The sequence below is a fragment of the Streptomyces sp. NPDC050263 genome (assembly GCF_040655955.1).
Lineage (GTDB): Bacteria > Actinomycetota > Actinomycetes > Streptomycetales > Streptomycetaceae > Streptomyces.
Map to the genome: position 1 here is coordinate 1 of NZ_JBFAKW010000034.1, position 55,448 is coordinate 55,448.

A 55,448-nucleotide genomic window follows, 5' to 3' on the forward strand; every position below is an offset into this window, starting at 1 on the left:
CTCGTACTGGACGTACTTGGGCTTTCGGCCGGTGCGGCGAGAGTGCGTGCCGGGCGTCGCGACGGGGCGAACGTTGCCTGCCGCGGCACTAGCCGACCCCTCGGGAGCCTGCGGCGGTCAACTGACCCTCTCCGCCTTGTGCTTGGCCGCCTTCAGGCGGACCTCGGCGGGCAGTGCCTCCAGGGCCGCCGAGTTCCTGGCGTGCGTCAGGGCCTGTGAGGTGAGCTCGTCGAGGACGGTCGCCGGGTCCACGTGGGGTTCCAGCAGAAGCCGCACCCGTGCCTGCGGCGCCTCCCGCCGGCCCGTCAGCGCCACGTGCGCGTGGGCGACGCCGTCCGCACGGCCCGCCTCGCCCGTGAGCACGCCCTCCAGGGCACGGCCCCGCAGCAGGGCTCCCGCGCCGTCGCCCGTGTCGACGAGGACCTCGCCGAGCCGACGGCGGCGCAGGACCGCCGTCAGCCACCACAGGGCGAGCAGGACGAGCAGGGCCAGGGCGGCGATGACCGTCGGCCACCACCAGGCCTCGTCGCGCCAGCGGGTGCGTTCGGCGGTGCTGAGCAGGACGTCGTGGCGGCCGTCGTGGATCCACCAGGACGGCGGCGGGGCCCCCAGGCCCACGGCCAGCACCGCGCCCCCGACGGCCAGCAGCACCAGTCCGACGACGCCGACGAGCACACGGTTCACGGTCGCGGACATCGCGCTCACCCCTTCTTCCCGGGTCGCCGCACATGGATCGAGAGCGCGAGCGGCCGGGTCAGGCCCAGGCCGCGGACCGCGTCGGTGAGGACGGCGTCCAGGTCGGCGCGCACGTCGTCCAGGCCGCGGAAGTGGCAGACCGCGCGGACGTCGGCCTTCCGGCGGCCGGCGCGGACCCGTACCGACTGCACGCCGGCGACCTCCATGGCCCGGTCGCGCAGCACCAGCGCGGCGGCGGCCCGCTGGAGCCCGGCGCGGACGTCGGGCTGCGGACGGTTCATCGGCAGGACGTCCCTGAGTCCCGGGGTGACCGCCAGGAGGATCAGCCACGCGCCGAGGACGGCCGCGACCCCCGCGCCGACCAGCACCCAGATGTCGTCGAGGGGGCGCTCGGCGAGCTGCCGGGCGAGGTCGCGCCGCCAGGCCATGGCGTCCCGGTCGGCGCGGACGGCGGCGACGTCGTAGAGGAAGCCGCCCGCGACGACCAGCAGCGCCACCGCGACGATGCCGGCCGGCACGCGGCGCGCCGACCAGAAGCGGTGGCCCGCGGGCCCGCCCCGACCGGGGTGGTCGTCCTGTGCCGGTGTCTCCTTCTCCAGAACGGGCACCGTGCCGCTGCCCTGCAAGCTTCCGGGCTCGCTCATCGCGTCCTCCCGTGTGCTGTGCCGGGGGCCGATGTCAGGTGCAGCCGTTCGACCTGGACGGCGACCTCCGGAACCTCCATTCCCACCAACGCGCCTACCCGCTCGGTGACATGACGACGCACCTCTCGGCATCGGGCGCCGATGTCGGTCGGGTAGTCGAGCTCGAGATGGACTCTGACGTGCGCGGCGTCGACGGGAGTACCGCCGCTCGAACGCGGCGAGGAGTGCGGGCGGACGACGACGGTGGCGTGCGGGCGCCCCACGTCGGGCGGCAGCGGGCCGACCGCCTCGCGTGCCGCCTGGGCGGCGATCTTCGCCACGACCCGGTCGGCGATGCGGGTCGCGCCGCGTTGCCCCGGCGGGACGACGGCGGAGCCTGCGCCGACGGCGTCGCCCTCCCTGCCGCCCCCGGTCACCGACGTCACCTACCTCACCGGCGCCGGTCGTCGCGGGTGCGGAAGAAGTCGCCGAGTTCCAGGTCCCCCTCCAGGAACCGGCCGACGACGAACCCGATGGCGCCCAGTGCCGCCACCAACAGGAAGGCCCCGAACCCGCCGAAGTACCCGGCGAAGCCCAGTGCCATGCCGGCGATCATGCCGACGACAGCCATGCTCAAGGTGCTCTCCCCTACGTGTGTCTCACTGGATCCGGGGCTCCGGCTCCTCGTCCTCTTCGTCGGGCAGTTTGACGTCGCTCACCGCGATGTTGACCTCGACGACCTCCAGGCCCGTCATCCGTTCCACGGCCGCGATCACGTTCTCCCGCACGGCCTGGGCGACCTCGGCGATGGCCACGCCGTAGTCGACGACGATCTCCAGGTCGAGCGCGGTCTGCACCTCGCCGACCTCGGCCTTCACCCCTCGGGTCACGGACTTCGAGCCGCCCGGCACCCGGTCGCGCACGGCGCCGAAGGTGCGGCTGAACCCGCTGCCCATCGCGTGGACGCCGAGCACGTCCCGGGCCGCGAGGCCTGCGATCTTCTCCACGACCCCGTCGGCGATGGTGGTCCGCCCACGGGTCGCCGGGGCCCCGCCGCCGCGTTTCACGGTCTTGCGGGTGTGTAGCGGCTCGGCGCCGCCTTCGGGGGTCTGCGTCCGGTTCTGTTCCGCCTGATCGGTCATTGCCGTAGGTCCTCACATCCGGTTCGGCTCTCGTCCCTTCGACCACGGTAAGCGCGGTTGCCCGACCGCGCTCAGGTGATGCGGCAGGCTGGAGCAATGACGGCGGACGGATGGACGAGCGCGGTACGGCACCAGCTGGGCCTCGGCAGGCTGCTCCCACTGGGCGGGCCTCGGGACGGCGCGTGGATCACGGAGGCGGCGGCGGAGGCGGTGCTGCGACGGGCGGTGCGGACGGTGCCGGGCGTGCGGCTGGGGACGCTGCGGCTGGGGCCGGCGGATCCGGAGGCGGAGTTCGAGTCCGTCGTGCCGGCTCCGCCGAGCGGGCTGGCGCCGGGGCCGTTGCGGATGACGGCGGAATGCGCGGCCGGCCCGTCCGAGCCACTGCCGGCGGCGGCCTCCCGGCTACGGGACGCGCTGGCGGCGGCTGCGGCGGACCGGCTGGGGCTGGCGGTGTCGGAGGTGGACCTGAGGGTGACGGCCCTCCTGGACGAGAACCCGGAGCCGGACCCCGAACAGTCCCCCGGCCCGGTGCCGGCCGGGCCCGGCCTGACCGGCGACGAGTCCCTCGCGGCCGCGGCGGCCCTGTCCGTGCCGGGCGTGACGGGCACGAGCGGCGTCCTCGGCCGGGCCGTCCGCATCGAGGAGCACCAGGACACCACCGCGGCCACGGCAGCCCTGCCCCACCGCCACGCGCGCGTGGAGATCACGGCCGCAGCGGACCGCCGCACCCTGGACGTGACCCACGCGGTCCGCACAGCGGTCGCGGACGCACTGCCGGACCACCCGACGGTCGCGGTACTGGTGACGGCGGTGGGCTGAGGGCGGTGGGCCGTCAGTGGTCGGTGGGCCGCGGTTCGATCGGACGCGGTTCGGTCGGGGTCTACTCGCCGAGGCCGGCCAGGGCGCGCAGACGGCGGGCCTGGGCCGCTCGTTCGGCGGCGCGCTGGTCGTCGTAGGTGCGGTCGGCGGCGCCGCGCAGGAGGGCCTTCGTCTCGATGACGGCCTCGCGGGGCGCGGCCAGGACAGCCGCGGCCAGCTCGCGCGTGGCCGCGTCGAGTTCCGGCGCGGGCACGGCGAGGTTGGCGAGCCCGGTGCTGACCGCTTCCTCGGCGTGCACGAACCGGCCGGTCAGGCAGATCTCGACCGCGCGGCCGTAGCCGACCAGCGAGACGAGGGGATGCGTGCCCGTCAGGTCCGGTACGAGGCCGAGGCTGGTCTCGCGCATCGCGAACTGCACGTCGTCGGCGACGACGCGCAGGTCACAGGCTAGGGCCAGCTGGAAGCCCGCGCCGATGGCATGGCCCTGAACAGCGGCGATGGACACGACGTCGGTGCGCCGCCACCAGGTGAAGCCCTCCTGGAACTCCGCGATGGCGGCGTCGAGTTCGGCGTCGCCACTGCCTGCGAGATCGATGAAGGACCGCTCGCCCTCGATCCCCTCGGGCGTGAACATCTGCCGGTCGAGCCCCGCGGAGAAGGACTTGCCCTCGCCGCGCAGCACCACCACGCGGACGGAGCCCGGCACCAGCCGCCCGGCTTCGGCGAGCGCCCGCCACATCGCGGGGCTCTGCGCATTGCGCTTGGCCGGGTTGGCCAGCGTCACCGTGGCGAGCGCGTCGTCGACGGTGAGCCGTACGCCGTCCTTGTCGAGCAGGGGAACGAGTTCCTGGTCGGGCGTGGCCATGGGGCGCCTCCGATGGGTGCGGTCAGCTAGCGGTCAGCTAAGTGACTGCACAGTAACCACCCGGCCGATCGGAAGAACGACCGGGTGGCCACCATCGAAACCGGCGGGCCGCCCGGGGGTCAGGACGAGGCAGCCTTCTTGCCTCGCGTCGCCCCGCCACGCCCACGGAGCGTGACGCCCGACTCGCTGAGCATCCGGTGCACGAAGCCATACGAGCGGCCGGTCTCCTCGGCCAGCGCCCGGATGCTCGCACCGGAGTCGTACTTCTTCTTCAGGTCTGCCGCGAGCTTGTCGCGCGCGGCGCCGGTTACCCGGCTGCCCTTCTTCAGAGTCTCGGCCACCCGTGCCTCCTCATGGGAAGTGCGCTCTGGTCCCCTCATGATCACCCCTCCGGGGCTCGATGGCCACCCATTCGGCAAGGTCCGTGCGACAGGGTTTTGACGACAGGAGCGCGTACTCACAAGTGGAATCTGTGATTCCACCCAGTGGCGTTCGTGGGGCCGAACGGGTTGTTCCGAGAAGTAGCAGGTCAGAGACGCGCGACGGCCGATCCCTTGTCGACAAAGGGATCGGCCGAGAAATCGATGTAGGACACACCTCGATACGAGGAGATCTCACACAGATGATGGATCACCGGTAGGCCGAATGATCCAGACGAATGATCCAACACCGTGGATCACGCATTCGATCAGGCCAGAGCGACCAGATCCGCGTAGTCGGAACCCCACAGATCCTCGACTCCGTCGGGCAGCAGGATGATCCGCTCGGGCTGTAGCGCCTCCACCGCGCCCTCGTCGTGGGTGACGAGGACGACCGCGCCCTTGTAGGTGCGCAGCGCGCCGAGGATCTCCTCGCGGCTGGCCGGGTCGAGGTTGTTGGTGGGCTCGTCCAGCAGCAGCACGTTGGCCGAGGAGACCACCAGGGTGGCGAGGGCCAGCCGCGTCTTCTCGCCGCCGGACAGGACGCCGGCGGGCTTGTCGACGTCGTCGCCGGAGAACAGGAACGAGCCGAGCGTCTTGCGGACCTCGACCAGGTCCAGGTCGGGGGCGGCGGAGCGCATGTTCTCCAGGACCGTGCGCTCCGGGTCGAGGGTCTCGTGCTCCTGCGCGTAGTAGCCGAGCTTGAGGCCGTGACCGGGGACGACCTCGCCGGTGTCGGGCGTCTCCACCCCGCCGAGCAGCCGCAGCAGGGTCGTCTTGCCGGCGCCGTTGAGGCCGAGGATGACGACCCGGGAGCCCTTGTCGATGGCCAGGTCGACGTCGGTGAAGATCTCCAGCGAGCCGTACGACTTCGACAGGCCTTCGGCCATCAGGGGCGTCTTGCCGCAGGGCGAGGGCTCGGGGAAGCGGAGCTTGGCGACCTTGTCGGCCTGCCGGACCGCCTCCAGGCCGGAGAGCAGCTTGTCCGCGCGGCGGGCCATGTTCTGCGCGGCGACCGTCTTGGTGGCCTTGGCGCGCATCTTGTCGGCCTGCGAGTGCAGCGCGGCGGCCTTCTTCTCGGCGTTCTGCCGCTCGCGCTTGCGGCGCTTCTCGTCGGCCTCGCGCTGCTGCTGGTAGAGCTTCCAGCCCATGTTGTAGACGTCGATCTGGGAGCGGTTGGCGTCCAGGTAGAACACCTTGTTGACGACCGTCTCGACCAGGTCGACGTCGTGGCTGATGACGATGAAGCCGCCGCGGTAGGTCTTGAGGTAGTCGCGCAGCCAGACGATCGAGTCGGCGTCGAGGTGGTTCGTCGGCTCGTCGAGGAGAAGCGTGTCCGCGTCGGAGAACAGGATGCGGGCGAGCTCCACGCGGCGGCGCTGACCGCCGGACAGGGTGTGCAGCGGCTGGCCGAGCACGCGGTCGGGCAGGTTGAGCGCGGCGGCGATGGTGGCGGCCTCGGCCTCGGCGGCGTACCCGCCCTTGGTGAGGAACTCCGTCTCCTGGCGCTCGTACTGGCGCATCGCCTTGTCGCGGGTGGCGCCGCTGCCGTTGGCGATCCGCTGTTCGTTCTCGCGCATCTTGCGGATGAGGGTGTCCAGCCCGCGCGCGGAGAGGATGCGGTCGCGGGCGAGGGTGTCGAGGTCGCCGGTGCGCGGGTCCTGGGGGAGGTAGCCGACCTCGCCGGAGCGGGTGACGGCGCCGCCCGCGGGGATGCCCTCGCCGGCCAGGACCTTGGTCAGGGTGGTCTTGCCGGCGCCGTTGCGCCCGACCAGACCGATCCGGTCGCCCTTGGCCACCCGGAAGGAGGCGTTCTCGATGAGGATGCGGGCACCGGCGCGCAGCTCGATGCCGGAGGCGGAGATCACGGACAGACTCCAGTGCGATGGGGGTCCCCCGATTCGAACGGAGTCGAGAACTGGGGGAGTTGGCGGGATGGGCGGCTGAGGACGTTCCCGCCGTCTAATGCGCGAGGAGAATGGCCATGACGCCAGTCTAACGGGACCGTGCAAGGACTTTTTTCGGTTCACGCGTTCGATCACGGTCGCCGGGTCGTTGTCAGTGGTGACTGCCAGACTGGGCGACGGACGACAGATGCGGCATGGGTCACAAGGGAGTGATCGGCATGGCAGGCACGAACAGCGGGCGTCCCAGCATCTACCCGACGGTGTTGTACGCCGACGCGAAGGCGGCGATCCGGCAGCTCACGGAGGCCCTGGGGTTCACCGAGCTGTCCGTGTACGAGGGAGAGGACGGCTCGGTCGTGCACGCCGAGCTGGTGCAGGGCAACGGCGCGGTGATGCTCGGCTCGAAGGGCACCGGCAGCGTCTTCGACACGGCGATGAAGGCCGCGGGCACGACCGGGGTGTACGTCGTGGTGGACGACGTGGACGCACACCACCGGCGGGCCGTGGAGCACGGCGCGGAGATCCTGATGCCCCCGACCGACCAGGACTACGGCTCCCGGGACTACCTGGCCCGGGACATCGAGGGCAACCTGTGGAGTTTCGGCACGTACGCGCCGGAGATACAGGGCTGAGAGCCCCGTCGGGGCTCTCCGGCTCCGGCTCCGACCGGCGGTCAGCTGCCTCCGGTGTGCACCTGGAAGGCGGCCCGGCGGACGGCCTTGGCCAGCGCCGGGTCGGGGTGCGCGGCGGCGAGCGCCACCAGCACCTGCACGGTCCGCGGATGCCCGACGGCACGCACCTCCGTGAGCAGGGCGGGCACGGTCGGCTGCAGCGCGGACTCCAGGTGCCGTACGAGCATCGGCGCCTCGCCGTGGTCGGCGACGGCCGCGGCCGTGTCGACCCACAGCCAGGTGGCCTCCTCGCGGGTGAGCACCTCGTGGGCGTCCTCCGGGTCCACGCCGTCGTGCTCGGCGAGCCACAGCAACGCGTACGGCCGCAGGGCCGGCTCGTCGACGACCGCGCGGACGTCGGGCTCGGCGGGGGCGCCGACGACGCGCAGCGCCTCGAAGGCGAGGCCGCGCAGCAGGGCGTCGTCCCCGCGGGCCGCGAACAGCAGCTCGCCCACGGCGCTGCCCACGGTCCGGGCGGCGAGCCAGGCGCGGTACTCGGCGCGGGCCGCGTTCGGACGGAGCTGGGCGCAGCCGCGGAGCATGCCCTCGGCCGACTGCTCGATGTTGCCGGCGGGGCTCTGCGCGGCGACGCAGATCTGCTCCAGCTTGACCCACACCGCCCAGCTGCCGAGCGGGGTGAGCGTGGCCTGTCCGGTGCCGCAGGTGAGGGCGCCCACCGAGGCGAGGGCGTGCAGGGCCCAGTCCAGGAGGGGGGCGAGTTCGGCGTCCTGCGCGGGCTCCGCGGGGTCGGCCTCGGCGACCGGGACCGCGGCGAGCGGGGTCGCGGCTTCGGACCCGGCGCCGTAGGGCACCTCGCAGCGCTCGGTGCGCAGTTCGGTGACGCGCTGGCGCAGCAGGTCCAGGAGCTGTTCCACGGGCACGGGCCCGGCGGACAGCTGGAGGAAGGAGAGCACCTGAGGCATGGCCGAGACGACCTCGGCGACCGCGGCGGGCTCCTGGTCCCCGGGTTCCGGGGAGGCGAGCGACCAGGCGTCGAACAGGGCGACCCAGCCGCGCAGGACGGCGCTGTCGTCCCGGTCCCAGGCGCGCAGCCGCCAGCCGGGGCGGGCGCTGTCGCCGTGCACCTCGACGAGACCCGCGAGGCGGGCGGTGTCCCAGTCGGCGCGGATCCGATCCGTGGTCAGACCCAGATCACTGGCCGCCCGTTCGGCGGTCGTCTCGGAGAGCGTGGCCTTGCCGTCGGTGGTCGCGGCGTCTCGGCCGGGGCCGAGGGCGTTGTCGGCCCAGCGGGCGACACGGGCCGCGGCGGCCAGTCCGGAGCGTGCCATTCTGGCCAGCTCAGCGGGGGCCGGGGTGCCCTCCGGCGGGCGGGGTGCGGGGCGGCGCGGGCGCCGCTCGTTCACAGCTGAGGGGGCGGCGGCCAGGGGTCGCGGGCGGACGAGTCGAAGCCTGGAGTCGCGCGGGATACGGGACGTCACGGGTGCAGTCTTCCGGTTGACGGTCCGAAAACCCAAACGGAATGTCACCGCGGGCTACGGGACTGGCCAACGCACGGGGTTCGGCGAGGGCCCAAGAGGCGTCTTCAGGCCAGTGGTACGGCGTTAAACGGAACTGCCGGGACCGCTCCGGGCGCGTCGGTCACGGGCTCACATGAGCGGTCACAGCGGGGGCGCGACGGAGGTCGCATCGGGGGTCACATCAGTGGGGTGAGGAAGCGGCGGAGGGCCTCCTCGTAGGCCTCGGGGTCGGCGTTCCACATGGCGCCGTGCGGGGCGTGCGGCACGGGGTGGAGGGCGACCAGGTCGGGGCGGCGGTCGGCGAGGCGACGGGAGACCCGCCAGGGGGCGACCGTGTCGTCGGGGCCGTGCAGGATCAGGGTCGGGACCCTCAGCCGGGCCGGATCGGCGGCCGCGTCGCCGAGGTCGCCGGAGCCGTCGGCGGCGCGGGAGCCGCCGTAGGTGCCGCGCAGGCCGGTGCGGCCCTCGGCGGCGCGGACGGCGAGCGGCAGCAGGACGCCGGGAGTGCGCCGGGCGGCGGCGAGGGCCCGCAGCGTGGTCCTCCAGTCGAGGACCGGGGAGTCCAGCACGAGCCCCGCGACGAGGTCGCGCAGGCCCGAGTCGGCGGCGGCGCGCAGCGCCATCGTCGCGCCGGTGGACCAGCCGAGCAGGACGATGCGTTCGGCGCCGTAGCGCACGGCGTACCGCATCGCCGCGTCCAGGTCGCGCCACTCGGTCTCGCCGAGGTGGTTCAGACCGTCCGGGGACCGGGGTGCGCCGAGGTCGCCGCGGTAGGCGAGGGCGAGCACGGGGAAGCGGCGGCGGTGCAGGAACGCCATGACGTTCAGTGAGTGCTCCCGGGTGGTGCCCAGGCCGTGCACGGCGATCACCCAGGTGCGCCGGGCGCCGGGGACGAACCAGGCGGGCAGGTTGCCCAGCTCGCCCGGGATGTCGATGTCGGCGTGGTCGAGGCCGAGGGCGCTGCCGGGGTCGCCGACGTGCAGGTTCGGGGTGAACCAGACCGCGTCCCGGGGGTTCAGGGCGCCGTGGGTGACGCGCTCCAGGCGGCGTACGACGGTGTCGGCGGAGTGCGGGGCGGTGGGCAGGACGGCGCCGACGACCGCGTGGGAGCCGTTGCCGGAGAGGCCGTAGGTGCCGGGGCGCAGGGCGGCCAGATGCCGGGTGAGGGTGATCTGGCCGGCGGCCGTGCCGTGCACGGTGAGCCGGGGTTCGGTGGGCAGCGGCCGGCCGGCCGGCGCCTTCAGCGCGGCGTCGCTGGCGAACCGGCCGACGGCGACACTGGCCGCGCCGGCGGCCAGGGCTGCGGTGACGGCGGCGGCGGTCGCTCTGACAGTGCGCACGCGTCCAGTGTCCTGGCCATCCCCGCGACCGGCCAGTGGTGCGGTCGGCGCGGGTGACAGGGGCCTGGCACGCGGGCTTGCGCGGGGGGCGTACGGGGGCTTGTACGGAGTCCTGGGGGGAGAAGGGTCAGGGCCGCTGCCCGTACCCCCGGAGCCGCTCCCCCGCCCGCGCCACCTGTTCCTCCGTCAGGAGCGTGGGATTGCGGCCGGGCAGCGACGAGGCCGTCAGCCACAGACGGCACATCCACTCCAGTTGGGCCGTGCGGTCATAGGCCTGGTCGAGGGTGGTGCCGTAGGTGAGGGTGCCGTGGTTCTGCAGCAGGCAGCCGGTGCGGTCCGCAAGGGCCCGGAGCATGTTCTCGGCCAACTCCTCGGTGCCGTACGTCGCGTAGGGGGCGACCCGGACGGGTCCGCCGAGCGCGGCCGTCATGTAGTGGATTCGGGGAAGCTCCGTGACGAGGGTCGAGACGGCCGTGGCGTGCACGGCGTGGGTGTGGACGACCGCCCCGGCGTCGGCGCCTCGGTAGACGGCGAGATGCATGGGCAGTTCGCTGGTCGGGACCAGGCCGCCGAGCACCTGACGGCCGGTGAGGTCGACGCCGGTGACGTCGTCCGGGGTGAGCCGGTCGTAGGGCACGCCCGACGGGGTGACCAGCACGGTGTCGCCGACGCGCACGGAGACGTTGCCGGAGGTGCCGACGACCAGTCCGTCGGTCACGGTGCGGCGGGCCGTCGTCACGAGCGCCTCCCAGGCGCGGGCCTCCTCGGGGATCGCGCGCCTCCCCCGCCGCTCCGCCCCACCCTGTGCGCCGTCCCCGGAGTCCGGGGCGTCCCCCTGCTCGCGTCGCTGCTCAGACATGCCGCGATCCTCCCCTTGACGTGATGTGGCCGGAGATCGACGAACATCCACCGATATTCGCGGATCTTCCCCTAACCTCTGGTTCGTTTTCGTTTCGTGCACGCCGCCGTTCCGGGGGAATCATGGCTCGCGCCCACGCTCCATCGTCCACGCCGTCCACGCCGTCCACGCCGTCCCGGTGTCGCCGCGGCCTCGCGCGGGCGGCCTGCGCCGTGGCGCTCGCCGCCGCGGGGACCTCGCTCGCCCAGGCGCCCGCCCGCGCGGCGGAGCAGCCGAGGGGGCATGACGTCTCGTCCCACCAGAAGACCGTCGACTGGGAGAAGGCGAAGGCCGCGGGGGCGGGGTTCGTCTACGTCAAGGCGACCGAGTCCATGTCCTACCGCAACCCCTACTTCGAGGCGCAGTACGAGGGCGCCGGCTCGGTCGGACTGCTGCGCGGCGCCTACCACTTCGCGCTGCCGGACAAGGGCTCGGGCAAGGCGCAGGCCGCGCACTTCGTGGGCAACGGCGGCGGCTGGAGCGCGGACGGCCGGACGCTGCCGCCCGCCCTCGACATCGAGTACAACCCGTACGGAGGCTCGAACAAGTGCTACGGCCTGACCCAGGCCGAGACGGTCGCCTGGATCAGGGCCTTCAGCGACGAGGTGCGGCGGCTCACCGGCCGTCGCCCGGTGATCTACACGACGACCCACTGGTGGAATCTCTGCACGGGCGGCAGCAGCGCATTCGCCGCGGATCACGCCCTGTGGATCGCCCGTTACCGGTCCGCCGACGCGGGGGCCCTGCCGGCCGGATGGTCGGCGTGGACCTTCTGGCAGTACGCCGACAGCGGCAGCCTTCCGGGTGACCAGAATCTCTTCAACGGCTCCGCGGACCGGCTCCAGAGGCTCGCCGAGGGGGACTAGGTCCAAAAGCAGTCCCTCAAGACATCACGAAGCCCCCTTCAGTTCATCTTCCGTTCATCCAGGTTACCTACGTTCAACCGGCCGATTACTTCGAACGATTGCCTGGGTAAATGGAAAGCTTCTCGCTGATCCTCGCGATTGTGGTGATAACCGCACTCGCGTTCGATTTTACGAACGGTTTCCACGACACAGCCAACGCGATGGCCACGACCATCTCGACCGGCGCCCTCAGACCCAAGGTCGCGGTGGCCATGTCCGCCGTGCTCAATCTCGTCGGCGCGTTCCTCTCCGTGGAGGTCGCCAACACGATCTCCAAGGGACTCGTCGACGAGACCGGCATCCGGCCCGAGGTCATCTTCGCCGCACTCGTCGGCGCCATCCTCTGGAACCTGCTGACCTGGCTGGTGGGCCTGCCCTCCAGCTCGTCCCACGCCCTCATGGGCGGCCTGATCGGCGCCACCATCGCCTCGGCCGGCATGGGCGCGGTGCACGGGGACGCCCTGGTCACCAAGGTCCTGATCCCGGCGATCGCGGCCCCGATCGTCGCGGGCATGGCAGCGATGCTGGCGACCCGCCTCTCCTACACCCTCGGCAAGAAGGCCGACGGCAAGGCCGCGGCGAAGGGCTACCGCGCCGGCCAGATCGCCTCGGCCGGCCTGGTCTCGCTCGCCCACGGCACGAACGACGCGCAGAAGACGATGGGCATCATCACCCTCGCCCTCGTCGCCGGCGGCGCCGTGGCCCCCGACTCCGACCCGCCCACCTGGGTCATCCTCTCCGCGGGCCTGGCCATCGCGCTCGGCACCTACCTCGGCGGCTGGCGCATCATCCGCACCATGGGCAAGGGCCTCACCGACCTTCAGCCGCAGCAGGGCTTCGCCGCCCAGACCAGCGCGGCCACGGTCATCCTGGCCTCCTCCCACCTCGGCTTCTCCCTCTCCACCACGCACTCGGTGTCGGGTTCGGTGATGGGCGCGGGCCTCGGCCGCAAGGGCGGAGTGGTCCGCTGGTCGACAGCGACCCGCATGTTCGTCGCATGGGGCCTGACGCTGCCGGCGGCGGCGCTGGTGGGCGCGCTGGCCGAGTCGGTCACGGACCTGGGCGACTGGGGCACGGCGGTCGTCGCCGTCTTCCTCGTCGCCTCCAGCGCGGCGATCTGGAAGATCTCGCGGCGCGAGGTCGTGGACGCGTCGAACGTCAACGGGACGGAGGAGCCGGCGACGGTCCCGCCGATGCCGGTCACCGACAACCTGACGGCCACCATCCCGTCCCCGGCGGCTGCCGCCGCGGCCGCCGAGCCCACCGCCCCGGCCGTCTGAGCCCGCGCACCCGGTACGAAGGAAGAGAACCAGCATGAAGATCGACTGGGCAGCCCTGGGCTCCGTCTTCGGCGTCAGCCTCGTGGTCACGGTGGGCCTGGTGACCCTGTTCACCCTGGGCATCATGGGCCTGTCACGCCAGGAACGAGCGACGGCGGAGGGCGGCTCGGCCACCCTCGCGGTGACGGGCGCGTACGCGTGCTTCGCGGCCTGCGCGGCGGCGGTGGCTTATGGGATCTCGCTGATCGTGGTCTGACCTCGCCCGACGCGTCCCCCGCCCCCGTAGCCTCACCGTCCGCCCTGCCGGCATCCTCTACACGAGGTCCTGGCAGGGCGGACTCGTTCCCACGGCGAGCGCCTTGCGCAGGGACCCCCACACCTGCGGATCCAGCCGGGGCATCAGCTTGCACACGTCGGCGGCGTCGGCCTGCCCGGTGAGCTGGCCGAGGTCGTAGGTGACGCGGCCCAGCGCCGTCTCACCGTGGAGCAGACGGCCGTCGAAGACCCACCTCACGACGTCTGCCGCGAACAACGGAACAGGCTCGCCACCGTCGTCCCTGCGCAACTGCTGCTCGCCGTCGGCGGTGGAGAGCACGAGGAGACCCCGCTCGTCGTAGGCGTCCACCAGATCGACGTCGTCGGCGAGGAGTTCGGCGTGATCCCGGCCGATCCGCCACACGTAGACGCCTGCCCCGGTCGCCACCGCGACGGCGCGTCCGTCGGACCGGAACAGCGCCAGTCGCCGTGCCGCCTCGTAGTCCTCGGCGTCCGAGACGGGGCTGAGGATCTCTTCGTCGATCTTCCCGGTCGTGCCGTCGGCCCGCAGTTCCCACCGTTCGGCGGCTCCGTCGGCGCGCACCACGAGAAACTGCCCCGGATGGCCCGGGCGCCCCACCGCCGTGAGGCACGCACGGTCGCTCATCGCCGACGTCGTCCAGGCGCATCCCACGCCGTCCAGACGTTGGACGCGGCCCGTCGCACCCTCCAGCCGGGACAGGCCCTTGCCGTCGAGCAGCAGGAAGTCACTGGTCCCGAAGCGGCGCACGGACGTGATCTTCATGTCGCTTCCGGAAGCCGGGGCGTCGCTTCCCGGCGGCGACGACTTCCCGTTCCTGGCCGTGAACGCGTCCGCAGCTTTTCCCGCCAGACGAGGAACTCTCGCGAGTCGTCGAGCCATCGACGCAGGACCGACCACTGCCGCACCAGCGCCTCGTGGGCCAGGGCCACCGTCTCCCGGCCGGAGCTGTCGCGGGTGATGACCAGCAGCCGGGTCGCCGCCAACGCCTGTGCGGCGGTGCGGAGTTCGGGCGGCAGCTGGTCGAAGGCACGGGCGACCCGGGCGTACTCCTTGCCCTTGACCGGGCGGGCCAGCTGCTCGAAGAGGCGGCGGGCCACGTGTTCGTCGGGGCCGCCCGGCGCCTTGCAGACCTGGGTCAGCTGCTGGTCGGCGTAGCGGGACAGAGCGCCTTCGACGCCGCCGATCTCCCGGTACGCGGCATGGGTGAGACGGCCGTGCTCCTGGCGTTCCCAGAGCTCCGCCAGGGCGAACTCGACCAGGGGCAGGGCTCCCGGTTCGTCGCCCGCGTCGCCGACGATCAGCTCGGCCAGACCGGGCTGGAACTGCACGCCGGGGATCGCGTCGACCGGTCGGCGCACCACCTCGTCCAGTTGGGCCGGGGTCATCGGAGCGATCATCTGGACGGTGCCGCTCAGTTCCTCCGCCCGGCCGCCCGCGACGAGTTCCTCCAGGGAGGCCGAGCGCAGGGTGGCCAGGACGCGCAGGCGGCGGCCCGTCGGATGGGCGGCGCGGGTCATCGGGAGGAGGACGTCCAGGAGGGCGCGGGCGTCGGCGGGGCGGGCCCCCACGGTCTCCTCGAACTGGTCGAGCAGGACGACGTGTCCCCGGGGTCCTGCCTCTTTGAGGATGCGGGCGGCCAGCAGGACCGCCGTCTCCGTGCGGTCCGTCGTGCCGCGCAGTTCCCCGGCCAGATCCCGGGCCGCCGGGAACTGCTCGCCGAGCGCCTCCGCGAGCGTGCGCACCGGGTCGGTGTCCGGCTGACCCGTGAAGTCCGTGACCGTGTGGCCCGTGGAGCGCAGCAGCGGCACCACCCCGGCCCGCACCAGCGACGACTTCCCGACCCCGGACGCCCCCGCCACCGGGACGAAGGGGTGGGTGCGGAGGGCCTCGGCGATCCGTTCGCTGTCCGCCCGGCGGGCGAAGAACACCGCCGCGTCCTCCTCGCGGAACGCCTCCAGGCCCCGGAAAGGCGACGGGCGCAGGCTCGGGTCCAGGCCCAGGAGGAGGGCCGCCGGGATCAGGTACGCCGTTGTCGCGCCGGTGCCTGTCTCCGCCGCCACCGTCATGCCGACCACCGCGCCCTGGTCGGTGTCCCAGACCGGGCCGCCGCTGAAGCCTCGGCCGATGGGCGGGGTGCCGGAGGCGGGGCGGGCCTCCATCGACGTCCAGCCCTTGCCCACCGGGGCGCGGAGGCGGCCGTCGACCCAGACGCCGTGGTCGTCGGTGTGCAGTGGGAAGCCCAGGACTCGGAAAGCGTGGTCCCAGACGGCTGTGCCGCCGGCGAAGCGGACGGGGGCGGTGCCGAGGGCCGCCTCCTCCAGCGACAGCAGCGCCATGTCGCCTCCGCCGTCCGCACGGACCGGGCTCCAGCGGGTGACCGTCGCCCGCAGGCGCGCGGAAGGCCGCGTCAACAGAGGGAAGTCGACCGTCACCGGGGCGGCGGGGGCCGACGTGTCCGTCTCTGCCGTGCCCAGGGCGCTCGCCACCACGTGTGCGCAGGTGCACAGCGTCCGCTCCGCGATCAGAAAGCCCGAGCCCGTCACCCGGCCGTCCGCGCCCCAGAAGCGGGCGACGGCGTTCGGGAGTTCGTCGTCAGGCGTCGCTGCCACTGTCACCGTCACGCTGTCCGGGGAGTGCGCTCTCGTCCCGGTTCGTCCACTCCATGCTCACCGTGAAGTGCGCCTCCGTGGAGCCCCGCGCCACCACCACACCCGCCTCCGCGCTCAGCGTGATGCCGAATTCGACCGTGACGGAACCGGGCGGTTTCGCCAGACCTCGGGCGCCCTCCAGGACCGCTCCCAGCGCGGGGCGCACCCGGGCCAGTGCCTGTTGGAGGGTTTCCGCGGCTCCCGCCACCGCGCCGCCGCCCCGGGAGACCCGTTGCACTCCGGCCGGGCCCTCGCCGGACACCTCCAGCAGCACGATCTGCCCGTCGTCCAGCAGCATTTCGCCCACGTAGGCCACTTCGGGTCCCCTCCCTGGTCCGTGGCGCCCTTTGCCGGGCGTACGTGACATTGCAGGCTCCGCGCTCCGCGATCTCAAGCCGGTCCCGCGAGGTCCGCCCGCAAGAGGGGTTTTCCGCCGGGAGCCGGGCGCGAGGGGCGGTCGTCGTGGTAGCCGTCGCAGCAGCTGTGTGGGGTTCTGCACACTCTCCCCTTGCAGGTCAACGGCAAGTTGACGGCCGTTCCGGGCCCGTGGTGGACTGCCGGAGCCATCTACGACGGCAGGAGAGGAAGCCGGTGTGAATCCGGCGCGGTCCCGCCACTGTCACCGGGGTAGTAAGCCCCGGGAGCCAGGAACTCTCACCGTCGGTCTAGTCGAACCAGGGCGCGGACACCCTGAGTGAGGACAAATCGCCATGCGCGCTCGGCCGTTGAGGTACCGCATCAGGTCGCTGCCCGACCCCACGGCCGGCTGAGCCCGTGCGTGCCGATCGCGTCTTCGCGTACGGCGCCGCCGCCGGCCTCCTCGGTGATCTGCTGCTCGGCGATCCCCGCCGGGGGCATCCGGTCGCCGCGTTCGGGCGGGCCGCGGGTGCGGTGGAGCGGGTGTTGTGGCGGGACCATCGGGGGTGGGGCGCCCTGCACACCCTCGTGTGCGCCGGGAGCGCCGTCGCGCTGGGGGCTGTCGCCGACACCTGCGTACGTCGCTCCCCCGCCGTCTCCGTGGTCCTCACCTCCGCCGCCACCTGGGCCGTCGTCGGGGGCTCCTCGCTCGTGCGCGAGGCGCGGGGCATCGGGCGGGCCCTCGAAGCGGGGGACGTCGAGGCCGCTCGGGAGCGGCTGCCGCATCTGTGCGGGCGGGATCCGCAGGCGCTGGATGCGGACGGGATCGCCCGGGCTGTCGTGGAGTCCGTTGCCGAGAACACCTCCGACGCCGTCGTCGGGGCGCTGGTGTGGGGGGCCGTCGGCGGCGTGCCCGGGCTGGTCGGCTTCCGGGCCGTCAACACCCTCGATGCCATGGTCGGGCACCGGTCGCCGCGCCATCTGCGCTTCGGGTGGGCCTCGGCTCGGCTCGACGACCTCGCCGGGTGGCCGGGGGCCCGGCTGACCGCCGTGCTCGCCGCCGTGGCCGGGGACGATCCGCGCGCCGCCGTTCGGGCCTGGCGGGCGGATGCGCGCAAGCACCCCAGTCCCAACGCGGGGCCCGTCGAGGCGTCGTTCGCCGGGGCGCTCGGGGTGCGGCTGGGCGGGACCCTGTCGTACGGCGGCCGGGTCGAGCACCGGCCCGTGCTCAACGGGGCGGCCGGGCGGGCCGTCGGCGCCGAGGACATCGAACGTGCCGCGCGGCTGTCCCGCCGGGTCGGTCTGCTCGCGCTCGGCGTGACCGTCGCCGCGCGCGCCGTCGCCGCGGCAGTGAACGCGAGAGCGAAGGGGCGTACCTCATGACGGGCGGCGGGCTTCTTGTCGCCGGCACGACCTCCGATGCCGGCAAGAGTGTCGTCACGGCCGGGATCTGCCGGTGGCTGGTGCGGCAGGGGGTGAAGGTCGCGCCCTTCAAGGCCCAGAACATGTCCCTGAATTCGTTCGTGACGAAGGAAGGCGCCGAGATCGGGCGGGCTCAGGCCATGCAGGCGCAGGCCTGCCGGGTCGAGCCGACCGCGCTCATGAACCCCGTGCTGCTGAAGCCGGGCGGCGAGCAGAGCAGTCAGGTCGTGCTGCTCGGGAAGCCCGTCGGGGAGCTCAGCGCCCGTGGGTATCACGGGGGGCGGCAGCAGAGACTCCTGGGAACCGTTCTCGACTGTCTCGCCGAGTTGCGGGGCACGTATGACGCGGTGATCTGTGAGGGGGCCGGCTCTCCCGCCGAGATCAATCTCCGGCGGACCGACATCGTCAACATGGGGATCGCCCGCAATGCCGGGCTTCCCGTCCTCGTCGTCGGTGACATCGATCGCGGTGGGGTCTTCGCGTCCTTCTTCGGGACCGTCGCGCTCCTCTCCCCCGAGGACCAGCAGCTCGTCGCCGGGTTCCTCGTCAACAAGTTCCGCGGCGACGTCTCCCTGCTGGAGCCGGGGCTCGACATGCTGCTCGGGCTCACCGGGCGGCGGACCTACGGCGTGCTGCCGTTCCGGCACGGGCTCGGGATCGACGAGGAGGACGGAATGGGGGTCCCCCCGCTCGGGCGAAGCCGAGAGTGGGGGAGCGTGTCGCTGCGCGGCACCGTGCGCGAGTCGAACACCGCCTTGCCCGTGGGGGACGACGTGCTGCGGGTCGCCGTGTGCGCGGTACCGCTCATGTCCAACTTCACCGACGTGGACGCGCTCGCCGCCGAGCCTGGTGTCGTCGTGCGGTTCGTGGACCGGCCGGAGGAGCTCGCCGACGCCGATCTCGTCGTCGTCCCCGGGACCCGGGGGACCGTCCGCGCGCTGGAGTGGCTGCGGGAGCGCGGGCTGGCCGAGGCCCTGAAGCGGCGGGCCGCCGAGCGGCGGCCCGTGCTCGGGATCTGCGGTGGCTTCCAGATCCTCGGCGAGCACATCGAGGACGAGGTCGAGAGCCGGCGCGGGCACGTCGAGGGGCTCGGAGTGCTGCCCGTCCGCGTGCGGTTCGCCCGGGAGAAGACCCTCACCCGGCCGGTGGGGGAAGCCCTCGGCGAGCCGGTCGAGGGGTACGAGATCCATCACGGGGTCGCCGAGGTCCACGGAGGGATTCCCTTCCTCGACGGGTGCCGGGTCGGGGAGACCTGGGGCACGCACTGGCACGGCTCGCTGGAGTCGGACGGGTTCCGGCGGGCGTTTCTGCGCGAGGTGGCGGCTGCCGCGGGCCGCCGGTTCGTGCCCGCCGCCGACACCTCCTTCGCCGGGCTGCGCGAGGAGCAGCTCGACCGGCTCGGCGACCTGATCGAACAGCACGCGGACACCGACGCGCTCTGGCGGCTCATCGAGTCGGGCGCGCCGCAAGGACTGCCTTTCATTCCACCGGGAGCGCCCGCATGAGCACAGTGTTGTTGTTGTCCACCGCCGACACCGATCTGTTGGCGGCCCGGGCCGCTGCCGGCGCCGACTACCGGATCGGCAACCCGACCCGCGTCGACGTCGCCGAGGAGTTGCCCGCGCTCCTCGACGGCGCCGACCTCGCCGTCGTACGGCTGCTCGGCGGGAAGCGGGCCTGGGAGGACGGGCTCGCCGCGCTGAAGGCGTCCGGCATCCCGACCGTGCTGCTGGGCGGCGAGGCTGTGCCGGACGCCGAACTGATGGCCGAGTCGTCGGCGCCGGCCGGGGTGGTGGCGGAGGCGCTGCGGTATCTCGTCGAGGGCGGGCCCGCCAACCTGACCGAGCTGGCGCGGTTCCTCTCCGACACCGTGCTGCTGACCGGCGAGGGGTTCCTCGAGCCGCAGAAGATGCCCGAGTTCGGGGTGCACGGGGAGCGGGACTTCGTCGAGGGCCGGCCGACCGTCGGCGTCCTCTTCTACCGGGCCCACCAGCTGAGCGGCAACACCGCCTTCGTGGACACGCTGTGCGACGCGATCGAGGCGCGGGGGGCCAACGCCCTTGCCGTGTACTGCGGTTCGCTGCGCGGGGCGGACGCCGCACTGTACGAGCTGCTCGGCCGGGCCGACGCCCTCGTGGCCACCGTCCTCGCCGCCGGCGGCACCCATGCCTCGCAGGCCTCGGCGGGCGGGGACGAGGAGGCCTGGGACATCGGGGCGCTCGCCGACCTCGACGTGCCGGTGCTGCAAGGCCTCTGCCTGACCTCCTCGCACGCCGCCTGGGAGGAGTCCGACGCGGCCCTCTCCCCCATGGACGCCGCGATGCAGGTGGCGATCCCCGAGTTCGACGGACGGCTGATCACGGTCCCCTTCTCCTTCAAGGAGCAGGGCCCGGACGACGTCCCGGTCTACGTCGCCGACCCCGAGCGGGCCGGACGCGTCGCCGGGATCGCCGTACGGCACGCGCAGTTGAGGCACAAGGCGAACGGCGACAAGAAGCTCGCGCTCGTCTTCACCGCCTATCCGACCAAGCACTCCCGGGTGGGCAACGCGGTCGGTCTCGACACGCCCGCCTCGGCGGTCCGGGTGCTGGACGCGCTCAAGGCCGCCGGTTACTCGCTCACCGAATACCCCGACAACGGGGACGAGTTGATCCACCGGCTCATCAACGCCGGCGGCCACGACGTCGAATGGCTCACCGAGGAGCAGTTGGCCGCCGCTCCGGCGAGGGTCCCGCTCGCCGACTATCAGGCGTGGTTCGACAAGCTGGACCCCGGGTTGCGCCAAGGCATGCTGGACGCCTGGGGCGAGCCGCCGGGCAGCCTGTACGTCGACGGGGACGACATCGTGCTGGCCTCCCTGCAGTTCAGGAACGTCGTGGTGATGATCCAGCCGCCGCGCGGCTTCGGCGAGAACCCGATCGCGATCTACCACGACCCCGACATGCCGCCGTCGCACCACTACATGGCGGCCTACCGGTGGCTGGACGCTGCAACATCTCAAGGCGGCTTCGGCGCCGACGCGATCGTGCACATGGGCAAGCACGGCACGATGGAGTGGCTGCCGGGCAAGGGGCTGGGGCTGTCCAAGGGGTGCGGGCCGGACGCCGTGCTCGGGGAGCTGCCGCTCGTCTACCCGTTCATCGTCAACGACCCCGGTGAGGGCACCCAGGCCAAGCGGCGCGGGCACGCCACCGTCGTCGACCATCTCGTCCCGCCGATGGCGCGCGCCGACACCTACGGCGATCTGGCCAAGCTGGAGCAGCTGCTCGACGAGTACGCGCTCGTGTCCGATCTGGACCCGACGAAGGCGCCGGCCGTGCGCGCGCAGATCTGGACGCTGGTCAAGGCGGCGGAGCTGCACCACGACCTGCATGTGGACGACCAGCCGGACGACGACGCCTTCGACGAGTTCGTCATGCACATCGACGGCTATCTGTGCGAGATCAAGGACGTCCAGATCCGGGACGGCCTGCACATCCTCGGCGGCGGTCCGGTCGGCGAGGCGCGGGTGAACCTGGTGCTCGCCGTGCTGCGGGCCTCGCAGGTGTGGGGCGGGCAGGCGAACGCGCTGCCGGGGCTCAGGGCTTCCTTCGCGGCCCGTTTCGGGCTCAGCGAGAAGGAGTTGCTCGCCGAGCCGGGGGCGCCGGTGAAGGTGCCCGTCGAGCTGTCCGAGCTCGTCGAGGGGCCGTCGCGATCCGCCGCCGACGCGATCGACCTGCTCGAGCAGCTGTGCCGGCGGGTCGCCGAGGGCATGGAGGAGCGGGGCTGGGCGGTCGCCGAGAGCCGTGGCCTGGTGCGGGAGGTACTGGGCTTCGAACTCCCGGAAGCCGTCGCGGTGTTGGAGTTCGCGTGCACCGAGGTCGTGCCGCGGCTGGAGAAGACGACCGACGAGATCGGGCACATCCTGAAGGCCCTCGACGGCGGGTACGTTCCCGCCGGCCCGTCGGGCTCCCCGACGCGCGGGCTGGTCAACGTCCTGCCGACCGGGCGCAACTTCTACTCCGTCGACCCCAAGGCCATTCCGTCCAGGCTGAGTTGGGAGGTCGGGCAGGCCCTTGCGGACTCGCTCGTACAGCGGTATCTGCAGGACACGGGTGACTATCCGAAGTCCGTCGGCCTGACGGTGTGGGGCACGTCCGCGATGCGCACGCAGGGCGACGACATCGCCGAGATCCTGGCGCTGCTGGGCTGCCGTCCGGTGTGGGACGACGCCTCGCGGCGGGTCACCGGGTTCGAGATCGTGCCCCTGGCGGAGCTCGGCCGGCCGCGCATCGACGTGACCGTACGGATCTCCGGCTTCTTCCGGGACGCGTTCCCGCACGTGGTCGGGCTGATCGACGACGCGGTGCGCGCGGTGGCGGAGCTGGCCGAGCCCGCCGAGTCCAACTTCGTGCGCGCGCACGTGGAAGAGGACACCGCCGAGCACGGCGACCGACGGCGCGCGACGGCCCGGGTCTTCGGCTCGAAGCCGGGGGCCTACGGGGCGGGACTGCTGCCGCTGATCGACGCCCGCAACTGGCGCTCCGACGCGGACCTCGCCGAGGTGTACGCCGTCTGGGGCGGCTACGCCTACGGGCGCGGGCTCGACGGGCGGGCGGCGCGCGGCGACATGGAGACGGCGTTCAGGCGGATCGCGGTCGCGGCGAAGAACGTGGACACACGCGAGCACGACCTCGTCGACGCCGACGACTACTTCCAGTACCACGGCGGCATGGTCGCGATGGTGCGGCATCTGACGGGGGCCAGCCCCGAGGCGTACGTCGGCGACTCGGCGACTCCGGACCAGGTGAAGACCCGGACGCTGGGCGAGGAGACCCACCGGGTGTTCCGCGCCCGCGTGGTCAACCCGCGCTGGATGGCGGCCATGCGTCGGCACGGCTACAAGGGCGCCTTCGAGATGGCGGCGACCGTCGACTACCTCTTCGGCTACGACGCCACGGCCGGGGTCGTGGACGACTGGATGTACGAGAAGCTCAGCGCGGAGTACGTCTTCGACGCGGAGAACCGGGACTTCATGAAGAAGTCCAACCCGTGGGCGCTGCGCGGGATCACGGAGCGCCTCCTGGAAGCCGCCGACCGCGGGCTGTGGGCCGAGCCGGACGCCGACACCATCGAGCGGCTGCGGGCGACCTACCTGGAGCTGGAAGGCGACTTGGAGGGCGACCAGTGACAACCCCCTTTCCTTTCACGGCCGTTGTCGGCCAGGACGATCTGCGGCTCGCGCTGCTGCTGAACGCGGTGTCGCCGGCGATCGGCGGGGTCCTGGTCCGCGGCGAGAAGGGCACCGCCAAGAGCACCGCGGTGCGGGCCCTCTCGGTGCTGCTGCCTGCGCTGGAGGTCGTCGCCGGCTGCCGGTTCTCCTGCGATCCCGCCTCCCCCGACCCGGGGTGCCCGGACGGGCCGCACGAGCACGCGTTCGAGACGCGGCCCGCGCGGATGGTCGAGCTGCCCGTGGGCGCCTCGGAGGACCGGCTCGTCGGATCACTCGACATCGAGCGTGCCCTGGCCGAGGGCGTGAAGACATTCGAACCGGGCCTCTTGGCGCAGGCGCACCGCGGGATCCTGTACGTCGACGAGGTCAACCTCCTCCACGACCACCTGGTCGACCTGCTCCTGGACGCGGCGGCGATGGGGGCGTCGTACGTCGAACGCGAGGGCGTCTCCGTACGGCATGCCGCGCGCTTCCTGCTCGTGGGGACGATGAACCCCGAAGAGGGCGAGCTGCGGCCCCAGTTGCTCGACCGGTTCGGCCTGACCGTGGAGGTCGCCGCCTCTCGGGAACCCGACCAGCGGGTGGAGGTCGTCCGGCGCAGGCTCGCGTACGACGACGATCCGGCCGGTTTCGCCGAGCGATGGGCGGACGAGGAGAGCGCCGTACGCGAACGGATCGTGGCGGCGCGGAAGTTGTTGCCGTCGGTACGGCTGGGTGACGGGGCGCTGCGGCAGATCGCGGCGACCTGCGCGGCGTTCGAGGTCGACGGCATGCGGGCCGACATCGTGATGGCGCGGACGGCCACGGCGCTGGCGGCCTGGGCCGGGCGGACGGACGTGCTCGCGGAGGACGTCCGGCAGGCCGCGCTGCTGGCGCTGCCGCACCGCAGGCGACGGAATCCCTTTGACGCGCCGGGACTTGACGAGAGCAAGCTCGACGAGACGCTGGAGGAGTTCAGCGGTTCGGACGACGGCGAGGGCGGCGAGCATCCCGACCCGGACGGGCCCGACGGCGGGGGTGGGCAGCCGGCCCCGGACGACGGTCCGCAGGGCGGTGACACCGCCGCGCGGCCCGAGGCCGGGGAGGACGGCGAGCCGCAGGCCTCCTCCGGTGCCGGGGAGCAGTCCGCCGCGCGCGCGTCGGAGCCGTTCCGTACGAAGGTGCTGAGCGTGCCCGGCCTCGGCGAGGGCGCCGCCGGGCGGCGGTCCCGGGCACGGACCGAGCACGGGCGGACGACCGGCGCCCGACGGCCCCGGGGTGCTCTGACCAAGCTGCACCTGGCGGCGACCGTGCTGGCCGCCGCCCCGCATCAGCGGGCGCGGGGGCGGTCCGGGCGGGGGCTCGTCGTACGCCGGGACGATCTGCGGCAGGCGACCCGGGAGGGGCGGGAGGGGAACCTCGTCCTGTTCGTCGTGGACGCGTCCGGGTCGATGGCCGCCCGGCAGCGGATGAGCGCGGTGAAGGGGGCCGTGCTGTCGTTGCTGCTCGACGCGTATCAGCGGCGGGACAAGGTGGGGCTCGTGACGTTCCGGGGGGCGGCGGCCGATGTCGCGTTGCCGCCGACCTCGTCCGTCGACGCCGCCGCCGTCCGGCTGGAGTCGCTGCCGACCGGGGGGCGTACGCCGCTCGCGGCGGGACTGCTGAAGGCGCACGACGTGCTGCGCGTGGAGCGGCTGCGGGATCCCGCGCGGCGGGCGCTCGTGGTCGTGGTGACGGACGGGCGGGCCACCGGTGGACCGGAGCCGGTCGCGCTGGCCGGGCGGGCGGCACGGCTGTTCGCCGCCGAGGGGGTCGCCTCCGTGGTCGTCGACTGCGAGTCCGGGCCCGTGCGCCTGGGGCTCGCGGGGCAGCTCGCGGGTGAGTTGGGGGGCACGGCGGTGACGCTCGACGAGCTGCGGGCGGACTCCATCGCCGGGCTGGTCAGGAACGTGCAGGGGACTTCGACTTCCAGGAGGGCCGCATAGTGCCGCAGGGACAGCCGAGCGTGGTGCCGGACGACGGACTGACCACGCGTCAGCGACGTAACCGGCCGTTGGTGGTCGTGCACACCGGGATCGGGAAGGGCAAGTCGACCGCGGCCTTCGGGCTGGCGTTGCGTGCCTGGAACCAGGGATGGCCGATCGGGGTGTTCCAGTTCGTCAAGTCGGCGAAGTGGAAGGTCGGCGAGGAGAACGCGCTGCGGGTGCTGGGGGCGTCCGGGGAGGGCGGGTCCGTCGACTGGCACAAGATGGGCGAGGGGTGGTCCTGGGTTCAGCGGGACTCCCAGATGGACAACGAGGAGAAGGCCCGCGAGGGCTGGGAGCAGGTCAAGCGGGATCTCGCCGCCGAGACGTACAAGCTGTACGTGCTCGACGAGTTCGCCTACCCGATGCACTGGGGGTGGGTGGACACCGACGAGGTCGTGGACGTGTTGCGGGAGCGGCCCGGGAATCAGCATGTCGTGATCACCGGGCGGAACGCGCCCGAGAAGCTCGTCGGGTTCGCGGATCTCGTCACCGACATGTCCAAGGTCAAGCATCCGATGGACGCCGGGCAGAAGGGGCAGAGGGGCATCGAGTGGTGATGTCTTCCGTCCCTCGGTTGGTCATTGCCGCGCCCTCGTCGGGCAGCGGCAAGACCACCGTTGCCACGGGGTTGATGGCCGCGTTCGCCGCGCGGGGGCTCGCCGTGTCCCCGCACAAGGTCGGGCCGGACTACATCGACCCCGGGTATCACGCGCTCGCGACCGGGCGGGTGGGGCGGAACCTCGACGCGTATCTGTGCGGGCCGGAGTCGGTCGGGCCGTTGTTCCTGCATGGCGCTCGGGGGTGTGACATCGCCGTCGTCGAGGGTGTGATGGGGATGTTCGACGGGGCTGCGGGCGAGGGGGAACTCGCGTCCACCGCGCATGTCGCGAAGCTGCTGCGGGCGCCGGTCGTGCTCGTGGTCGACGCCTCCTCGCAGTCGCGGTCGGTGGCGGCGCTGGTGCACGGCTTCGCGTCCTGGGATCCGCAGGTGCGGGTCGGGGGCGTGATCCTGAACAAGGTCGCGTCCGATCGGCACGAGGAGTTGCTGCGGGAGGCGTTGGAGTCGGCCGGGGTGCCGGTGTTCGGGGTGCTGCGGCGGGTGGCTCAGGTGGATACGCCTTCGCGGCATCTGGGGTTGGTGCCTGTGGCCGAAAGGCGCGGCGACGCGGTCGACTCCGTCGGGGCGATGGCGGCACAGGTGTCGGCCGGGTGCGATCTGGACGGTTTGCTGGGGCTGGCGCGGAGTGCGGGTGTGTTGTCCGGTGCGGCGTGGGAACCGCCGTTCACCGAGACGGCACGGCGTGAGGTGGTGGCCGTCGCCGGCGGGGAGGCGTTCACCTTCTCCTATGCCGAGCACACGGAACTCCTGACCGCCGCCGGCGCCGAGGTCGTCACCTTCGATCCGCTGCGCGACGAGTCCCTCCCGGAGGGCACCGCCGGGCTCGTCGTCGGGGGCGGGTTCCCCGAGGTGTACGCCGCCGAGCTGTCCGCCAACGAGCCCTTGCGGGGGTCCGTCGCCGCCCTCGCGCAGTCCGGTGCTCCCGTGGCCGCCGAATGCGCCGGCCTGCTGTATCTGTGCCGGGAGCTGGACGGTCGGCCGATGTGCGGCGTGCTGGACGCCACCGCGCGGATGACCGAACGGCTCACCCTCGGCTATCGGGACGCCGTCGCCGTGAGCGACAGTGTGCTGGCGCCGGCCGGGACGCGGATCCGGGGGCACGAGTTCCACCGGACGGTCGTCGAGCCGGGGGCGGGTGCGGCCCCCGCGTGGGGGGTGCGTACCCCCGAGCGGCGGGTCGAAGGCTTCGTACAACAAGGTGTGCACGCGAGTTATCTGCACACGCACTGGGCGTCCGAGCCCGGTGTGGCCCGTCGGTTCGTGGAGAGGTGCCGGACGTCATGAGCAGCATCAGCGGCAGGAGCAGCAGGCTGGTCGGGGTCGGGGTGGGGCCCGGGGATCCGGAGCTGGTGACCGTCAAGGGCGTGAACGCGCTGCGGGCCGCCGAGGTCGTCGTCGTGCCCGTGATGGACAGCGGTGAGCGGGGGCGGGCCGAGGCCACCGTTCTGCACTACGTGCCCGAGGACAAGGTCGTCCGGGTCGTGTTCGCGCTGAACGAGCGGTCCGACCGGGCGCGGCGGGAGGCCGCCTGGGACGCTGCCGGGGAGCGGGTCGCCGAGTTGCTGCGGCGGCACGGGCGCGTCGCGTTCGCCACCATCGGCGATCCCAACGTGTACTCCACGTTCACCTATCTCGCGCAGACCATCCTGGATGCGGTGCCCGAGGTCGTGATCGAGACCGTCCCGGGCATCACCGCCATGCAGGATCTCGCGGCGCGGTCGGGCGCCGTGCTGACCGAGGGCACCGAGCCGTTGACGCTGGTGCCGGTGACCGCGGGGTCGGCGGTGCTGAAGGACGCGCTCGCCGGGCCGGGGACGGTCGTCGCGTACAAGTTCGGGCGGCAGGCCGCCGAGGTCGCCGAGGCGTTGCGGGAGACCGGGCGGTTGGGGGACGCCGTGTGGGGGTCGGCGCTCGGGCTGCCCGAGGAGTCCATTCGGTCGGCCGACGAGCTGGGCGGGGAGCCGTTGCCCTATCTCTCGACGCTCATCGCGCCCGCGCGGCGTGACGGCGGTCGGGGCGGGAAGCTGTGAGACCGGGGAGGGTGCGGGCCCGGGGCTCATGCGGCCAGGCCCACCACCAGCCAGATGAAGGCCGCGCCCGCGATCGTGCAGAGCACGGTCGAGCGGGCGGGGTGTTCGTGGTGGGCCTCGGGGAGGATCTCGGCGGCCGCCAGATACAGCAGCGCGCCGCCGAAGAAGCCCAGATAGCCGCCGAGCAGTTGCTCCGGGACGGTGACGAAGGCCGTCGAGGCCGCGCCGACGACCGGGGCGGCCGCGTCCGCGACCAGCATGGCCTGGGCCTTGCGGCGGGCGTTCCCGTAGAGGCTCGTGATCGTGTAGGTGTTGAAGCCGTCGGCGAAGTCGTGGGCGATGACCGCGACCGCCACCGCGGCGCCCATGCCGCCGCCCACCTGGAAGGCCGCGCCGATCGCGACGCCGTCCATGGCGCTGTGGCCGACCATCGCCGCGGCCGCCGTCAGGCCCACCTCGGGGGTCCGGCCGTCGTGCTCCTCGGCGCCGTGGGCGGCCTGTCGGACCGCCAGCAGGCGTTCCACCAGATGGGCCAGCAGGAAGCCCGCCACGAAGAGCAGCAGCGCGGCCGGGACGCCGAAGACCTCCGTGCCGGCCGCCTCCAGGGCCTCCGGCAGCAGGTCCAGGCCGACCACGCCCAGCATCAGGCCGCCGGCCAGGCCCAGCACCAGGTGGCGGCGGTCGGTCACGCGTTGTGCCGTCCAGCCGCCGGCCAGCGTCATGAGGAACGCGCCGAGCGCGACGAAGACCGCCATAGGCCCTTGCTATCCGATCAACCCCCGATCGCGCACATCCGGCCACAGCCCTGACATCCGTTACCACCCGTTACCACCCGTTGCGACCCTTTGTGATCCGCCAGAGAGGACCTGAATCCATGGCCGATGCCCCCACCGGCAAGGTGACCTTCGTCGGTGCCGGCCCCGGCGCCGCCGACCTGCTGACGTTCCGTGCCGCGCGCGCCATCGCCGAGGCCGACGTCGTGATCTGGGCCGCGAGCCTGGTCCAGGCGGAGGTCCTCGACCACGCGCGCGAGGGTGCGGAGATCCTCGACTCGGCGACCATGTCCCTGGAGGACGTCGTCGCCGTGTACGAGCGGGCCCGGCGGGAGGGGCTCAGGGTCGCCCGTGTCCACTCCGGCGACCCCGCCCTGTGGGGCGGTACCCAGGAGCAGCTCGACCGGTGCGAGGAGATCGGCGTCGAGACCGAGATCGTGCCCGGCGTCTCCTCCTTCTCGGCGGTCGCCGCGCTCGCCCGGCGGGAACTGACGATCCCCGAGGTCGCGCAGTCCGTCGTCCTCACCCGGCTCGGCGGCGGCAAGACGCCGATGCCGCCCGGCGAGGAGGTGCGCGAGTTCGCCAAGCACGGCACCACGATGGCGATCTTCCTGTCGGCCGCCCGCAGCGGGCAGCTGGTGCGGGAGCTGCTGGAGGGCGGCTATCCGACCGCGACCCCGGTCGTCATCGCCTACCAGGCGACCTGGCCGGAGGAGCTGATCGTGAAGTGCACGATCGAGACGCTGGAAGAGACGGTCAAGGAGCACAAGCTCTGGAAGCACACCCTCTTCCTGGTCGGCCCGGCCCTCGACGCGCACGGCACCCGCTCGCACCTCTACCACCCCGGTCATTTCCACGGCTACCGCAAGGCCGACCCGGAGGCCCGCCGGGCGCTGCGCGAACGGGGTGCCAGTACGTGATCACGGTCATCGGGACCGGCACGGGGGCCGCGACTCCCTCCGACGCGGTGAAGGGCGCCGAGCTCGTCGTCGGCGGACGCCGGCATCTGGACGCCGTCCGGATCCCCGACGGCGCCGAGCGGATCGTCCTCGGGCCGCTCGCGCCCGCCCTCGACGCGATCGAGGAGTACGACGCGAAGGACCGGGCCGTCGTCGTGCTGGCCTCGGGCGATCCCGGGTTCTTCGGGATCGTGCGGGCGCTGGCCGAGCGGTTCGGGTCGGCGCGGCTGGAGGTGCGGCCCGGGGTCTCCTCCGTCGCCGCCGCCTTCGCGCGGCTGGGGCTGACCTGGGAGGACGCCGTCGTCGTCAGCGCGCACGGGCGGGATCCGCGGACGGCCGTCAACGTCTGCCGGGCGCATCCCAAGGTCGCCGTCCTCACCGGGCCGGGCGCCGGGCCCGCCGAGCTGGGGGCCACGCTGGCCCGCAGCGCGCCCGGGCGGGTGCTCGTGGTCGCCTCGGCTCTCGGGGACCCGGAGCGCGAGCGCGTCGAGCGGGTCTCCCCCGCCGAAGCGGCGGCCCGCGACTGGGGGACGACGGTGAGTGTCGTCCTGTGCCTGGACGAGACGCGCGTGCTCGGTCCCGCACGGACGCTGGCCGGGGCCGGGGGCGGTGCCCGGCCGGCCGGGTGGGCGCTGGACGAGGGCGACTTCGCGCACCGCGACTCGATGATCACCAAGTTCGAGGTGCGGGCGCTGGCCCTGGCCCGGCTCGGGCCGCGCACCGGCGACCTGGTGTGGGACGTGGGCTCGGGGTCGGGGTCCGTGGCCGTGGAGTGCGCGCGGCTCGGCGCCGCCGTCAGCGCGGTCGAGAAGGCGGCGGACGGGGTGGGCCGTGTCAGGGCCAACGCGATCGCGCACGGCGTCGACGTGCATGTCGTCCATGGCAGCGCGCCGGACGCGCTCGCCGAACTCGACGATCCCGACGCCGTGTTCGTCGGGGGCGGGGGGCGCGAGCTGGCCGACATCGTCGGCGCGTGCGCACGGCGCGCCCGGCGGACGGTCGTGGTCGCCATGGCCGCGCTGGACCGGGTGCCCGCGGTGCGCGGCGCGCTCGCCGACGCCGGGTTCGACTGCGACGGCGTGCTGTCGCAGTCCTCGCGGCTCGCGCCGCTGCCGGGCGACGTGACCCGGCTCGCGGCGACCAATCCCGTGTTCCTGTTGTGGGGGGTCAGAAACCCCGTCGGCACAACACCCGTTGATCGAGAAGGAGTTGCTCAGTGATCGGCCTCATTTCCGCTACCGCGGCGGGGGCGGCGGCACGCGACCGGCTGGCCGCGGCATGGCCGGACCGCACGCGCGTGTACGACGGCCGCGTCGGGGACGCCGTGCGGCGGGCGTTCGCGGAGTGCGAGCAGCTCGTCTGCTTCCTGGCGACGGGGGCCGTCGTACGGCTCCTCGCGCCGCTGCTCCGCGACAAGGCCTCCGACCCGGGTGTGGTGTGCGTCGACGAGGCCGGGCGGTTCGCCGTCTCGCTGGTCGGCGGGCACGAGGGCGGCGCCAATGAACTCGCCGTTGCCGTAGGTGAGTTGCTGGGCGCGGAGCCCGTGGTGACCACGGCCACGGACGCCGTCGGCATCCCCGGCCTGGACACCCTCGGCCTTCCGGTGGAGGGCGCGGTGGCCGGCGTGACCCGGGCCCTGCTGGACGGGGAGCCGGTCGCGCTGGACGCCGAGGTGCCGTGGCCGCTGCCGCCGGTGCCGTTCGCGGAGCGCGGCGAGTACACCGTCCGGCTGACGGATCGGGCCGTCGAGCCCGGTGCGCGGGAGGTGTTGCTGCGTCCGCCGTCGCTGGTCGTGGGCGTCGGCGCGTCCAGGGGCGTTCCTGTCGACGAGGTGCTCGCGCTGGTCGAGGGCGCGTTGCGGGACGCGGGACTGTCCGTCCGCAGCGTCGCCGAGCTGGCCACCGTGGACGCCAAGCGCGACGAGCCCGGCATCGTCGAGGCCGCCGCGCGGCTCGGGGTGCCCGTGGTCGCCTACCCCGCCGAGGAGTTGGCGGGCGTCGAGGTGCCGAACCCGTCCGACGCGCCGCTCGCCGCCGTCGGCACCCCGTCCGTCGCCGAGGCCGCCGCGCTCGCCCGCGGCGGTGAACTCCTCGTCCCCAAGCGGAAGTCGGAGCGGACCGACGGGCAGCCGGCGATGGCGACCTGTGCGGTCGTTCGGCGGCCGGGGCGCGGGCGGCTCGCGGTGGTCGGACTCGGGCCCGGCGCGCGGGATCTGCTCACCCCGCGTGCGAAGGCCGAGCTGGAGCGGGCCGCGGTGCTCGTCGGGCTCGACCAGTACGTGGACCAGATCCGTGACCTGCTGCGGCCCGGCACCCGGATCCTGGAGTCGGGGCTCGGGGCCGAGGAGGAGCGGGCCCGGACAGCCGTCGCCGAGGCCCGGCGCGGACAGGCCGTCGCGCTGATCGGCAGCGGGGACGCGGGCGTGTACGCGATGGCCTCCCCCGCGCTCGCCGAGGCCTCCGACGACATCGACGTGGTCGGGGTGCCGGGGGTGACGGCCGCGCTCGCGGCCGGTGCGATCCTCGGCGCGCCGCTGGGCCACGACCATGTGTCCATCAGCCTGTCCGACCTGCACACGCCGTGGGAGGTCATCGAGCGGCGGGTGCGGGCGGCGGCCGAGGCGGACATCGTCGTCACCTTCTACAACCCGCGTTCCCGGGGCCGCGACTGGCAGCTCCCCAAGGCGCTGTCGATCCTCGCCGAGCACCGGGAGCCGACGACGCCCGTGGGCGTCGTGCGCAACGCCTCGCGGCCGGACGGCACCAGCCGGCTGACCACGCTCGCGGAGCTCGACCCGGCGTGGGTCGACATGATGACCGTCGTGACCGTGGGCAACACGGCGACCCGGGACATCGCGGGGCGCATGGTGACCCCGCGCGGCTACCGCTGGCAGGAGGAGCCCAAGTGAGCCCTGTTGACCGTGTGGACCGTGTGGACCGTGTGGACCGTGTGGACCGTGTGGTTCATCCGATCGAGGAGGAGTCCTATCGGCGGCTGCGCGCCCGCCTGGACACCTCGCACTTCCCGCCGCTGACCCGGGCGGTCGTGGAGCGGGTCATTCACTCCGCCGCCGATCTGGAGTACGCGAGCGATCTCGTCCTGGACGAGGGCGAGCTGGCCAAGGCGCACACCGCGCTGCACGCCGGGGCGCCCGTGGTCGTGGACGTCGAGATGGTGGGCGCCGGGATCACCCGGCGGGAGACCGTCTGCCGGCTCCGGGACGCCGTGGCGGGGCCGGGGCTGACCCGCTCGGCGCACGCGATCCGGCTCGCCTACGAGCAGGTCGGTCCCGGCGCCCTCTGGGTGATCGGCAACGCCCCCACCGCGCTGGAGGAGTTGCTGACCCTGGACGCGGCCCCGGCCCTCGTCATCGGTCTGCCCGTCGGCTTCGTCGGCGCGGTCGAGTCCAAGGCCGCGCTGCGCGAGAGCGGGCTGCCCGCCGTGAGCAACGTGTCCGAGAAGGGCGGCTCGGCGGTCGCCGCCGCCGCGCTCAACGCCCTGCTGTACCACCCCGTTCCCACCGAGGAGAAACCGTGACCACCCCGCCGCCGCCCGCCCTGCTCATCGCCGGCCATGGCACCCGGGACGAGGCCGGAGCCGAGGCGTTCCGCGACTTCGTACGGGAGCTCGGGCGCCGCCACCCCGAACTGCCCGTAGCGGGCGGCTTCATCGAACTGTCCCCGCCGCCGCTGGGCGACGCGGTGACGGAGCTGGTGGAGCGCGGTGCACGGCGGTTCGCCGCCGTCCCGCTGATGCTGGTGTCCGCCGGGCACGCCAAGGGGGACATCCCGGCCGCCCTCTCCCGCGAGAAGGAGCGGCACCCCGGGATCTCCTACACCTACGGGCGTCCGCTGGGCCCGCACCCGGCGCTGCTGAACGTGCTGGAGCGGCGGCTGGAGGAGGCGCTGGGCACCGTCGGGCGTACGCCGGACGATCTGGCGGACGTCACCGTACTGCTGGTCGGGCGCGGCTCGACGGACCCGGACGCCAACGCCGAGGTGTACAAGGCCGCCCGGCTGCTGTGGGAGGGGCGCGGATACGCGGGCGTGGAGACGGCGTTCGTGTCGCTGGCCGCGCCGGACGTGCCGAGCGGGCTGGACCGGTGCGTGAAGCTGGGCGCGCGGCGGATCGTCGTCCTGCCGTACTTCCTGTTCACCGGGATCCTGCCGGACCGGGTGCGGCAGCAGACCGAGGGGTGGGCGGCCGCGCACCCGGAGGTCGAGGTGCGGTCGGCGGACGTCATCGGTCCCGAGCCGGAGCTGCTCGACCTGGTGATGGAGCGGTACCGGGAGGCCGTCAAGGGCGATCTGCGGATGAACTGCGACTCGTGCGTGTACCGGATCGCGCTGCCGGGCTTCGAGGACAAGGTGGGCCTGCCGCAGCAGCCGCACTTCCACCCGGACGACGACGGCCACCACGACCATCACGGGCATCACCATCACGGCGGGCACGCCCATGCCCACTGACCACGCCTCCGGGCACACTGCCGGGCCCACCACCGGACACGACCTGCGGCACCACGGGGACTCGGAAGTCCGGGACGACGGCGCCGAGTTGGTCGATCTCGCGGTCAACGTCCGCTCGGACACGCCCCCGGCGTGGCTGCGCGAGCACATCGCCGGCTCGCTCGGCTCCCTGGCGGCCTACCCCGACGGGCGAGCCGCGCGGGCGGCGGTGGCGGCGCGGCACGGGCTCCCCGTGCGGCGGGTGCTGCTGACGGCGGGCGCGGCCGAGGCGTTCGTGCTGCTCGCCCGCGCCCTGAAGGTCCGTCGGCCGGTCGTCGTGCACCCTCAGTTCACCGAGCCCGAGGCGGCGCTGCGGGACGCCGGCCGCACCGTGGACCGGGTGCTGCTGCGGGAGGAGGACGGCTTCCGGCTCGACCCGGCGGCCGTCCCCGAGGACGCGGACCTGGTCGTCATCGGCAACCCGACGAACCCGACGTCGGTCCTCCACCCGGCGGAGACGATCCGGCGGCTGGCCCGGGTCGGGCGGACCCTGGTGGTCGACGAGGCGTTCATGGACGCGGTGCCGGGCGAGCGGGAGGCCCTTGCCGGGCGGACGGACGTGCCCGGTCTGGTGGTGCTGCGCAGCCTGACGAAGACCTGGGGGCTGGCGGGGCTGCGGATCGGCTACGTCCTCGCCGCGCCGGAGACGATCGAGGAGCTGGAGCGGGCGCAGCCGCTGTGGCCGGTGTCCACGCCGGCGCTGGCGGCGGCGGAGGCGTGCGTATCGCCGCGGGCGCTGGCGGAGGCCGCGCACGCGGCGCACCGGGTCGCCGCCGACCGGGCGCATCTCGTCGCCGGGTTGGAGGAGTTCGCCACCGACGGGGTGCGGGTCGTGGGACCGGCCGACGGTCCCTTCGTCCTCGTACGGCTGCCCCGGGCCGCCGCCGTCCGCCGGCACCTGCGCAACCTGGGGTTCGCGGTCCGGCGCGGGGACACCTTCCCGGGGCTGGACGAGGAGTGGCTGCGGCTGGCGGTCCGGGACCGGGCGACGGTGAACCGGTTCCTCCAGGCGCTGGACCAGGCCCTGGCGCTGACTCGGGCCTGAGGGGCGTGCGGGGATGAGGGCCGGGGCGCGCGGACACCGGGGGGACATCCGGTGTCCGCGGCCCGCGGCTCGTCCGGTCAGCAGGGTGACGCGAGTTCACTCCAACGTGAGTTTTCCGTGCGCATCTTCGAACCTCACAGCACGTACGTTCTTCACAACCCCCCGCGTCACACAGTCCTCAGCCCGCCGACACGGCCCACCGACATGGGGCCTCAGCCCACCACCCGCCCGTTGAGGACCACCCGGCGGGGTGCCGCGAGCACGCCCACGTCCGCGCGCGGGTCCGTCTCGTAGACGACGAGGTCCGCCGGGGCGCCCTCGTCGAGACCGGGGCGTCCGAGCCACTCGCGTGCGCCCCAGGTGGTCGCCGAGAGCGCCTCCAGCGGCGGGATGCCCGCGGTCACCAGTTCCGCGACCTCCGCGGCGACCAGGCCGTGCGGCAGCGTGCCGCCGGCGTCCGTGCCGACGAAGACCGGGATGCCGGCGTCGTAGGCGGCGCGGACGGTGTCGTAGCGGCGTTCGTGGAGCCGACGGATATGGGCCGACCAGTTCGGGAACTTGGCCTCGCCGCCCGCCGCGAGCTGCGGGAACGTCGCGATGTTCACGAGGGTGGGGACGATCGCGACGCCGCGCTCGACGAACAGCGGGATCAGGTCCTCCGTGAGGCCCGTCGCGTGTTCGATGCAGTCGATGCCGGACTCGACCAGGTCGCGCAGCGAGTTCTCGGCGAAGCAGTGGGCGGTGACGCGCGCGCCGAGGCGGTGGGCCTCGGCGATGGCCGCCGCGGCCGCCTCCCGGGGCCAGCTGGGGGTGAGGTCGCCGGCCTCGCGGTCGATCCAGTCGCCGACCAGCTTGACCCAGCCGTCGCCGCGCCCGGCCTCCCGGGCGACGTACGCGACCAGGTCGTCGGGCTCGATCTCGTGCGCGAAGCCGCGGATGTAGCGGCGGGTGCGGGCGATGTGCCGGCCCGCCCTGATGATCTTCGGGAGGTCCGCGCGGTCGTCGACCCAGCGGGTGTCCGAGGGCGAGCCGGCGTCCCGGATCAGCAGGGTGCCCGCCTCGCGGTCGGTCAGCGCCTGCTTCTCGGCGACGCCCGCCTCGACCGGGCCCTGCGGCCCCAGCCCCACATGGCAGTGGGCGTCGACCAGGCCGGGCAGCGCCCAGCCCGCGACGGTCCGGACGTCGCGGGCGCCGACGGGACGGTCGTAGGAGATCCGCCCGTCGACGACCCACAGCTCGTCGCGGACGTCGTCGGGCCCGGCCAGCACCCGGCCCTTCACATGCAGCACCGCGTGAACGCTCATGTACGGCACCTTAGTGAGCGGCTACTCGCCCTTGCCCACCTGGTCGGAGGTCTCCTTGCCTTTCCCTTCCTCCACCTCGGCCATCGCCGGGTCGAGGAGGCGGGAGAGGAAGTGGCGGGTGCGCTCGTGGCTCGGGGCGCCGATGACCCGGGCGGGGGCGCCGTCCTCGACGATCACTCCGCCGTCCATGAAGACGACCCGGTCGGCGACCTCGCGGGCGAAGGTCATCTCATGGGTGACGACCATCATCGTCATACCCTCGTTGGCGAGCATGCGCATGACGGCCAGGACGTCGCCCACCAGCTCCGGGTCGAGCGCCGACGTCGGCTCGTCGAACAGCATCACCTCGGGGCCCATCGCAAGGGCCCGGGCGATCGCGACGCGCTGCTGCTGGCCGCCGGAGAGGGAGGCGGGGTAGGCGTCCGCCTTCTCCGCCAGGCCGACGCGTTCGAGGTTCTCGGCGGCCACCTTCGCCGCCTCCGCCTTGCCGCGCCGGAGCACCCGGCGCTGCGGCAGCGTGAGGTTCTCGGTCACGGAGAGGTGCGGGAAGAGGTTGAACTGCTGGAAGACCATGCCGATACGACGGCGGACGGCGTCGATGTCGACATCGGGGTCGGTGAGTTCGGCGCCGCCGACGAAGACCTGGCCCTCGGTGGGCTCTTCGAGGAGGTTCACGCAGCGCAGCAGCGTCGACTTGCCCGAGCCGGAGGGGCCGATCACGCACACGACCTCGCCCCGGCCGATCTCCAGGTCGATGCCGCGCAGCACCTCGTTGGCGCCGAAGGACTTGTGCAGTCCGCGTACTTCGATCTCTGCAGTGCTGCTCACCTGGTGGCCTCCTGAGCCTTGGCCTCCATGCGGCGCACGACGAAGCCGAGCGGGATGGTCACCAGCAGGTAGCAGAGGCCGGCGACCAGGATCGGCGTGGAGTTGGCCGTCGTGCTGGCCAGGTCGCGGCCGTACTTGGACAGTTCGCGCTCTTCCAGGGTCACGCCCAGGAAGAGGACGAGCGAGGAGTCCTTGAAGAGCAGTACCAGTTCGTTGGTGAGGGGCGGGAGGATGATCCGGAACGCCTGCGGGATGATGATCGAGATCATCGCCCGGGCCGGTGAGAAGCCCAGCGAACGGGCCGCCTCCAGCTGCCCCTTGGGGACGGCCTGGATGCCCGCGCGGATCGTCTCCGCCATGTAGGCGGCGGCCACCAGACCGAGGGCGAGGGCGACCTTGCCGTAGGTGCCGCCCACGATCTGAGTGCCCGGGAAGGCCAGCGGGACGGCCACGCCGATGAAGATGAAGATCAGCAGGGCGGGCAGACCGCGGAAGATCTCGATGTAGATCCCGGCCAGCCAGCGGTACGGGCCGACGGAGGACAGCCGCATCAGCGCGATCACCATGCCGAGCGCCAGTCCGACGGCGAAGCCGGACACCGTGTAGAGCACGGTGTTCTTCAGCGCCAGCGTGATGACGTCCGGGAACATCTCCTGGGCGATGCTCCACTGGGCGAACTGGTTCTTCAGCCTGCCCCAGTCGGCCGAGGCCGCGAAGGCGATCACGGCCGCGACGAAGACGACGTACTGGACGCCGCGGGAGAGGCGACGCTTCTGGCGTCGCGTCAGCCCCTTCCTTCTGGGCTGGAGTGGTACGTCCGTGGAGGTCATGACGCGGCGGGCGACGCGGCCGACTCGTCGTACGGGCCGATCCACTTCTCGTACAGCGTCTTGTACGTGCCGTCCGACTTCGCCCCGGCGAGCGCCTTGTCGATCGCGGCGAGGAGCTCGGCATTGCCCTTCTTCACCGTGAAGCCGTACTGCTCACCGGTGTTGATCTGCTCGGCGACCTCGAACGCGGCCGCGTTCGCCTTGTCCTTCAGCCAGCCCTGGACCACCGGGTAGTCGATGACGACGGCCTTGACCTGGCCGGAGCGCAGTCCGTTGAGGACGGCGTCGGAGGACTCGAAGGAGACCGGGTCGAAGCCCTGGCCCTTGGCGTAGTCCTCGCCGGTGGTCTGCGCCTGGGCGCCGATCTCGGCGTTCTTGGACTTCACGTCGGCGAGCGAGGTGAGGCCGGCCTTCTTGTCGACCAGCAGGGCCTGGGTGGCCTCGAAGTACGGGTCGGAGAAGCCGACGTTCTTCTTGCGCTCCTCGGTGATGGTCATGCCGGCGGCGGCCACGTCGCACTGGCCCGAGTTGAGGAAGGCGCCGGTCTTGAAGTTCTCGAACGGTGTGTCGAGGATCACCTGCTTCACGCCCAGGTCCTCGGCGACGAGGTCGATGAGCGAGACGTCGAAGCCCTGCACCTTGCCGTCGATCTCCGACTGGAAGGGCGGGTACGGCAGGTGGGTGCAGGTGGTGAGCTGGCCCGCCTTGACGAGCTCGACCCCGCCGGCGGCGGTCTTGGAGCCGCTGCCACCGTCGTCGCTTGAGGTACAGGCGGCCACGAGCAGCAGCCCGGCCGTCGCGGTGGTGGCGGCCAGAACGCGGGTCCGGCGCCCGGAGAGGGGGTTCACGGCGGGCCTTCCTGTAAGAGAACTATGGGTTCCGATTATAAGGAGAAGTTTGAGGCACTCAAACCAAACCGATGGCTGCGGGGCGGTTCGACCTACGAAGTCATCGGTCCGGGGCGGGAGTACGGGGGCGGTTACTCTCGTCACCTCTACCCCGTCAGCAAAGAGAGCATTGCCGTGACACATCCCTTCCTCGATCTGTCCCCGCTGAGCGCCTCCCACTTCGCCTCGATCGAGGACCGGGTGGCACGGCTGCTGGACACCCGGCAGGACGTCGTGATCATGCAGGGCGAGGCGCTGTTGCCGCTGGAGGGCGCGATCCGCGGCACGGCCGGTCCGGGCACGACGGCACTGAACGTGATCACCGGTCCGTACGGGCAGACCTTCGGCGACTGGCTGCGGGACTGCGGCGCGAAGGTGATCGATCTCGCGGTGCCTTTCCACACGGCCGTCACGGCCGCGCAGATCCGGGAGGCGTTCGCCGAGCACCCGGAGATCGACTTCGTGTCGCTGGTGCACGCGGAGGCGGCGACCGGCAACACCAACCCCGTCGCGGAGATCGGCGAGGCGGTGCGGGAGCAGGGCGCGCTGTTCTACCTGGACGCGGTCGCCTCGATCGGCGCGGAGCCGGTGCTGCCGGACGCGTGGGGCGTGGACCTGTGCGTGATCGGGGCGCAGAAGGCGATGGGCGGTCCGGCGGGCGTGTCGGCGGTGTCGGTGAGCGAGCGGGCGTGGGCGCGGATGGCCGCGAACCCGACGGCCCCGCGCCGCTCGTACCTCTCCCTCCTCGACTGGAAGGAGCGCTGGGTCGACGGCGGCCGCAAGGCGTTGCTGCACGCGCCGGCGCAGTTGGAGATGCTGGCGCTGGAGGCGTGCGTCGAGCGGATCGAGGCGGAGGGGCTGGAGACGGTGATGGCCCGGCACGCGTCCGCCGCGGCGGCGACCCGTGCGGGCGCGGCGGCGCTGGGGGGCGGTCTGGAGCCGTACGTCCACGACGCGGCGGACGCGGCGCCGGTCGCCACGACGTTGCGGGCGCCCTCCGGCGTGGTGGCCTCGGAGCTCGTCGCCCGGGCGCTGGCCGACGATCCCACCCTGCCGCTGGCCGCGGGCGGAGGCGCCCTCGCCAAGGAGATGATCCGGGTCAACCACTACGGGGGCGACGCGACCGTCGGGGTCGTCCGGGCATGTCTGGCGGCGCTGGGCGCGGCGCTGACGGAGAAGGGGCTGGACGTGGACCTGCCGGGGGCACTGCGCGCGGCGGCGGAGGGCCGGCGGTAGGGGCCGGACCGGGGTGGCCGGTGCACGGGACCGCCCGGAGGCCGCTCCACCGTCGCGCTTCTGACCCGTGCGGACCTGAGTCGGGTGTGGCCCGGACGCGGCGTTCGCACGCGCATCGCAGATGTCGGCTTCACTCGCGACGAACCGCGCGACGGCATGGACCTCACCGTGCCATCGGCACGACCAGGTCTCCACTGAACACGCGCCCGCGACCCCTCGCTTCTCCTAAAGGCTTCGATCGGAGAGGACCGAGGCGTCCACGCCCGAGGCGATGAGCCGCGCCTCCGCCCGGTTCGCGAGTCGCTTGTAGCGCGGCCAGACGGGGACTGCCGGAAACATGCCGTCCCGATGCTCGACGAACGGTGCGGCGGCGTGCTTCAACCGGCCCAGGGACGGGGCCCAGAGCTCCAGGAAGTCCTCCTCGTCCACGTATTTCTTCTCGCAGTAGTACCCGGCGACGTCCAGGGCCGCCAGGGCCCGGTTGGCGAGTTCGTAGTCGAGCGGGCCGAGGTCCTCGACCGCGCCTTGGCGACGGTAGAGGTCGAACAGCACCTTCCGCCCTCTCTGCAATTCCGGAGAGATGAGCGTTTCGTGCAGCCTCAGGAACACATCCCGTTTGTCCGTCCGTGTCGCGTAGAGAACGGCGAGGCCGCTCACGAGCAGGGCGACGAGCGAGATGACAAGCCCCGCAATCTGCATCTCCGACTCCAACCACCGGTGATCGACGCCAGTCCCGTGCCATCCTGCCCCGATGACCGCGAACACATCCCACACCCTCCCCGACGGCCGGCCCGTCCCCCTCCTGACCGGTGACGAACTTCCCATGCTGGAGAGCTGGTTGGAGTTCCATCGGAGCACGCTCGCGCTGAAGTGCGCCGGGCTGGACGACGAGCAGGTGCGGCAGGCCTCCGCCGAGCCGTCCGCGTTGACGTTGCTCGGGCTGGTGCAGCACATGGCCGAGGTCGAACGGAACTGGTTCCAGCGGGCGTTCGCCGGGCTCGACGTGCCTGCGGTCTTCGAGGAGAGAACCGGGTACGCCCTCGACGCCGGGCGGGGGCTCGACGAGGCGTTGGCCGTCTGGCGGCGGGAGATCGCTCGGGGGCGTGAGCTGATCGCCGGGCGGGGGCTGGAGGAGACCGGACGGATCGTCGACGGGGCGATGGCCGGGATCGAAGTGAGTCTGCGGTGGGTGCTGATCCACATGATCGAGGAGTACGCCCGGCACAACGGTCACGCCGACATTCTTCGTGAGCGTATCGACGGGGCCACCGGAACCTGAATTCGACAATGGGAACTCCAGGTTCTCCTGCCCCGGATTCCCTACCTTAAACAAGGGGATTTCACGGGGATTTCGAGAGGACTCCACGCCGGCGTGACGCATGGCACAAGCGATGCGATTTGTCACCTTTTGCGGCGGGCAAATAGGCACACAACCGACGCCTACCTCTCCCGCATCACGGAATCCCCACCGCCTCTCCATGCGTTATTGAATTTCCCTGGGTAAGTTCAATCCGCATGACCACCGCACCCGCAGACCTTCTTATCGACCGCCCGACCATTGCGGACGGGGCCGCGCTCTGGCGTATTGCCAAGGAATCCGGGACCCTCGATCTGAACTCGTCCTACAGCTATCTGCTGTGGTGCCGGGACTTCGCCGCCACCTCGGCGGTGGCGCGAACCGAGAGCGGCGAGCCGGTCGGGTTCGTCACCGGTTACGTACGGCCCGAGGACCCGCGCACCCTGCTGATCTGGCAGGTCGCCGTGGACGCCGCGCACCGCGGGCGCGGGCTCGCCGCCGCCCTGCTCGACGGGCTCACCGCGCGACTCGTCGCCGACCGCCCGCTCGTCACCGTCGTCGAGACCACCATCACCCCGGGCAACACCGCCTCCGAGCGGCTGTTCGCCTCGTACGCCGCCCGGCATGACGCTGCCGTCAGCCGCGAGGTGCTGTTCGGCGCTGAGCTGTTCCCGGACGGCCCGCACGACCCCGAGGTCATCTACCGGATCGGCCCTCTGTCCCGCTGAGCCGCCGCACCCCCCGCACCCCCCGCACCCCCACACCCCCACACCCCCACACCCCCACACCCCCACACCGAGGAGTGTTTCGTCGTGAGCATCACCCAGCCCGACCTCAGCGTCTTCGAGACCCTCGAGTCCGAGGTGCGCAGCTACTGCCGCGGCTGGCCCGCCGTGTTCGACCGTGCGCAGGGCAGCCGCATGTACGACGAGGACGGTCATCGGTATCTCGACTTCTTCGCCGGCGCCGGGTCTCTCAACTACGGCCACAACAACCCGGTACTCAAACGGGCGTTGATCGACTATCTGCTGCGGGACGGCGTCACGCACGGGCTCGACATGTCGACCGTCGCCAAGCGGTCGTTCCTGGAGACCTTCCAGGATCTGGTGCTGCGCCCGCGTGACCTGCCCTACAAGGTCATGTTCCCGGGCCCGACCGGCACCAACGCCGTGGAGTCCGCGCTGAAGCTGGCGCGGAAGGTGAAGGGGCGCGAGGCCATCGTGTCGTTCACCAACGCGTTCCACGGGATGTCGCTGGGCTCGCTCGCCGTGACCGGAAACGCGTTCAAGCGGGCCGGCGCCGGGATCCCGCTGGTGCACGGCACGCCCATGCCGTTCGACAACTACTTCGACGGCCGGATCCCCGACTTCCTGTGGTTCGAGCGGCTGTTGGAGGACCAGGGGTCCGGGCTCAACAAGCCCGCCGCCGTGATCGTCGAGACCGTGCAGGGCGAGGGCGGCATCAACGTGGCGCGGCCGGAGTGGCTGCGCGCGCTCAAGGAGCTGTGCGAGCGGCAGGACATGCTGCTGATCGTCGACGACATCCAGATGGGCTGCGGGCGCACCGGAGCGTTCTTCTCCTTCGAGGAGGCCGGCATCGTCCCGGACATCGTCACCGTGTCCAAGTCGATCAGCGGCTACGGACTGCCCATGTCGCTCTGCCTGTTCAAGCCGGAACTGGACGTGTGGGAGCCGGGCGAGCACAACGGCACCTTCCGCGGCAACAACCCGGCCTTCGTCACCGCCACGGCCGCTCTGGAGACGTACTGGGCCGACGGGTCCGCGATGGAGAAGCAGACCCGCGCGCGTGGCGAGCAGATCGAGCAGGGACTCATCTCGATCACCGAGGAGAACCTCGCCGACGTCAAGGAGTACCGGGGCCGCGGTCTGGTGTGGGGCCTGGAGTTCCACGAGAAGGCGCGGGCCGGGCGGGTCGCCAAGCGGGCCTTCGAACTCGGGCTGCTGATCGAGACGTCCGGTCCGGAGAGCGAGGTCGTCAAGCTGCTGCCGGCCCTGACCATCACCCCGGAGGAGCTGGACGAGGGCCTGAGCGTCGTCGCCCGGGCCGTCCGCGAGACCGTCTGACAGAAAGGGGCGTCATGATCGTCCGTTCGTTCAAGGACATCGAAGGCACCGACCGCCATGTGCGGGCGGCATCCGGCACCTGGGAGAGCAAACGCATCGTGCTGGCCCGGGAACGGGTCGGGTTCTCGCTGCACGAAACGATTCTCTACGCCGGCACCGAGACGTCGATGCGGTACGCGAACCACGTCGAGGCCGTCGTCTGCACGGCGGGCGAGGCCGAGCTGACCGACCACGAGACCGGGCGGACGCATCGCATCACGCCCGGAACCATGTACCTCCTCGACGGGCACGAGCGGCACACGCTCCGCGTCAAGGAGGACTTCCGCTGCCTCTGCGTGTTCAACCCGCCCGTGACCGGACGGGAGGACCACGACGAGAACGGCGTCTATCCCCTGCTGACCGAGCCCGAGGAGGTGTGAGCACCGTGACCACCACGCTCACCGATCTCTACCCCACCCGTGGCGCCGCCGAGGTGTCCGTCCCCCGTCAGGACCCCGTCGTCTGGGGCTCCCCCGACACTGCGGGTCCGATCCCGTCGGACGGCCTCCAGCGCTACGAGCGCGACGGCTTCCTCGCCGTCGAGAAGCTGATCAGCGACGACGAGGTGACCGTCTGCCGGCGGGAGTTGGAGCGGCTCGTCGCCGATCCGGCGATCCGGGCCGACGAGCGGTCGATCGTCGAGCCGCGGTCCAAGGAGATCCGGTCCGTCTTCGAGGTGCACAAGCTGAGCCCCGTCTTCGCCGCCCTCGCCCGCGACGAGCGGGTCGCCGGGCGGGCCCGGCAGATCCTCGGCTCGGACGTGTACGTCCACCAGTCGCGGATCAACGTCAAGCCGGGCTTCGGGGCCGGCGGCTTCTACTGGCACTCCGACTTCGAGACCTGGCACGCCGAGGACGGGCTGCCGAACATGCGGACGGTGTCCGTCTCGATCGCGCTGACCGAGAACCTCGACACCAACGGCGGGCTCATGATCATGCCGGGCTCGCACCGGACGTTCCTCGGCTGCGCCGGGGCCACCCCCGAGGACAACTACAGGAAGTCGCTGCAGATGCAGGACGCGGGCACGCCGTCGGACGAGGCGCTGACCGAGATGGCGAGCGAGTACGGCATCCGGCTCTTCACGGGCGAGGCCGGTTCGGCGACCTGGTTCGACTGCAACTGCATGCACGGGTCCGGCGACAACATCACGCCGTTCCCGCGCAGCAACGTGTTCCTCGTGTTCAACAGCGTGGAGAACACGGCCGCGGAGCCGTTCGCGGCGCCGATCCGACGGCCGGAGTTCATCGGCGCCCGGGACTTCACCCCGGTGCGCTGACCGCTTCGGGCCTTGACCCCCCGGCCGTCGGCCGGGGGGTCAGCCCGCGAGCACGTCCAGCAGGCGGTCGACGTCCGCGGGCGTGTTGTACAGGTGGAAGGCGGCGCGCAGGTTGCCCGCGCGGTGGGAGACCTCGATGCCCGCGGCGCTCAACTCGGGCTGGCGGACGCCGAGTCCGGGCACGGAGACGATCGCCGAGCCGGGGGCGGGCACCGGTGCGTGGCCGAGGCCCGCCAGGCCCGTGCGGAATCGGTCGGCGAGGGCGAGGTCGTGGGCGTGGACGGCGGCCACGCCGAGTTCCTCGATGAGGTCGAGGGAGCGCCGCAGACCGGCGTACGTGAACAGGGCGTGGCTGAGGTCGAACCGCCGGGCGGAGTGGGCGAGTTCGGCGACGGGGCCGTAACAGCTGTCCCACGGCTCCTCCCCCGCGACCCAGCCCGCCAGCACCGGCGTCAGCCCGCCGAAGTCCTCCGGGACGACGAGGAACGCCGCTCCGTGCGGGCCGAGCAGCCACTTGAAGGAGACCGAGGCGGTGTAGTCGTACGCGTCGGCGTCCATCGGCAGCCAGCCTGCGGCCTGGGAGAAGTCGACGTAGGTGCGGGCCCCGTGCGCGTGGGCCGCCTCGCGCAGCGCGGGCAGATCGGCGATTCGGCCGTCGGCGGACTGGGCCGCGCTGACGGCGACCAGCGCGGTGCCGGGCCGCACCGACTCGGCGATCCGTTCCAGCGGGACGGCGCGGACCTTGAGGTCGCCGCGGACGTGGAACGGGTTCAGCACGGAGGTGAAGTCGTCCTCGGCGGTGAGGACTTCCGCGCCCGCGGGGAGCGAGGCGGCGATCAGACCTGTGTGCGCGGCGACCGAGGCGCCGAGCGCGACCCGGTCGGCCGGAACGCCGGCCAGCCGGGCGTACGCGGCCCGGCAGGCCTCCACGTCCTCGTACAGCGGAGTCAGCGGCCGGCCCTCGGCCCGCAGCAGCGCCGCCGTGTGCAGCGCGGCGACGGTGCGGGCCGGCAGCAGGCCGTTGCTCGCGGTGTTCAGATACGTGTGCTTCGGGGCGAACTCGGCGCGGACGAGGGTCTCGAAGGTCTCCATGGCTCCACTCTGCGGCCGGGAGAAGTCTCAGTCCATTGCGAATTCTTACGCAAAACCCCTAAGCAACGCTTATAATTCCGCTCCCACCTGCGCGTCTCAGTGCTGGGGCACGGCACAGCCGTCCGGGCCGCAGGCCTCCGCGCCGCCGTCGTCGAGCAGCTTCAGCGGGGAGCGGTCGCCCCAGGCCTGGGTCAGGGCCTGGGTGAAGACCTCGGCGGGCTGGGCGCCGGAGATGCCGTAGGCGCGGTCCAGGACGAAGAAGGGCACCCCGTTCGCACCGAGCTGGGCGGCCTCGCGCTCGTCGGCGCGGACCTCGTCGGCGTAGGCGGTCGGGTCGGCGAGCACCTTGCGGGCGGCCTCGGCGTCGAGACCGGCCTCGACGGCCAGCTCCACGAGCCGCTCGTCGCCCTCGGAGAAGACGGACCGCTCCTCGGCGAAGTTCGCCCGGTAGAGGATCTGGATCAGCTCGTCCTGGCGGCCCTGCTCCTTGGCGAGGTGCAGCAGCCGGTGCATGTCGAAGGTGTTGCCGTGGTCGCGGTCCCGGGTGCGGTAGTCGAGGCCGATGGCCGCGGCCTGGGCGCCCAGGTTCTCCTCGCCGGCCCGCGCCTGCGCCTCGCTCATGCCGTACTTCTTGGTGAGCATCTTGATCACGGGCTGGACATCGCCCTTGGCACGGCCGGGGTCCAGCTCGAAGGAGCGGTGCACCACCTCGACCTGGTCGCGGTGCGGGAAGGCCTCGAGCGCCTGCTCGAAGCGGGCCTTGCCCACGTAGCACCAGGGGCAGGCGATATCGCTCCAGATCTCGACGCGCATCTCTCGGCTCTCTTCAGGTCGGGTGACGGATGTATCGGGTGACTGATGTATCGGATCACCGGTTATATCGGGGTGACCGATATTTGGGTGAACCTTCAATCAGCTCGTTTCATTCCCGCCGTCTCCCCGCGCCGAGCCGCGCTCGGCCGAGCCGCGCTCAGCTGCCGTCCCTCAGGTCGTCCGGCCAGTCGGTGCGGAACTCGAGGTGGTCGTAGGTCACGACGCACCCCTCCCCCATCGGCGACTGCGTCATGAAGCCGACCAGCGCCGCGCCGGTCTCCTTCTCCTCACCGAGCGTGAACAGCCGGACGAAGGTCCAGCGCTTGCCGTCCCGGGAGGCGTGGAAGGCGAAGGCACGACCGGTCCGGCTCACCCGCAGCCAGACCGAACTCCCCTCCACGGTGAAGGAGTTGGCGTCGTCGGAGTGCCCCCGGGTGACCACCGTGCAGACGGTCGCCACATCCGGGGAGTACTCCAGACACAGCTTGGCCCAGGCCCGCTCGCCGACCTGGACGTACAACGCGCCCGCGTCGAACGCCCAGTTGAACCCCACGGTGACGCGGGCGATCAACTGGAAGTCCCCCTCGGGCGCGCCCAGCAGCCGGGGCGCGTCGGCGGCGGGGTCCAAAGCCTCCCCGGTGGGCGGCACGAACCGGTCCTGCCGAGCCCCGGCCCACCCGGTCAACACCCCGCCCTCATGAGACCAGTGCCCGTCGGGCCCATAGGTACGAAGAGGGAAAGGCAGTTCGGGCAGTGTGACGTCCATGCACTGATTATCCAGACGGAGGACGGACCCCCCAACGGCGCACCCGCGGAGCGCTACCGCTCCAAGCGCCCGTTGAACCGCCGCGGCAGCCCCAGCTCGTTCTCGTCCCGAAGCTCGACCGGCAGCAGCGCCGCAGGCGTGTTCTGGTAAGCCACGGGCCGCAGCCACCGCTCGATGGCCGTCCCGCCCACGGAGGTGGACGTGGACGTCGTCGCCGGGTACGGACCGCCGTGGTGCTGCGCGGGGGCCACCGCGACGCCCGTCGGCCATCCGTTCACGAGAACGCGCCCCGCCAGCGGGGTGAGCTCCGCGAGGATCTCCACGCCGCGCCCCTCTCCGGCGGCCTCCCCCTCGGACAGCTGAACCGTCGCCGTGAGGTTGCCCGGCAGCCGCGACAGCACGGCCCTGACCTCACCCTCGTCCTCGTAGCGGGCCACGACGGTGACCGGCCCGAAGCACTCCTCGAGGAGGAGATCATGCGCGCCCTCGGCGGCGAGCCGGGCCGCGGGCACGGTCAGGAACCCCGCGCTGACGGTGTGCTCGCCGCCCGCGCCGGGCGTGACCGGCGACTCCACGTCGGCCAGCTCCGCGCGCTCGGCGACCCCGGCGATGAAGTTGTCCCGCATCCGGTGGTCGAGGAGCACGCCCGCGTCGGTGTCGCTGACCGCGTCCGTCAGCGACTTGACCAGCCCGTCGCCGGCCGCGCCGGAGGGCACGAGCACCAGGCCCGGCTTGACGCAGAACTGGCCGACGCCCATCGTCATGGACCCGGCGAGTCCGGCGCCGATGTCCTCGGCGCGCTCGACCGCGGCCGCCTCCGTCACCACGACGGGGTTCAGCGACCCCAGCTCGCCGTGGAACGGGATCGGGACCGGGCGGGCCGCCGCCGCGTCGAACAGCGCGCGGCCGCCCCGGATGGAACCGGTGAAGCCGGCCGCGGCGACCAGCGGGTGCTTGATCAGTTCGACGCCGGCCTCGAAGCCGTGCACCAGACCGAGCACGCTCTCCGGGATGCCGTGCTCGGCGGCGGCGGTGCGCACCACCTTGGCGACCAGCTCGGACAGCGCCGGGTGGTCGGGGTGCGACTTGACGACGACCGGGTTGCCGGCCGCGAGCGCGCTCGCGGTGTCGCCGCCCACGACGGAGAAGGCGAAGGGGAAGTTGGACGCCGAGTACACGGCGACCACGCCGAGCGGCACCTTGTAGCGGCGCAGGTCGGGGATGGGCGGGGTGGCGGCCCCGTCGGGGTGGTTGATGACGACGTCGAGGAAGGCGCCCTCGTCGACGATGTCGGCGAACGCGCGCAGCTGGTAGCAGGTGCGGGCGAGCTCGCCGGTCAGCCGGACCGGGCCGAGCGCGGTCTCGGCGTCGGCCACCTCGACGAGCGTGTCCTTGGCCGTCTGGAGCCGGTCGGCGGCGGAGCGCAGGAACGCGGCGCGGACGGTGCGGTCGGCGAGCGAGGCGCGCGCGTCGTGCGCGGCGCGGACGACGGTGTCGACCTCCTGGGCCGTTGCCTCCACCGCAACCTGTTCACGCTGCTTCCCGGTTCGGGGGTCGACACTCCAGACTGGTGCTGCTGCCACCGCGGGTCCCTCCACGTTTGGTACTGGCTCATTCACCAGGGTCGTTCGATATGCTGAACGCTGTCTCTGATGATGAATATGCTGTCGGAGCGTATTTCCCGTCGAACGAAGGGGTCAAGGGCGATGTCGGCTGGCGAGACGGGGGGCGGAGCACAGGTCAAGTCCGCGGTGCGGACGGTTGAGCTGCTGGAATACTTCGCCGGCCGCCCCGGAATGCATTCCCTCGCGTCGGTCCAGGAGGCCGTCGGATATCCGAAGTCCAGTCTCTACATGTTGCTGCGCACGCTCGTGGAGCTCGGCTGGGTCGAGACGGACGCGACGGGCACGCGGTACGGCATCGGCGTACGGGCGCTGCTCGTCGGCACGTCGTACATCGACGGCGACGAGGTGGTCGCGGCGGCCCGGCCGACGCTGGACCGGCTCTCGGACGACACCACCGAGACCATCCACCTGGCGCGGCTCGACGGCACGAACGTCGTCTACCTCGCGACCCGCCAGTCCCAGCACTATCTGCGTCCCTTCACCCGGGTCGGCCGCCGGCTCCCCGCGCACTCCACCTCCCTCGGCAAGGCGCTGCTGAGCACGTATCCCGACGAGCAGGTCCGCAAGCTGCTCCCGGAGACGCTGCCGGCACTGACCGAGCATACGATCACCGACCGGGAGGCACTCATCGAGGAGCTGCGCCAGGTCCGTGAGCAGGGCTTCGCGGTGGACCGCGAGGAGAACACCCTGGGCCTGCGCTGCTTCGGCGTGGCGATCCCCTACCGCACCCCGGCCCGGGACGCGATCAGCTGCTCGGTGCCGGTCGCGCGGCTCACTCCGGCGCACGAACAGATGGTGAAGGACGCGTTGTTCGACGCGCGCGACCGGCTGACACTGGCGACCCGTAGGCTCTGAGGCATGCTGATCGATCTGCGCCGAGTACACGACAGCGACCTGCCGGTCTTCTACCGTCAGCAAAACGACCCCGAGGCCCTGCGGATGGCCGCCTTCACCCCGCAGGACCCGGCCGACCGGGATGCCTTCGACGCCCACTGGGAGAAGATCCGCGCCTCGTCCGCCGTGCTGCGCACGATCCTGGCCGACGGCGACGTCGTCGGCAGCACGGCGGTGTACGGGGAGCCGGGCGAGCGCGAGGTGACGTACTGGGTGGACCGGGCGTACTGGGGCCAGGGCATCGCCACGGCGGCGCTGTCGGCCCTGCTCTCCGAGGTCCCGGAGCGTCCGCTGTTCGCGCGGGCGGCCGCCGACAACGCCGGTTCGCTGCGCGTCCTGGAGAAGTGCGGCTTCCGCGCCACCGCCCGGGCCGCCGGGTACGCGAACGCGCGCGGCGCGGAGATCGAGGAGATCGTGCTGCGCCTGGAGAGCTGAACCGACCGCAGACGCCTCCGACGGCCAGATGAACGGACGATGAGAAAAACGGGCGGGCGGGAACGAACCGTTCCCGCCCGTTCGTCTTTCTGTTCGCCATGAACAAGACGATCAGGCGCGCCTCGGTCTTCGCGCTGCTGCTGGTGTTCACCCTGCTGCTCCGGGCGACCTGGGTGCAGTTCTACGAGGCACAGGCGCTCGCGGACGACACAGACAACCGGCGCAACGCCATCGAGACGTACTCGGAGCCGCTCGGGAACATCATCGTGGCCGGAAAGGCGATCACCGGCTCGGCCGCCACGACCAGCGGCGACCTCAGATACAAGCGCACGTACACGGACGGCGAGCTGTACGCGGCGGTGACGGGCTACGCCTCGCAGTCCTACGCCCCCACCCAGCTGGAGGGCATCTACGCGGACCTCCTCAACGGCACGGACACCCGGCTGAAGACCGTGCTGGACACGGTCACGGACAAGCGGGCCGACCCGGGCAACGTGATCACGACGATCGATCCGGCCGTGCAGAAGGCCGCGTACGACGCGCTCGGGGACAAGAAGGGCGCGGCCGTCGCGATCGACCCGACGACCGGCGAGATCCTCGCGGTCGTGTCGACCCCGTCGTACAACCCCTCGTCGCTGACCGACGCCAACACCGCCGGGACGGCGTGGAAGTCGCTGAACGCGGACTCCGACAAACCGCTCACCAACCGGGCGCTGCGCCAGCCGCTGGCCCCGGGCTCGACGTTCAAGCTGGTGGTGGCGGCCGCCGCGCTGGAGGACGGGCTGTACTCGTCGGTGGACGAGAAGACCGACAGCGAGGACCCGTACACCCTGCCAGGCACGCGGACGGTGCTGGCGAACGAGAACACGTCCGCGCCCTGCGAGAACGCCACGATCCGGGTCGCGCTCCAGTACTCCTGCAACAACGTGTTCGCGCACATGGCCGTCGAGCTCGGGCAGGACAAACTCAGGGCGATGGCCGAGAAGTTCGGCTTCAACGACAAGAGCCAGGACGTGCCGGTACGGGCGTACCCGAGCGTGTACCCGTCCGACATGGACGAGTCGTCCACCGCCCTGACCGGCATCGGCCAGTTCGACGTGACGGCGACCCCGTTGCAGATGGCGATGGTGTCGGCCGCCATAGCCAACGGCGGCAAGCTGGTCTCGCCGCACATGGTCTCGCAGATCACCAACGGCAGCGGCGATGTCCTGACGGACTACGACGACGACGCGACGAGCACGCAGATCGTCAGCTCCTCCACCGCCGAGCAGTTGCAGTCGGCGATGCAGACGGTCGTCGAGAAGGGCACGGGCACGAACGCGATCATCGGCGGCGTCACCGTCGGCGGCAAGACGGGCACGGCCCAGAACGGCGAGAACAACAGCAAGGCGCCGTACGCCTGGTTCACGTCCTACGGGAAGTCCGACACCTCCGACAAGCAGGTCGCCGTGGCGGTGGTGGTCGAGCAGTCGGACGCGGCCCGCTCCGAGGTGAGCGGCAACGGCCTGGCGGCCCCGGTGGCGAAGGCGATGATGCAAGCAGCGCTCAAGTGACCCCCTGGGGCGCACTCCCCAGGGGTGCGGGGCTGTATCACTGTGCGGCTCCGCCGCGTGGGCGCGACCGGCCACGGCCAACCTCAGCCGGTCGCGCCGCGAGACGTACTACTTCACGCCGAGCACCTGCTCGATCGGATCGATGCCGAAGTACACCAGGAACAGCGCCGAGGCCCCCCACAACAGCCAGTGCACGTCCTTCGCCTTGCCGAGCACCGTCTGGATGAGCACGTACGCGACGAAGCCCGCGCCGATGCCGTTGGTGATCGAGTACGTGAACGGCATCACGGCGATGGTCAGGAACGCCGGGATGGCGATCTCGTACTTGTCCCAGTCGATGTTCTTGACCTGGGTCATCATCAGGAAGCCGACGGTGACCAGGGCCGGGGCGGCCGCCTGGAGCGGGACGATGGTGAGGACCGGGGTCAGGAACAGGGCGAGGGCGAACAGGCCGCCGGTGACCAGGTTGGAGAACCCGGTGCGCGACCCTTCACCGACGCCGGCCGCCGACTCGATGTAGGAGGTCGCCGAGGACGAGGAGGCCGCGCCGCCCGCGACCGCCGCCGCGCCGTCGATGAGCAGCACACGGCCGAGCTGGGGCACCTGCCCCTTGTCGTCGAGGAGTCCGGCCTCCGCGCTGATGCCGACGACGGTGCCCATGGTGTCGAAGAAGTCGGACAGCACGAGCGTGAAGATCAGCAGGACGACGGTGACGGCGCCGGTCTCGCTGAACGCGCCGAACAGGCTGAAGTGGCCGAGGAGCCCGAAGTCCGGGGTGTCGACGATCTTGTCCGGCCAGGACGGCGTCGTCAGGCCCCAGGCCTTGATGTCGGCGATCGAGTTGATGACGATCGCGAGCACCGTCATGGTGACGATGCTGATCAGGATCGCGCCCTTGACCTTGCGGGCGAGCAGTCCGACGGTCAGCAGCACGCCGAGGCAGAAGACCAGGACCGGCCAGCCCGAGAGGGTGCCGGTGCCGCCGAGCTGCACGGGGACGGTCGTGCCGGCGATGTCGGGGATGCGGGTGACGAACCCGGCGTCCACGAAGCCGATGAAGGCGATGAACAGGCCGATGCCGACGCTGATCGCCTGCTTCAGCGGCTGCGGGATGGCGTGCATGACGGCCTCGCGCAGACCGGTCATCACCAGCACGCAGATCAGCAGGCCCTCCAGCACGACGAGGCCCATCGCGTCGTCCCAGCTCATCAGCGGGGCGATCTGGAAGGCGACGACCGCGTTGAGGCCGAGGCCGGCGGCGAGCGCGAGGGGCAGGTTGCCGGCGACGCCCATGATGATCGTCATGACCGCGGCCACCAGGGCGGTGGCCGTGGTGAGTTGGACGGCGTCGAGCTGGTGCCCGAACTTGTCCTTCGCGCTGCCCAGGATGATGGGGTTCAGGACAAGGATGTAGGCCATGGTGAAGAACGTGGCGAAGCCGCCGCGTATCTCCCGGCCGAAGGTGGACCCCCGCTCGGAGACCCTGAAGAACCGGTCGACGCTGTTCACGTGCAACTCCTTGCTGCCTGAATGATCGGTGCGGATGCTGGCTGGATTGTTCCCTTGTTGAACCGTGCTCAGGTTTTCGCCGTGTTACGGAATCGGGCCCCCGCGCAGCTCCCTGCGGCCACTTGACGCTCGAACCCCCGTACCAATCCGGGAGTTGGATCACTGCTACGCTTCCGGATCTCCCCCGACTCCTCCCCGGGAAGTCCGCAGGTCATCCATATGACATGCACAGTCACGCGAGAAGAGGTCACCCGTGGGCACAGTCGTCGACGACGCCGCCTCGGTGGAATTCCATGCCTTCTTCGACCGCCACTACGCCGAACTGTCCCGGCTCGCCCACCTGCTGACCGGTGAGGCCGACGCCGCCGACGACCTGGCGGCGGACGCGCTCCTCGCGCTGTGGAACCGCTGGGACCGGGTCCGGGCGGCCGACCACCCGGTGGCGTACGCCCGCGGCGTCGTCGCCAACCTCGCCCGCACCCGCATCCGCAGCGCCGTCCGTGAGCGCCGCAGGATCGCGCTGTTCTGGTCGCAGCGCGAGGAGAAGACGGAGAACCCCGACGTCGCGGGCGTGGTGGACGTGCAGTCCGCGCTGCGTAGACTTCCGTTCCGCAAACGGGCCTGTGTGGTGCTCCGGCATGCCTTCGACCTCTCGGAGAAGGACACCGCGCTCGCCCTGGGGGTCTCGGTGGGTACGGTGAAGAGCCAGACCTCGAAGGGGATGGCCGAGTTGCAGAAGCTGCTCGGCGCCAAGGGAACTCCGCTCACGGTGCCTGCGATGGCGCGCACCGGTCAGACCGGAGGAAGGGACCGATGACGATGCAGCGGGACGTGCACGACGAACTGCGCGCCCGGCTGCACGAGGCGGCCGAGGCGCACGAGCCCGACCGGGCGCGCATCCTGGCGCGGGTCGAGCGCGGCATGGCGGGACAGACACAGGGGCAGGAGCGGTTCGACCACGATCACCGGGCGACCCGCCCGGCCCTGTGGGGCTGGACGCGGATCGTCGGCGCCACGGCGGCGGTCGCGGGCATGCTGGCGATCGGCGGCTACGCGGTCGCGTCCGCCGTGAAGGGTGACAGCACTCCGGCGCAGCAGACGGTCTCCGTCTCCTCGCCGCCGGTCGAGTCCCCGGACGCGACGAGCCGCCCGCCCTCCTCCCCGAAGGCCACGCCGAGCGCCGGCACCGGCGGGCAGGACCCGGTGCGGCCGAGCACCTCCGCGCCGAAGAGCCCCCGGGCGACGCCCTCCGCGCCCGCGGTCGCGATGCTGCCGGGCACGAGCGACGTGCAGGACGGCCCCCTGTGGTCGGACGGCTCGGTCGACCCGCACAGCAACGACTTCTGGGCGCAGAGCAACATCACGCTGAGGTCGTCCGAGGTGCTCACCGAGCTCACCGTGCAGTTGAAGGTCGCGCAGACCGGCGGCGTCTCGTCGGCGGGCGCCTGGCGCTCGCTGCCCGAGGACGACTTCACGTTCACGGTCGCCGAGCGGGACGGCTTCCTGGTCTACACATGGGTCCTCAAGGACGGCCGTACGGTCCCCGTCGGCGAGTGGGTGTTCGCCGGGCAGTACGACCACGACCGCGGCGGCCGCGACGCGAAGGACGACACCTACGCGGTCACCGGCACGTCGGACAAGCAACAGGGCTCCGTGGGCGGCGACTTCGCCTCCCACGAGAGCGACGAGGGCGACTCCTAGAGAAACTTCTGAAACGGCGGCAACTCTTTCCTCACCGGTGACGACCACAAGGCGTACGACACCCCCACGCACTTGAGGCATCGGCGTTCAGGCAGTCGAACATTCACGTACAACGTCCCGGCCACCGCCTGGAAGACGGACGCGGCCCAGTACAACGTCCTCGAGCTCAACATCGTGAGCGGCCAGACCGGCACCGCGTACCTGAGCCCGGGCACATCGTTCGACTGCATGGACCTTTTGGCATGACGGGCTCGGCATGCGCGCCCTCAGGGGCGCGGGGCTGTGTCGACGTGCTGCTCCGCCGCGTGTGCGCGACCAGCCACCCACAACCCGCGCCCCGAACCCGACGATCAGTTCATGGT

Annotated in this window: 55 protein-coding genes and 1 riboswitch (1 of these 56 running past the window's edge); of the genes, 29 read left to right on the top strand and 26 right to left on the bottom strand. The window is 72.1% G+C overall.

Features of this window, described 5'->3' with window-relative positions; translation table 11 throughout:
• Positions 1–117 precede the first annotated feature (117 nt).
• The 5 genes from amaP to AB0J04_RS17745 are packed head-to-tail and all read right to left on the bottom strand — an operon-like array spanning position 118 to position 2,461.
• Positions 118–696 (bottom strand): alkaline shock response membrane anchor protein AmaP, encoded by a 579-nt coding sequence (amaP, locus tag AB0J04_RS17725; RefSeq protein WP_363169375.1) that lies wholly within the window; start codon positions 694–696, stop codon positions 118–120.
• A gap of 5 nt (positions 697–701) precedes the next feature.
• On the bottom strand, positions 702–1,340 hold the full coding sequence (locus AB0J04_RS17730) for a DUF6286 domain-containing protein (RefSeq protein WP_363169376.1): 639 nt from the start codon (positions 1,338–1,340) through the stop codon (positions 702–704).
• Positions 1,337–1,765 (bottom strand): Asp23/Gls24 family envelope stress response protein, encoded by a 429-nt coding sequence (locus AB0J04_RS17735; RefSeq protein ID WP_363169377.1) that lies wholly within the window; start codon positions 1,763–1,765, stop codon positions 1,337–1,339. The genes AB0J04_RS17730 and AB0J04_RS17735 overlap by 4 nt, the downstream gene beginning before the upstream one ends.
• Before the next feature lie 5 nt (positions 1,766–1,770).
• The gene (locus tag AB0J04_RS17740; protein WP_351764570.1) at positions 1,771–1,956 is read right to left on the bottom strand and encodes a hypothetical protein; all 186 of its coding nucleotides are present in this window, start codon (positions 1,954–1,956) and stop codon (positions 1,771–1,773) included.
• 22 nt (positions 1,957–1,978) lie between these two features.
• Positions 1,979–2,461: an Asp23/Gls24 family envelope stress response protein gene (locus tag AB0J04_RS17745; protein WP_363169378.1), complete on the bottom strand. Its 483-nt coding sequence runs from the start codon at positions 2,459–2,461 to the stop codon at positions 1,979–1,981.
• A gap of 96 nt (positions 2,462–2,557) precedes the next feature.
• Here AB0J04_RS17745 and AB0J04_RS17750 point away from each other — a divergent pair, with 96 nt between their 5' ends.
• Positions 2,558–3,280, top strand: a complete 723-nt coding sequence (locus tag AB0J04_RS17750) for a nucleopolyhedrovirus P10 family protein (protein WP_363169379.1) — start codon at positions 2,558–2,560, stop codon at positions 3,278–3,280.
• Between the two features lie 61 nt (positions 3,281–3,341).
• Here the strand turns inward: AB0J04_RS17750 and AB0J04_RS17755 are convergent, their stop codons facing one another.
• The 3 genes from AB0J04_RS17755 to AB0J04_RS17765 all read right to left on the bottom strand — a co-directional run bounded on the left by AB0J04_RS17755 (position 3,342) and on the right by AB0J04_RS17765 (position 6,432).
• Positions 3,342–4,145, bottom strand: coding sequence for an enoyl-CoA hydratase/isomerase family protein (locus tag AB0J04_RS17755; RefSeq protein ID WP_363169380.1), 804 nt, complete (start codon positions 4,143–4,145; stop codon positions 3,342–3,344).
• A 119-nt stretch (positions 4,146–4,264) separates the two neighbouring features.
• Positions 4,265–4,486 (bottom strand): helix-turn-helix domain-containing protein, encoded by a 222-nt coding sequence (locus AB0J04_RS17760; RefSeq protein WP_004002281.1) that lies wholly within the window; start codon positions 4,484–4,486, stop codon positions 4,265–4,267.
• Between the two features lie 347 nt (positions 4,487–4,833).
• Positions 4,834–6,432, bottom strand: coding sequence for an ABC-F family ATP-binding cassette domain-containing protein (locus tag AB0J04_RS17765; protein ID WP_351908342.1), 1,599 nt, complete (start codon positions 6,430–6,432; stop codon positions 4,834–4,836).
• 257 nt (positions 6,433–6,689) lie between these two features.
• On the opposite strand from AB0J04_RS17765, the gene AB0J04_RS17770 reads away from it, so the two are divergent.
• Positions 6,690–7,103: a VOC family protein gene (locus tag AB0J04_RS17770; RefSeq protein ID WP_363169381.1), complete on the top strand. Its 414-nt coding sequence runs from the start codon at positions 6,690–6,692 to the stop codon at positions 7,101–7,103.
• A gap of 41 nt (positions 7,104–7,144) precedes the next feature.
• On the opposite strand, the gene AB0J04_RS17775 is transcribed toward AB0J04_RS17770, so the two are convergent.
• From AB0J04_RS17775 to AB0J04_RS17785, 3 genes are all read right to left on the bottom strand, one after another.
• Positions 7,145–8,581, bottom strand: coding sequence for a hypothetical protein (locus tag AB0J04_RS17775; protein ID WP_363169383.1), 1,437 nt, complete (start codon positions 8,579–8,581; stop codon positions 7,145–7,147).
• Positions 8,582–8,796: 215 nt separating this feature from the next.
• Positions 8,797–9,960 carry an alpha/beta fold hydrolase gene (locus AB0J04_RS17780; RefSeq protein WP_363169384.1) on the bottom strand — a complete coding sequence of 388 codons (1,164 nt, stop codon included), beginning with the start codon at positions 9,958–9,960 and terminating at the stop codon, positions 8,797–8,799.
• Between the two features lie 127 nt (positions 9,961–10,087).
• On the bottom strand, positions 10,088–10,819 hold the full coding sequence (locus AB0J04_RS17785; protein ID WP_363169385.1) for a class II aldolase/adducin family protein: 732 nt from the start codon (positions 10,817–10,819) through the stop codon (positions 10,088–10,090).
• 122 nt (positions 10,820–10,941) lie between these two features.
• Between AB0J04_RS17785 and AB0J04_RS17790 the strand changes: the two genes are divergently transcribed.
• The 3 genes from AB0J04_RS17790 (at position 10,942) to AB0J04_RS17800 (ending at position 13,299) form a co-directional block, all read left to right on the top strand.
• Positions 10,942–11,724, top strand: coding sequence for a lysozyme (locus AB0J04_RS17790; RefSeq protein ID WP_363169386.1), 783 nt, complete (start codon positions 10,942–10,944; stop codon positions 11,722–11,724).
• Between the two features lie 110 nt (positions 11,725–11,834).
• Positions 11,835–13,043: an inorganic phosphate transporter gene (locus AB0J04_RS17795; RefSeq protein WP_363169387.1), complete on the top strand. Its 1,209-nt coding sequence runs from the start codon at positions 11,835–11,837 to the stop codon at positions 13,041–13,043.
• A 34-nt stretch (positions 13,044–13,077) separates the two neighbouring features.
• Positions 13,078–13,299, top strand: a complete 222-nt coding sequence (locus AB0J04_RS17800) for a hypothetical protein (RefSeq protein WP_363169388.1) — start codon at positions 13,078–13,080, stop codon at positions 13,297–13,299.
• Between the two features lie 57 nt (positions 13,300–13,356).
• Here AB0J04_RS17800 and AB0J04_RS17805 read toward each other — a convergent pair whose 3' ends face one another.
• Genes AB0J04_RS17805 through AB0J04_RS17815 form a run of 3 tightly spaced genes read right to left on the bottom strand, consistent with a single transcriptional unit; the run spans position 13,357 to position 16,305 of the window.
• Positions 13,357–14,103 (bottom strand): hypothetical protein, encoded by a 747-nt coding sequence (locus AB0J04_RS17805; protein WP_363169389.1) that lies wholly within the window; start codon positions 14,101–14,103, stop codon positions 13,357–13,359.
• The gene (locus AB0J04_RS17810) at positions 14,100–15,950 is read right to left on the bottom strand and encodes a trypsin-like peptidase domain-containing protein (RefSeq protein ID WP_363169390.1); all 1,851 of its coding nucleotides are present in this window, start codon (positions 15,948–15,950) and stop codon (positions 14,100–14,102) included. The genes AB0J04_RS17805 and AB0J04_RS17810 overlap by 4 nt, the downstream gene beginning before the upstream one ends.
• Positions 15,934–16,305, bottom strand: coding sequence for a CU044_2847 family protein (locus tag AB0J04_RS17815; protein ID WP_363169391.1), 372 nt, complete (start codon positions 16,303–16,305; stop codon positions 15,934–15,936). The genes AB0J04_RS17810 and AB0J04_RS17815 overlap by 17 nt, the downstream gene beginning before the upstream one ends.
• A 216-nt stretch (positions 16,306–16,521) precedes the next feature.
• Positions 16,522–16,664: riboswitch (cobalamin riboswitch) on the top strand.
• 99 nt (positions 16,665–16,763) lie between these two features.
• Here AB0J04_RS17815 and AB0J04_RS17820 point away from each other — a divergent pair.
• The 7 genes from AB0J04_RS17820 to cobI are packed head-to-tail and all read left to right on the top strand — an operon-like array spanning position 16,764 to position 27,635.
• Entirely contained in the window at positions 16,764–17,729 is a 966-nt protein-coding gene (locus tag AB0J04_RS17820) for a cobalamin biosynthesis protein (RefSeq protein WP_363169392.1), read from the top strand.
• Positions 17,726–19,273 carry a cobyric acid synthase gene (locus AB0J04_RS17825; RefSeq protein WP_363169393.1) on the top strand — a complete coding sequence of 516 codons (1,548 nt, stop codon included), beginning with the start codon at positions 17,726–17,728 and terminating at the stop codon, positions 19,271–19,273. Before AB0J04_RS17820 ends, AB0J04_RS17825 begins: the two co-directional genes overlap by 4 nt.
• On the top strand, positions 19,270–22,938 hold the full coding sequence (cobN, locus tag AB0J04_RS17830; RefSeq protein ID WP_363169394.1) for a cobaltochelatase subunit CobN: 3,669 nt from the start codon (positions 19,270–19,272) through the stop codon (positions 22,936–22,938). The genes AB0J04_RS17825 and cobN overlap by 4 nt, the downstream gene beginning before the upstream one ends.
• Positions 22,935–24,944, top strand: a complete 2,010-nt coding sequence (locus AB0J04_RS17835) for a putative cobaltochelatase (RefSeq protein WP_363169395.1) — start codon at positions 22,935–22,937, stop codon at positions 24,942–24,944. The genes cobN and AB0J04_RS17835 overlap by 4 nt, the downstream gene beginning before the upstream one ends.
• Positions 24,944–25,543 (top strand): cob(I)yrinic acid a,c-diamide adenosyltransferase, encoded by a 600-nt coding sequence (cobO, locus tag AB0J04_RS17840; RefSeq protein ID WP_363169396.1) that lies wholly within the window; start codon positions 24,944–24,946, stop codon positions 25,541–25,543. The genes AB0J04_RS17835 and cobO overlap by 1 nt, the downstream gene beginning before the upstream one ends.
• On the top strand, positions 25,543–26,889 hold the full coding sequence (locus tag AB0J04_RS17845) for a cobyrinate a,c-diamide synthase (protein ID WP_363169397.1): 1,347 nt from the start codon (positions 25,543–25,545) through the stop codon (positions 26,887–26,889). The genes cobO and AB0J04_RS17845 overlap by 1 nt, the downstream gene beginning before the upstream one ends.
• Entirely contained in the window at positions 26,886–27,635 is a 750-nt protein-coding gene (gene cobI / locus AB0J04_RS17850; RefSeq protein WP_363169398.1) for a precorrin-2 C(20)-methyltransferase, read from the top strand. Before AB0J04_RS17845 ends, cobI begins: the two co-directional genes overlap by 4 nt.
• Before the next feature lie 26 nt (positions 27,636–27,661).
• On the opposite strand, the gene AB0J04_RS17855 is transcribed toward cobI, so the two are convergent.
• A complete protein-coding gene (locus tag AB0J04_RS17855; protein WP_363169399.1) occupies positions 27,662–28,390 on the bottom strand; it encodes a ZIP family metal transporter in 729 nt (242 codons plus the stop codon).
• 119 nt (positions 28,391–28,509) lie between these two features.
• On the opposite strand from AB0J04_RS17855, the gene cobM reads away from it, so the two are divergent.
• The 6 genes from cobM to cobC are packed head-to-tail and all read left to right on the top strand — an operon-like array spanning position 28,510 to position 34,917.
• On the top strand, positions 28,510–29,328 hold the full coding sequence (cobM, locus tag AB0J04_RS17860) for a precorrin-4 C(11)-methyltransferase (protein WP_363169400.1): 819 nt from the start codon (positions 28,510–28,512) through the stop codon (positions 29,326–29,328).
• Complete coding sequence (gene cbiE / locus AB0J04_RS17865; RefSeq protein WP_363169401.1) at positions 29,325–30,587, top strand: precorrin-6y C5,15-methyltransferase (decarboxylating) subunit CbiE; 1,263 nt, start codon at positions 29,325–29,327, stop codon at positions 30,585–30,587. Before cobM ends, cbiE begins: the two co-directional genes overlap by 4 nt.
• Entirely contained in the window at positions 30,584–32,275 is a 1,692-nt protein-coding gene (gene cobJ, locus AB0J04_RS17870) for a precorrin-3B C(17)-methyltransferase (protein ID WP_363169402.1), read from the top strand. The genes cbiE and cobJ overlap by 4 nt, the downstream gene beginning before the upstream one ends.
• 41 nt (positions 32,276–32,316) lie before the next feature.
• Entirely contained in the window at positions 32,317–32,904 is a 588-nt protein-coding gene (locus AB0J04_RS17875; protein ID WP_363169450.1) for a precorrin-8X methylmutase, read from the top strand.
• Complete coding sequence (locus tag AB0J04_RS17880; protein ID WP_363169403.1) at positions 32,901–33,833, top strand: sirohydrochlorin chelatase; 933 nt, start codon at positions 32,901–32,903, stop codon at positions 33,831–33,833. Before AB0J04_RS17875 ends, AB0J04_RS17880 begins: the two co-directional genes overlap by 4 nt.
• Positions 33,823–34,917, top strand: coding sequence for an Rv2231c family pyridoxal phosphate-dependent protein CobC (gene cobC, locus AB0J04_RS17885; protein ID WP_363169404.1), 1,095 nt, complete (start codon positions 33,823–33,825; stop codon positions 34,915–34,917). The genes AB0J04_RS17880 and cobC overlap by 11 nt, the downstream gene beginning before the upstream one ends.
• Before the next feature lie 212 nt (positions 34,918–35,129).
• On the opposite strand, the gene AB0J04_RS17890 is transcribed toward cobC, so the two are convergent.
• The 4 genes from AB0J04_RS17890 to AB0J04_RS17905 are packed head-to-tail and all read right to left on the bottom strand — an operon-like array spanning position 35,130 to position 38,727.
• Positions 35,130–36,221, bottom strand: coding sequence for an amidohydrolase family protein (locus tag AB0J04_RS17890; RefSeq protein WP_363169405.1), 1,092 nt, complete (start codon positions 36,219–36,221; stop codon positions 35,130–35,132).
• Between the two features lie 21 nt (positions 36,222–36,242).
• A complete protein-coding gene (locus AB0J04_RS17895; protein WP_363169407.1) occupies positions 36,243–37,049 on the bottom strand; it encodes an amino acid ABC transporter ATP-binding protein in 807 nt (268 codons plus the stop codon).
• Positions 37,046–37,879 (bottom strand): amino acid ABC transporter permease, encoded by an 834-nt coding sequence (locus tag AB0J04_RS17900; RefSeq protein ID WP_363169408.1) that lies wholly within the window; start codon positions 37,877–37,879, stop codon positions 37,046–37,048. The genes AB0J04_RS17895 and AB0J04_RS17900 overlap by 4 nt, the downstream gene beginning before the upstream one ends.
• A complete protein-coding gene (locus tag AB0J04_RS17905; protein ID WP_363169409.1) occupies positions 37,876–38,727 on the bottom strand; it encodes a transporter substrate-binding domain-containing protein in 852 nt (283 codons plus the stop codon). Before AB0J04_RS17905 ends, AB0J04_RS17900 begins: the two co-directional genes overlap by 4 nt.
• A 174-nt stretch (positions 38,728–38,901) precedes the next feature.
• On the opposite strand from AB0J04_RS17905, the gene AB0J04_RS17910 reads away from it, so the two are divergent.
• Complete coding sequence (locus AB0J04_RS17910; protein WP_363169410.1) at positions 38,902–40,002, top strand: aminotransferase class V-fold PLP-dependent enzyme; 1,101 nt, start codon at positions 38,902–38,904, stop codon at positions 40,000–40,002.
• 225 nt (positions 40,003–40,227) lie between these two features.
• Here AB0J04_RS17910 and AB0J04_RS17915 read toward each other — a convergent pair whose 3' ends face one another.
• Entirely contained in the window at positions 40,228–40,701 is a 474-nt protein-coding gene (locus tag AB0J04_RS17915) for a hypothetical protein (protein WP_363169411.1), read from the bottom strand.
• A 52-nt stretch (positions 40,702–40,753) separates the two neighbouring features.
• Here AB0J04_RS17915 and AB0J04_RS17920 point away from each other — a divergent pair, with 52 nt between their 5' ends.
• The 5 genes from AB0J04_RS17920 to thpD all read left to right on the top strand — a co-directional run bounded on the left by AB0J04_RS17920 (position 40,754) and on the right by thpD (position 44,698).
• Entirely contained in the window at positions 40,754–41,281 is a 528-nt protein-coding gene (locus AB0J04_RS17920; RefSeq protein ID WP_363169412.1) for a DinB family protein, read from the top strand.
• A 236-nt stretch (positions 41,282–41,517) separates the two neighbouring features.
• Entirely contained in the window at positions 41,518–42,027 is a 510-nt protein-coding gene (gene ectA / locus AB0J04_RS17925; protein WP_363169413.1) for a diaminobutyrate acetyltransferase, read from the top strand.
• A gap of 84 nt (positions 42,028–42,111) precedes the next feature.
• Positions 42,112–43,383 carry a diaminobutyrate--2-oxoglutarate transaminase gene (ectB, locus tag AB0J04_RS17930; RefSeq protein ID WP_363169414.1) on the top strand — a complete coding sequence of 424 codons (1,272 nt, stop codon included), beginning with the start codon at positions 42,112–42,114 and terminating at the stop codon, positions 43,381–43,383.
• 14 nt (positions 43,384–43,397) lie between these two features.
• Entirely contained in the window at positions 43,398–43,802 is a 405-nt protein-coding gene (locus tag AB0J04_RS17935; protein ID WP_363169415.1) for an ectoine synthase, read from the top strand.
• Positions 43,799–44,698: an ectoine hydroxylase gene (thpD, locus tag AB0J04_RS17940; protein WP_363169416.1), complete on the top strand. Its 900-nt coding sequence runs from the start codon at positions 43,799–43,801 to the stop codon at positions 44,696–44,698. The genes AB0J04_RS17935 and thpD overlap by 4 nt, the downstream gene beginning before the upstream one ends.
• Positions 44,699–44,737: 39 nt before the next feature.
• Here the strand turns inward: thpD and AB0J04_RS17945 are convergent, their stop codons facing one another.
• The 4 genes from AB0J04_RS17945 to AB0J04_RS17960 all read right to left on the bottom strand — a co-directional run bounded on the left by AB0J04_RS17945 (position 44,738) and on the right by AB0J04_RS17960 (position 48,952).
• The gene (locus AB0J04_RS17945) at positions 44,738–45,790 is read right to left on the bottom strand and encodes an aminotransferase class V-fold PLP-dependent enzyme (protein ID WP_363169417.1); all 1,053 of its coding nucleotides are present in this window, start codon (positions 45,788–45,790) and stop codon (positions 44,738–44,740) included.
• A 96-nt stretch (positions 45,791–45,886) separates the two neighbouring features.
• Entirely contained in the window at positions 45,887–46,603 is a 717-nt protein-coding gene (locus AB0J04_RS17950; RefSeq protein WP_363169418.1) for a DsbA family oxidoreductase, read from the bottom strand.
• A 157-nt stretch (positions 46,604–46,760) separates the two neighbouring features.
• Complete coding sequence (locus AB0J04_RS17955; RefSeq protein ID WP_363169419.1) at positions 46,761–47,369, bottom strand: DUF1349 domain-containing protein; 609 nt, start codon at positions 47,367–47,369, stop codon at positions 46,761–46,763.
• 53 nt (positions 47,370–47,422) lie between these two features.
• The gene (locus AB0J04_RS17960; RefSeq protein WP_363169420.1) at positions 47,423–48,952 is read right to left on the bottom strand and encodes an aldehyde dehydrogenase (NADP(+)); all 1,530 of its coding nucleotides are present in this window, start codon (positions 48,950–48,952) and stop codon (positions 47,423–47,425) included.
• A gap of 123 nt (positions 48,953–49,075) precedes the next feature.
• Between AB0J04_RS17960 and AB0J04_RS17965 the strand changes: the two genes are divergently transcribed.
• From AB0J04_RS17965 to AB0J04_RS17975, 3 genes are all read left to right on the top strand, one after another.
• Complete coding sequence (locus AB0J04_RS17965; RefSeq protein WP_363169421.1) at positions 49,076–49,849, top strand: IclR family transcriptional regulator; 774 nt, start codon at positions 49,076–49,078, stop codon at positions 49,847–49,849.
• Positions 49,850–49,852: 3 nt separating this feature from the next.
• On the top strand, positions 49,853–50,323 hold the full coding sequence (locus tag AB0J04_RS17970) for a GNAT family N-acetyltransferase (RefSeq protein ID WP_363169422.1): 471 nt from the start codon (positions 49,853–49,855) through the stop codon (positions 50,321–50,323).
• Between the two features lie 98 nt (positions 50,324–50,421).
• Positions 50,422–51,876, top strand: a complete 1,455-nt coding sequence (locus tag AB0J04_RS17975; RefSeq protein WP_363169423.1) for a penicillin-binding transpeptidase domain-containing protein — start codon at positions 50,422–50,424, stop codon at positions 51,874–51,876.
• Between the two features lie 108 nt (positions 51,877–51,984).
• Here the strand turns inward: AB0J04_RS17975 and AB0J04_RS17980 are convergent, their stop codons facing one another.
• Positions 51,985–53,385, bottom strand: a complete 1,401-nt coding sequence (locus AB0J04_RS17980) for an NCS2 family permease (RefSeq protein WP_363169424.1) — start codon at positions 53,383–53,385, stop codon at positions 51,985–51,987.
• 253 nt (positions 53,386–53,638) lie between these two features.
• Between AB0J04_RS17980 and AB0J04_RS17985 the strand changes: the two genes are divergently transcribed.
• Positions 53,639–54,202 carry a SigE family RNA polymerase sigma factor gene (locus tag AB0J04_RS17985; protein WP_363169425.1) on the top strand — a complete coding sequence of 188 codons (564 nt, stop codon included), beginning with the start codon at positions 53,639–53,641 and terminating at the stop codon, positions 54,200–54,202.
• Positions 54,199–55,086, top strand: a complete 888-nt coding sequence (locus AB0J04_RS17990) for a hypothetical protein (RefSeq protein ID WP_363169426.1) — start codon at positions 54,199–54,201, stop codon at positions 55,084–55,086. The genes AB0J04_RS17985 and AB0J04_RS17990 overlap by 4 nt, the downstream gene beginning before the upstream one ends.
• A 350-nt stretch (positions 55,087–55,436) precedes the next feature.
• On the opposite strand, the gene AB0J04_RS17995 is transcribed toward AB0J04_RS17990, so the two are convergent.
• Positions 55,437–55,448, bottom strand: the 3' portion of a protein-coding gene (locus AB0J04_RS17995) for a right-handed parallel beta-helix repeat-containing protein (RefSeq protein WP_363169428.1). 1,143 nt of this gene lie beyond the right edge of the window; 12 of the gene's 1,155 nt are visible here — the last part of the coding sequence; the start codon falls outside the window, past its right edge; it ends in the stop codon at positions 55,437–55,439.

Excerpts from the sequence above, each read along its gene's own strand:
- amaP (WP_363169375.1), bottom strand. The coding sequence starts at position 696 with ATGTCCGCGACCGTGAACCGTGTGCTCGTCGGCGTCGTCGGACTGGTG.
- AB0J04_RS17730 (WP_363169376.1), bottom strand. The coding sequence starts at position 1,340 with ATGAGCGAGCCCGGAAGCTTGCAGGGCAGCGGCACGGTGCCCGTTCTG.
- AB0J04_RS17745 (WP_363169378.1), bottom strand. The coding sequence starts at position 2,461 with ATGACCGATCAGGCGGAACAGAACCGGACGCAGACCCCCGAAGGCGGC.
- AB0J04_RS17750 (WP_363169379.1), top strand. The coding sequence starts at position 2,558 with ATGACGGCGGACGGATGGACGAGCGCGGTACGGCACCAGCTGGGCCTC.
- AB0J04_RS17755 (WP_363169380.1), bottom strand. The coding sequence starts at position 4,145 with ATGGCCACGCCCGACCAGGAACTCGTTCCCCTGCTCGACAAGGACGGC.
- AB0J04_RS17770 (WP_363169381.1), top strand. The coding sequence starts at position 6,690 with ATGGCAGGCACGAACAGCGGGCGTCCCAGCATCTACCCGACGGTGTTG.
- AB0J04_RS17785 (WP_363169385.1), bottom strand. The coding sequence starts at position 10,819 with ATGTCTGAGCAGCGACGCGAGCAGGGGGACGCCCCGGACTCCGGGGAC.
- AB0J04_RS17790 (WP_363169386.1), top strand. The coding sequence starts at position 10,942 with ATGGCTCGCGCCCACGCTCCATCGTCCACGCCGTCCACGCCGTCCACG.
- AB0J04_RS17795 (WP_363169387.1), top strand. The coding sequence starts at position 11,835 with ATGGAAAGCTTCTCGCTGATCCTCGCGATTGTGGTGATAACCGCACTC.
- AB0J04_RS17800 (WP_363169388.1), top strand. The coding sequence starts at position 13,078 with ATGAAGATCGACTGGGCAGCCCTGGGCTCCGTCTTCGGCGTCAGCCTC.
- AB0J04_RS17805 (WP_363169389.1), bottom strand. The coding sequence starts at position 14,103 with ATGAAGATCACGTCCGTGCGCCGCTTCGGGACCAGTGACTTCCTGCTG.
- AB0J04_RS17825 (WP_363169393.1), top strand. The coding sequence starts at position 17,726 with ATGACGGGCGGCGGGCTTCTTGTCGCCGGCACGACCTCCGATGCCGGC.
- cobN (WP_363169394.1), top strand. The coding sequence starts at position 19,270 with ATGAGCACAGTGTTGTTGTTGTCCACCGCCGACACCGATCTGTTGGCG.
- AB0J04_RS17845 (WP_363169397.1), top strand. The coding sequence starts at position 25,543 with ATGTCTTCCGTCCCTCGGTTGGTCATTGCCGCGCCCTCGTCGGGCAGC.
- cobI (WP_363169398.1), top strand. The coding sequence starts at position 26,886 with ATGAGCAGCATCAGCGGCAGGAGCAGCAGGCTGGTCGGGGTCGGGGTG.
- AB0J04_RS17855 (WP_363169399.1), bottom strand. The coding sequence starts at position 28,390 with ATGGCGGTCTTCGTCGCGCTCGGCGCGTTCCTCATGACGCTGGCCGGC.
- cobM (WP_363169400.1), top strand. The coding sequence starts at position 28,510 with ATGGCCGATGCCCCCACCGGCAAGGTGACCTTCGTCGGTGCCGGCCCC.
- cobC (WP_363169404.1), top strand. The coding sequence starts at position 33,823 with ATGCCCACTGACCACGCCTCCGGGCACACTGCCGGGCCCACCACCGGA.
- AB0J04_RS17890 (WP_363169405.1), bottom strand. The coding sequence starts at position 36,221 with ATGAGCGTTCACGCGGTGCTGCATGTGAAGGGCCGGGTGCTGGCCGGG.
- AB0J04_RS17900 (WP_363169408.1), bottom strand. The coding sequence starts at position 37,879 with ATGACCTCCACGGACGTACCACTCCAGCCCAGAAGGAAGGGGCTGACG.
- AB0J04_RS17915 (WP_363169411.1), bottom strand. The coding sequence starts at position 40,701 with ATGCAGATTGCGGGGCTTGTCATCTCGCTCGTCGCCCTGCTCGTGAGC.
- AB0J04_RS17920 (WP_363169412.1), top strand. The coding sequence starts at position 40,754 with ATGACCGCGAACACATCCCACACCCTCCCCGACGGCCGGCCCGTCCCC.
- ectA (WP_363169413.1), top strand. The coding sequence starts at position 41,518 with ATGACCACCGCACCCGCAGACCTTCTTATCGACCGCCCGACCATTGCG.
- AB0J04_RS17935 (WP_363169415.1), top strand. The coding sequence starts at position 43,398 with ATGATCGTCCGTTCGTTCAAGGACATCGAAGGCACCGACCGCCATGTG.
- AB0J04_RS17945 (WP_363169417.1), bottom strand. The coding sequence starts at position 45,790 with ATGGAGACCTTCGAGACCCTCGTCCGCGCCGAGTTCGCCCCGAAGCAC.
- AB0J04_RS17950 (WP_363169418.1), bottom strand. The coding sequence starts at position 46,603 with ATGCGCGTCGAGATCTGGAGCGATATCGCCTGCCCCTGGTGCTACGTG.
- AB0J04_RS17955 (WP_363169419.1), bottom strand. The coding sequence starts at position 47,369 with ATGGACGTCACACTGCCCGAACTGCCTTTCCCTCTTCGTACCTATGGG.
- AB0J04_RS17965 (WP_363169421.1), top strand. The coding sequence starts at position 49,076 with ATGTCGGCTGGCGAGACGGGGGGCGGAGCACAGGTCAAGTCCGCGGTG.
- AB0J04_RS17970 (WP_363169422.1), top strand. The coding sequence starts at position 49,853 with ATGCTGATCGATCTGCGCCGAGTACACGACAGCGACCTGCCGGTCTTC.
- AB0J04_RS17975 (WP_363169423.1), top strand. The coding sequence starts at position 50,422 with ATGAACAAGACGATCAGGCGCGCCTCGGTCTTCGCGCTGCTGCTGGTG.
- AB0J04_RS17990 (WP_363169426.1), top strand. The coding sequence starts at position 54,199 with ATGACGATGCAGCGGGACGTGCACGACGAACTGCGCGCCCGGCTGCAC.